A 54,404-nucleotide genomic window follows, 5' to 3' on the forward strand; every position below is an offset into this window, starting at 1 on the left:
GCCGCATTGACGGTGCCGGTCAGCATCGCGCCGGTGAGCTGCCCGAGCATCGGCAGCAGCAGAAAGGGGAAGGCCAGGCCGCCGACCAGGGCACCGACGTAGTCGGCGGCGAAGAGATCGGCGACGGCACCGCCCGCGTCCTGCCGTCTGACCCGCTGGATCAGGGTCATGAGCAGCGGGATCTCCGCACCGATGAGCACCCCGATCGCGAGGGAGAAGGCCACCAGCGCGGGCCTGGACTCGCCGAGCCAGGCGAAGCACGCGTACAGCGCTGTCGCGGACAGCCCGCCGACGAGCGCGAGCACCGCCTCCACCGCCCCGAAGCCGACGGCGGGCCGCGCCCGCAGCCGCTTCGCGAGGAGGGAGCCGACGCCCATCGCGAAGACCATCACGGACAGCACGACGGAGGCCTGGGTGACGGAGTCGCCGATGAGGTACGAGGCGAGCGCCAGCAGTTCGAGTTCGTACACGAGTCCGCAGGCCGCACAGACGAACACGGTCGCGAGCACCAGCAGCCGCCCGGTCCTCGGCCGCACGGGCAGCGCCGCCGAACCGGCCTCCACCACGGCCACGGGATCCCCGCCGGGCACGAGATCCGCCGCGGGCGCCGGGAGCCCGCCGGGGGCGGCGGGAGCGCTCGGGGCCTCCCCACCACGGGCAGGGGAACGGTCGATCATGAACCGAACCGTACGTCACTCCATGCCCACACCCCGTCACCCACATGGGTGCAACTGGCGCACTGTGTCAGCCAGTTGGCGGATCGTTTGTGCGGCGGCGCACCCCACCCCGCGCCGAACCGCACCACCCGCGCGACCACCACGACCGCCACGACCGCCACGACAACCCCGCGCCACAACGCCACCACAGCACCACACCACCACCACGACACCACCCACCCGCGCCGCACCTCAGATCAGCGAGGCCGCCATCCGCACCCCCACGCGCGTCCGCGTGGCCACCAGCTGGCCCTCCTGCGGGTACGCGTGCCACGTGCGCCACCGCACCTGACCCTCGTACCGCTGCGCCAGCATGGCCGTGAAGGCGTGCGGGCTCCCGGGAAAGGTGCCGGCGAGTCCGTTCGGGTGATCCGCGACCAGCGCGAGCAACTCCTGCGCCCGCCCCGCGAACGAGCCCTGCGACAGCGTCTCGACGCGCGCGGCGAACTCGTACTCCCAGGCACCGATGCGCTTGGCGACCCCGAGCGGCAGCGGCGTACTGCTGCCGGGCATGCAGGCGACCGTCTCGGAACAGATGACGTCGCCTTCTTCGAGCAGCACCTGGTGAGAGGCCCCGAGCAGGCGCAACTCCACCTTGGCACCCGTGAGTTCGAGCTTCATTACGGCGAGGGCGGGCAGCGGTTCACGGCCCAGGGCCCAGGCGAGGTCGGCGGCACGCGTGTCGGTGTACGTGGTCTTGAGGGTCGTGAGCATGAATCGGCTCCGCAAACGCGCGAGGGAGGTCGGCCGGACGCGCCCCGGCCGGCCGTGCGGCGGATGGGGGTGTCACCGGCTCGTCCACAGGAAAGCCCTGGGAGATCCGAGGAGGCCCGAGGAAGTCCGAGGACTGGTCTACTCAACCGAGGGAATCATGAAAGGCACGGCGCACACAGCGTTTTTACCCAACTTGACGTGGTTTACATCCCCTCGGGGGCTACCCAGTTCACCTGTTCAACGCGACAGAGCCCGGCGGAAGTTGCGCCGCCGGGCCCTCGGGCCTTGCCGGATCACGCGCGGCCCCTCAGGACCCGCCGCCCCCGCACCCTCCTCCCCCGCCCCCGCAGGACGAGGACGAGCCGCCACACGACGAGGAGGAACCGCAGGACGACCCCGTGCCGCACGACGACCCGGCGCTGTGGGAACCGGAGTCGGCCCACCAGCTCCCCGACCGGCGCCGGCGCGGCCGGGTCTGCGCCCCGCTGCGGGCCATCACCCAGACGAGCCCCGCCACCAGCAGTACCAACAGCACTCCAAAGGCCAGGAACATGATCCTCGCCCCCTTCTGCACTCGCTCGGTCCCCCGAGTGCGGGATCCCCGCGTCCCGCGTAACCGGGGTGTCCCCCCGCGCCCCGCGGCCCAAAGCACACTTGAGCTAGTCCAGAGGTTCCGCGCAGGATGGCGCCCATGACCGCACCTCACGGCACCCCGCCCGGACCCGGGTCCGCCGCCGGCCGCCCGTTCCTCAACCGGCGCCTGGCCTCGTTCGGCACCACGATCTTCGCGGAGATGTCCGCGCTCGCCGTCAGCACCGGCTCCGTCAACCTGGGCCAGGGCTTCCCCGACACCGACGGCCCGGAGGAGATCGCCGAGGCCGCGGTACGCGCCGTCCGCGAGGGCCGCGGCAACCAGTACCCGCCCGGCCCCGGCATCCCCGAGCTCCGCCGGGCCGTCGCCGACCACCAGCGCCGCTTCTACGGGCTCGCCCACGACCCGGACACCGAGGTGCTGGTCACCGCGGGCGCGACCGAGGCCATCGCGGCCTCCCTGCTGGCCCTGCTGGAGCCCGGCGACGAGGTCGTCGCCCTGGAGCCGTACTACGACTCGTACGCGGCCTGCATCGCCATGGCCGGCGCCACCCGCGTCCCCGTCACCCTCCGCCCGCACGAGGGCGCCTTCCGGCTGGACCTCGACGAGCTGCGGGCCGCCGTCACCCCGCGCACCCGCCTGCTGCTCCTCAACACCCCCCACAACCCCACGGGCACCGTCCTCACCGAGGCCGAGCTGCGCGCCATCGCGGAGCTGGCGGTGGAGCGGGACCTGCTGGTCGTCACGGACGAGGTCTACGAGCACCTGGTCTTCGAGGGCGCGCACGTCCCGATCGCCTCGTTCCCCGGCATGCGCGACCGGACGGTCACCATCTCCTCCGCCGGCAAGACCTTCTCGTTCACCGGGTGGAAGGTCGGCTGGATCACCGCCTCCCCCGCGCTGACCGCGGCCGTCCGCACCGCGAAGCAGTTCCTGACCTTCGTCTCGTCGGGCCCGTTCCAGTACGCCGTCGCCGAGGCCCTGGCCCTGCCGGACGCGTACTACGAGGGCTTCCGCGCCGACATGGCCCGCAAGCGGGACATCCTGACCGGCGGCCTGGAGGCGGCCGGCTTCGAGGTCTTCCGGCCCGCGGGCACGTACTTCATCACCACCGACATCACCCCGCTCGGCGAGCGGGACGCCCTGGCCTTCTGCCGCGAGCTGCCGGCCCGCTGCGGCGTCGTCGCCATCCCGAACTCCGTCTTCTACGACGACGAGACGGCGGGCCGCTCCCTCGTCCGCTTCGCCTTCTGCAAGAAGGACGAGGTCCTGCAGGAAGCCGCCACCCGCCTGCGCAAGCTGTAGCCGGCCCCGACGGCCCACAGCCTCCAGCCCCCAGCCCGAAGCCCCACCCCGGCCCCCTGGCCTCAGCCCCCGGCTCAGGCCTCGGACCCGGAACGCCAAAAGCCCGGCCAGGGGTCCCGGTCGTCGTGACCGGGGCCCCCGCCGGGCTGTCCGTACGCCCACGGGACCTGCCCGGCGCTCGGCGCCGGGGTCCCGGTCAGGGCGCGGCCGCTCAGGCCTCGTCGTCGCCCTCGGGCTCGTCGCCCGCGGAGTCGATCTCCTTCTCCAGGCCGAGCTGCTCCACGAGCCACTTGTCGAACTCGATGGAGGCGCGGACCCAGCTGACGGTGGAGGAGACGAAGTGCTCCAGGCTGACGCCGGTGCCGATCAGCATCTGCGCCTCGCCGATGAGGCGGACGGAGCCGTCGTCGTGGGTGTGGGTGTAGACCTTGGGCCACAGGGTGCGGCGGTTCCAGTCGTCGATCGACTCGAGGAGCTGCGGACGCTCCTCGATCGCGTGCGGACGGTCGTAGAACGTCCGGACCGAGAACACCTGCTGCTCGTCCTCGCCGCGGAACATGAAGTACGTGCGGAACTCCTCCCACGGCGCCGCGAGGTCACCCTCGTCGTCGACGACGTACTTGAGCTCCATCTGCTCCAGCAGCTGCTTGACCAGGTCCTGGTCGGGCACGACGGGACCCGCCGGTCCAGTGGCCTGCGGGTCGGGCTGGCCCCCGAAGTTCGGAATCGAGGCCGGATCGATGCTCACCGTGATTTCCCTTCGTGCGGATACCGCCATCCTCCCCCATCACGCCCACCCCATGGCAACCCCCGCCGCCGCGATCCGCTGCGGGCGGAACCCGGCCGCCCGGAAGGGGCGCGCGAAAGGGCGGCGGGACCCCCGGAGGTCCCGCCGCCCATGGCCGCTGAGCAGGGCCGATCAGGTCGCGCGGCCCACGATCAGGCCGTCGCCCGCCACGTCCACGCGGACCGTGTCACCGTCCTTGATCTCGCCGGCCAGGATCTCCTTGGCCAGGCGGTCGCCGACCGCCGTCTGGATCAGGCGGCGCAGGGGGCGGGCGCCGTAGGCCGGGTCGTTGCCCTCGTCGGCGAGCCAGGCCAGGGCCGCCGGCGTGACGTCGAGGGTCAGCCGCCGTTCCGCCAGCCGCTTCGCGAGGCGGGCGATCTGGAGCTCGGCGATGTGGGCCAGCTCGTCCTTCGAGAGGGCGGAGAAGACCACGATGTCGTCGAGCCGGTTGAGGAACTCCGGCTTGAAGGAGGACCGGACCACGTCCAGGACCTGCTGCCGCTTCACCTCGTCCGAGGCGCCGGGGTCCATCAGGTACTGGCTGCCCAGGTTGGACGTCAGGATCAGGATGGCGTTGCGGAAGTCCACCGTCCGCCCCTGCCCGTCGGTGAGCCGCCCGTCGTCGAGCACCTGGAGCAGCACGTCGAAGACCTCGGGGTGGGCCTTCTCGACCTCGTCCAGCAGGACCACGCTGTACGGGCGCCGGCGCACGGCCTCGGTGAGCTGGCCGCCCTCCTCGTAGCCGACGTAGCCGGGCGGCGCGCCGACCAGCCGGGCGACGCTGTGCTTCTCGCCGTACTCCGACATGTCGATGCGGACCATGGCCCGCTCGTCGTCGAAGAGGAAGTCGGCGAGGGCCTTCGCCAGCTCGGTCTTGCCGACGCCGGTGGGGCCGAGGAAGAGGAAGGAACCGGTGGGCCGGTCCGGGTCGGCGATGCCGGCGCGGGTGCGGCGTACGGCGTCCGAGACGGCGCGTACGGCCTCGGTCTGGCCGATCAGGCGGCGGCCCAGCTCGTCCTCCATGCGGAGCAGCTTCTGGGTCTCGCCCTCCAGCAGCCGGCCGGCCGGGATGCCGGTCCAGGAGCCGACCACGTCCGCGATGTCGTCCGGGCCGACCTCCTCCTTGACCATGGTGTCCTTGGCGGCCTCCTGCTCGGCCTCGGTGGCCTCGGCCAGCTCCCGCTCCAGGGTGGGGATCTCGCCGTACAGCAGCTTGGAGGCGGCGTCGAAGTCGCCGTCGCGCTGGGCGCGCTCCGCCTGGCCGCGCAGGTCGTCGAGGCGTTCCTTCAGCTCGCCGACGCGGTTGAGGGACTGCTTCTCCTTCTCCCAGCGGGCGGTCAGGCCGCGCAGTTCCTCCTCCTTGTCGGCGAGGTCCTTGCGCAGCCGGTCCAGGCGCTCGCGGGAAGCCGGGTCGGACTCGTTCTTCAGCGCCAGCTCCTCCATGCGGAGGCGGTCCACGGACCGCTGGAGCTCGTCGATCTCCAGGGGGGAGGAGTCGATCTCCATGCGGAGGCGGGACGCGGCCTCGTCGACCAGGTCGATGGCCTTGTCGGGGAGGAAGCGGGAGGTGATGTAGCGGTCGGAGAGGGTGGCGGCGGCGACCAGGGCGCTGTCGTTGATGACGACCTTGTGGTGGGCCTCGTACCGGCCCTTGAGGCCGCGCAGGATGGCGATGGTGTCCTCGACGCTGGGCTCGGCGACCAGCACCTGCTGGAAGCGCCGCTCCAGGGCGGGGTCCTTCTCGATCCGCTCGCGGTACTCGTCGAGGGTGGTGGCGCCGACCATGCGGAGCTCGCCGCGGGCCAGCATGGGCTTGAGCATGTTGCCGGCGTCCATGGCGGAGTCGCCGCCCGCGCCCGCGCCGACGACGGTGTGCAGCTCGTCGATGAAGGTGATGATCTGCCCGTCGCTGTCCTTGATCTCGGCCAGGACGGTCTTCAGGCGCTCCTCGAACTCGCCGCGGTACTTGGCGCCCGCGACCATGGCGCCGAGGTCGAGGGAGACCAGGCGCTTGTTCTTCAGCGACTCGGGCACGTCGCCCTTCACGATGCGCTGGGCGAGGCCCTCGACGACGGCGGTCTTGCCGACGCCGGGCTCGCCGATGAGCACCGGGTTGTTCTTGGTGCGCCGGGACAGGACCTGCACCACGCGCCGGATCTCGTGGTCCCGGCCGATGACCGGGTCGAGCTTGCCCTCGCGGGCGGCGGCGGTGAAGTCGGTGCCGAACTTCTCCAGGGCCTTGTACTGGCCCTCGGGGTCGGGGGTGGTCACCCGACGTCCTCCTCGTACGGATTCGAAGGCGGCCAGCAGCTTCTTCGCGGTCGCGCCCTCCCGGGTGAGCACTTCGCCGGCCGCCCCGCCCTTGGCGGCCAGGGCGATCAGCAGGTGCTCGGTGGACAGGTAGTCGTCGCCGAGCTCGCCGGCCTGCCGGTCGGCCTCGGCGAGTACGGCGAGCAGGTCGCGGCTGGCCTGCGGGGGCGCGACGGTCGAGCCGGTGACGCTGGGCAGGCCGGCCAGCACCTTCTCGGCGCCGGTGCGCACGGCGGCCTGGTCGGCCTCGACGGCGGCGAGCAGGTCGGTGATGTTCTCGTTGTCGGTCCCCGAGAGCAGGGCCAGGAGCAGGTGCGCGGGGGTGAGGTCGGGGTGGCCGTCCTTCACCGCCCTCGTGGTGGCGGCGTTGAGGGCTTCCCGGCTCTTGTTGGTCAGCTCGGCGTCCACGTACGGCTTCTCCTCTCCGGGACGATCGGCAGGTACACCCGGGTCCCGGCCGCATCGGGGGACCCGCATCGGTCTGACTTCATCAACGGATACAAAGTTGAGTCTATTCCGCTCAACCCATGAAGTTGAGTCTATCCGACTCAAGCCAGGGCTCAAGCCCTACGCTGCGGTCATGTCCCTGGATCCACTGAACCCGACGCCCGAGTACCTCGCCTTCTGGCGGGAGCGCCACATCTGCACCCTCACCACGACGCGCCCCGACGGCACGCCGCACGTGGTCCCGGTGGGCGTGACGTACGACCCGGAGGCCGGCCTGGCGCGGGTGATCAGCAACAAGAACAGCAAGAAGGTCCGCAACGTGCTGGCGGCGCAGCCGGACGGCGCCCGGGTCGCGGTCTGCCAGATGGAGGGACGCCGCTGGGCGACCCTGGAGGGGCGCGCGGTGATCCGTACGGACGAGGAGGCGGTGGCGGACGCGGTGGCCCGCTACGCGGAGCGCTACCGGCGCGTGCCGTCGCCCAACCCGGACCGGGTGGTCATGGAGATCACGCTGGACCGGGCGATGGGCCGGGCCTGAACGACGGCCCGGGCGCGGGGCAGGGCCCGAGGGGCGGTACGAGGCGCCTGCGCGGCCGTGCGCCGGGCCCGCACGCCCGCCCGGCGGGTTTCGGTACCGGAACGACCAGTACGCGCCACATGCCCCGTTCTTTGGCCGGTCCGCGGTATGGACGCGGACAGCACAACGGCGCCATCGTGTTCAGGTCCACGATGGCGCCGTTGTGTGGGGGAAGCGCCTAAAGCGATCTGCAACGACGGGGGAATCGCTTCAGGCACTGCGGGGGGTGGCGGTGGTGAAATCGGGCTCGAAGAGCTGGTGGTCACGCTGATCGAGGTTGACGAAGACCATGCCGTAGCGGACTTCGCACCGCACGGGCTGGGGCGCGCCCCGGGGCCTGCGCAGGCAGCGGTACGCCCGCACGTCCTCGTCCTCCTCGCGCACCACGACGATGGGCTGGCCGAACAACGTGACCATCAGGGAGTCGCCGGCGTGGGGGATCGCCGTGACGAGATCGATGAACTGCCAGCCGGAGCGGTACGCGGAGGCCATTTCCCGGCGGAAAGAACGGTCGTCAGGAGTCATCACGCCACCGTCTCGGGGAGCGAGTTCCACCCGGTGTCCGCCTTGGTACCCGTCGGCGCGGTGGTCCAGCCGGTGTCGTCGGCAGCGCCCGCCACCACGGCACCCGTCCCCCCGGACCCGACACCGCCGCCCAGAGCCCCGTAGGCCACAACCGTGGAGAAAACAACGGCAAGCGCCGAGCGAAGCATTCTCTTATACATGGTCGGCTTCGTCCTCACTTGATGGAATCCTCTCCCCCGCGTGTCAGACGATGGCTCATTCAGGCACGTCCGTGCCACAAGGACGATGCATCATGTTCTTGCATGTTCAGGACCCTGGGGGGTGGAGATTTGCCCAGCATCACCACAAAGCCGACACATCCCCACTCGGTCACGGCCCTGTGCGACGACGGCGCGCGGTTGTACGCCACCGCGCTCAGCACCGGACGCATCGCCCGCGCAGAAGTTGAAAGCGCTCCTTGCCTGCTGGAATTCGCGCTGCTCCATCCGGATCCGGATGACGCGAACTCCCTGCGTCCGGTTCCACCGTCCGTCGCACTCGCGCAGCGCCTCCACCCGATCGAACGCGAGATCCAGGACCGGCGTCGGCTGTCCGTAGAACTCACCGACACTTTCGAGCCGTTCCTCGCCATCAGCGCGCAGACCCCCTCCAACACCCACGCCATCACGGTGCTGGAAGGCTTCGACCGCATCAACGCGGCGCTCAACATCGCCACCGCCGAGTGCCACACGGAGGTCCTGACGGTACAGCCCGGCGGCCCCCGTCCGTCGCTCGCGCTGACCCAGGCGCTGGAGCGGGACGCGCCGCTGATCAACCGCGGGGTCAGCATCCGCACGCTCTACCAGCACACCGTCCGCCACAGCCAGGGAACCCTGGCCTACGTGGACCGCATCTCCTCGGGGAAGGTGGAGATCCGCACGCTGGAGGAGCTGATCGAGCGGCTCATCATCTTCGACCGGACGGTGGCCTTCATCCCCGCGAGCGACGACCGCCGGGTCGCCCTGGAGCTGCGCCACCCGGGCCTCGTCGAGTACCTCATCAAGGTGTTCGAACAGCTGTGGCGGCGCGCCGTGCCGCTGCGCGAGGAGGTCACCTACACCCCGACGCCCGACGGCATCACGGGCGTCCAGCGCTCCATCGCCCAGCTGCTCGTGGAGGGGCACGTGGACGAGGCGATCGCCCGCCGGCTGGGGATGAACGTGCGCACATGCCGGGCGCACATTGCCAAGCTGGCCAGCCATCTCGGCAGCGGGAGCCGAGCGCAACTCGGTTACCTGATAGCCCAGTCGGGCATCCTCGACGCACCGGAAAGCTGAACGGCCCCCGCCCGCAGGGGCAGGGGCCGATCTTGGCCTGAAATCGCCTACTCGGCCGGGCGCTTGGGGCGCCAGACCACCAGCGCGCTGGTGTGCTGCACGTCCTGGTACGGGACCAGGTCGCGCCGGTACGACGCGTGCACCTGCGCCTCGCGCTGCTGCATGGCCGCGGCGGCGCCGTCCAGCGCCGAGGAGAGTTCGGCGACGCGCTGCTGGAGCGCGGCCACCTGGTTCTCCAGTTCGATGATGCGCTTGATGCCCGCGAGGTTGATGCCCTCGTCCTGCGACAGCTGCTGCACCGTGCGGAGCAGCTCGATGTCGCGGGCCGAGTAGCGGCGGCCCCGGCCGGCCGTGCGGTCCGGGGAGACCAGGCCCAGGCGGTCGTACTGCCGCAGGGTCTGCGGGTGCAGGCCGGAGAGCTGGGCGGCCACCGAGATCACGTACACCGGCGACTCGTCGGTGAGTTCGTACGGGTTGCGTCGTCGGCCGTCGTTGTTCATGGCGTCACGCTCCCTTCGCGGCCTGGAAGAGTTCTTCCCTGGGGTCCTCGTCCGCCGTGGCGTCGCGGTACGACTCCAGGGCCTCGCGCGCCTTGTCCGACAGCTGCGTCGGTACGGCGACCTCGACGGTGACCAGCAGGTCCCCGCGGGTGCCGTCCTTGCGCACCGCTCCCTTGCCGCGCGCCCGCATCGTCCGCCCGTTCGGCGTGCCCGCCGGGAGCTTCAGCGTGACCGGCGGCCCGCCGAGGGTCGGCACCTTCACCTCGCCACCGAGGGCGGCCTCCACGTAGGAGACCGGCACGGTGACGGTGAGGTTGTCGCCCTTGCGGCCGAAGACCGGGTGGGAGTCCACGTGGACCACCACGTAGAGGTCGCCGGAGGGACCGCCGCGCTCGCCCGGCGCGCCCTTGCCGCGCAGCCGGATCCGCTGGCCGTCGGAGACGCCCGCCGGGATGCGGACCTGCATGGTGCGCGAGGAACGCGCCCGGCCGCTGCCCTTGCAGACCTCGCAGGGGGTCTCGGCGATCAGGCCGCGCCCCTTGCAGTCGACGCAGGGGTCGGTGAGGGAGAAGCCTCCACCGCCGCCGCGCGAGACCTGTCCGGTGCCGACGCAGGTCGGGCACACCCGGGGCGTGCCGTTCTTGTCGCCGGTGCCGGAACAGGCCTTGCAGGGCGCCTGGGACGACATCCGGAGCGGGACGGTCGCGCCGTCCACCGCCTCCGTGAAGCTGAGGGTGACCTCGGACTCGATGTCCTGCCCGCGCCGGGGCTGCGTCCGCGTGCCCGCGCCCGCACCCCGGCCGCCGAACAGCCCGCCGAAGACGTCCCCGAGTCCGCCGCCGAAACCGCCGGCCCCGCCCCCGGCCTGGGCGCCCCCGAAGAGGTCGCCCAGGTCGAAGTTGAAGGAGCCGCCGGCTCCGGGACCGGGGCGGAAGCCGCCGTTCCCGAAGAGCGCGCGGGCCTCGTCGTACTCCTTGCGCTTCTTGGGGTCGGCGAGGACGTCGTTCGCCTCGGAGATCTCCTTGAAGCGCTCCTCGGCCTCCGCGTTGCCCTTGTTGGCGTCCGGGTGGAACTCGCGGGCGAGCTTCCGGTACGCCTTCTTGATCTCGGCCTCGGTGGCGTCCTTGGGGACGCCGAGAACCTTGTAGTAGTCCTTCTCCACGAAGTCCTTCGTGCTCATCGACGTCCCTCCTCCCGCGTGCGGGTGCTGCCTACTTCTTACTCACTGTCCTGCTCGGAGTCTTCCGACTCCTCCGCCTTGGCCTGCGCCCCGGGCTGGGGCTCGGCCACCGCGACGCGCGCGGGGCGGATCGTACGCTCGCCGATCCGGTACCCGGGCTGCAGGATCGCCACGCAGGTCGTCTCGGTGACGTCCGGCGCGTACGAGTGCATCAGGGCCTCGTGGATCGTCGGGTCGAAGGGCTCGCCCTCCTTGCCGAACTGCTGGAGGCCCATCTTGGCGACGACCGTCTCCAGGGATTCGGCCACCGACTTGAAACCGCCCACCAGCTCGCCGTGTTCCCGGGCGCGGCCGATGTCGTCGAGCGTGGGGAGGAGCTCGTTCAGGAGGCTCGCGACGGCGATCTCCTTGACCGTGATCCGGTCCCGCTCCACGCGGCGGCGGTAGTTCTGGTACTCGGCCTGGAGCCGCTGGAGGTCCGCGGTGCGCTCGCCGAGCGCCGTACGGGTCTGGTCCAGCTGGGCCACCAGGGCCACGTCCGTTGCGTCCCCGGCCGGGGCCGCCGCCTCCTTGGCGGAGTCGGCGGCCTTCGGCTCGTCGGGCGTGCCGTCGGCGGGGACTTCGGGCTTCTCGTCGAAGCCCTGGGTCTCCTCCGACATCAGACCTGGCCGCCCTTCGGCTTGTCCTCGTCGATGATCTCGGCGTCGACGACGTCGTCGTCGGCGGCCTGGGCACCGGCGTCACCGGCAGCGGCACCGGCGGCACCCTGCGCGGCCTGGGCGTCGGCGTAGATCGCCTGGCCGAGCTTCTGGCTGACCGCGGCGACCTTCTCGGTCGCGGTGCGGATCTCCGCCGTGTCCTCGCCCTTGAGCTTCTCCTTCAGCTCGGCGAGAGCACCCTCGACCTCGGTCTTGACGTCGCCCGGGACCTTGTCCTCGTTGTCCTTGAGGAACTTCTCGGTCTGGTAGACGAGCTGCTCGCCCTGGTTGCGGGTCTCGGCGGCCTCGCGGCGGCGGTGGTCCTCCTCCGCGTACTGCTCGGCCTCCTGGCGCATGCGGTCGACCTCGTCCTTGGCGAGCGAGGAGCCGCCGGTGACGGTCATCTTCTGCTCCTTGCCCGTGCCCAGGTCCTTCGCGGTCACGTGCATGATGCCGTTCGCGTCGATGTCGAAGGAGACCTCGATCTGCGGGACGCCGCGCGGGGCCGGCGGCAGGCCGGTCAGCTCGAACATGCCGAGCTTCTTGTTGTACGCCGCGATCTCGCGCTCGCCCTGGTAGACCTGGATCTGCACGGACGGCTGGTTGTCCTCGGCCGTCGTGAAGATCTCGGACCGCTTGGTCGGGATCGTGGTGTTGCGCTCGATGAGCTTGGTCATGATGCCGCCCTTGGTCTCGATGCCGAGGGACAGCGGGGTCACGTCGAGGAGCAGGACGTCCTTGACCTCACCCTTGAGGACACCGGCCTGGAGGGTGGCGCCGATGGCGACGACCTCGTCCGGGTTCACGCCCTTGTTGGCCTCCTTGCCGCCGGTCAGCTCCTTGACGAGCTCGGCGACGGCCGGCATGCGGGTGGAGCCGCCGACGAGGACGACGTGGTCGATCTCGGACAGGTTGATGCCCGCGTCCTTGATGACGTTGTGGAACGGCGTCTTGCAGCGCTCCAGCAGGTCCGCGGTCAGCTGCTGGAACTGGGCGCGGGTCAGCTTCTCGTCGAGGTGCAGGGGGCCCTCGGCGGAGGCCGTGATGTACGGGAGGTTGATGGTCGTCTCGGTGGAGGACGACAGCTCGATCTTCGCCTTCTCGGCGGCCTCGCGCAGACGCTGCAGCGCCATCTTGTCCTTGGACAGGTCGACGCCGTGGCCGTTGGCGAACTGCTTCACCAGGTAGTCGACGACGCGCTGGTCCCAGTCGTCACCACCGAGGTGGTTGTCACCGTTGGTGGCCTTCACCTCGACGACGCCGTCGCCGATCTCCAGGAGGGACACGTCGAAGGTGCCGCCACCGAGGTCGAAGACGAGAATGGTCTGGTCGTCCTTGTCGAGGCCGTACGCCAGGGCGGCCGCGGTGGGCTCGTTGACGATGCGGAGGACGTTCAGGCCCGCGATCTCGCCGGCCTCCTTGGTGGCCTGGCGCTCGGAGTCGTTGAAGTACGCCGGCACGGTGATGACCGCGTCGGTGACCTTCTCACCCAGGTAGGCCTCGGCGTCACGCTTCAGCTTCTGCAGGATGAAGGCGCTCATCTGCTGCGGGTTGAAGTCCTTGCCGTCCAGGTTGATCTTCCAGTCGGTGCCCATGTGGCGCTTCACCGAGCGGATGGTGCGGTCCACGTTCGTGACCGCCTGGCGCTTGGCGACCTCGCCCACGAGGACCTCGCCGTTCTTGGCGAAGGCGACGACGGACGGCGTGGTCCTGGCACCCTCGGCGTTGGTGATGACGGTGGGCTCTCCGCCTTCGAGAACGCTGACGACGGAGTTAGTGGTGCCCAGGTCGATGCCGACCGCACGTGCCATTTTTGATTCCTCCATGACTTGAGTGGAACAGACTCAAGGATGCCGTACCGCCGCGCGCCCGTCAACAGACCTGAGCCGTGGCGACTCAACTCTTACGCGGCCCTTACGCTCACCCCACCGGCGGCACGAGGGTCCGGGGGGCCCGGACCGGACGGCCGGGGAGCCGGCGCGGCGGGAAGGATCGGCGGCCGTGCGGGGGACCCCGTTCGCGCGGCACCCGGCAGCCGCGGAGCGGACGCGGCAGGGTGCCGGTATGCCCGCGCTCCCGCTCCCCCCGCTTCCGGCGTCCCTCCCGCGCCCCCGGCCGGGCACGGCCAAGCGCGCCACCGACCTGTTCGGCGCGGCCCTCGCGCTGGTCCTGGCGGCCCTGCCCCTGCTCGCCGTCGCCGCCGCGGTCGCCCTCACCACGCGCCGCTCCCCCTTCGTGAAGGAGGAGGTCGCCGGACGGGGCGGCACGCCGTACCACCGCCACCTCTTCCGGGGGGCGCCCTGGGTCACCCGGTACGCCCTCGACGGGCTGCCGCAGCTGTTCGACGTGCTGCGCGGCGAGATGTCCCTGGTCGGGCCGCGCCCCCTGCCGCCCGGGGAGGGGAACCCGCGCGAGCGGACCCTCGTACGCCCCGGCATGACGGGCCTCTGGCAGGTCAGCGCCCGCTCCGACCTCCCCTGGGAGGAGATGGCCCTGCTCGACCTGCACTACGTCGAACACCACTGGCTCGGCATGGACCTCGCGATCCTCGCGCAGACCCCCCGCGCGGCCCTCCGCGCCCGCCGCCCCGCGGCCGCCGCGCCCCGCGCCGAAGTGAGGGCGGCCTGAGCGACACAGATCACCGCCTGCACGACTACAGTGCGGCGGTGGGGGGCGGTAATCTCAGCTTGACTGAATAAGTTACCGCTTAGTAAGTGCCCGCCCGAGGAGCCCCCAATGCAACTCGCCGCGATCATCGTGTCGCTGGTCCTGACCGTGGTCGGCGTCGCGCTGCTCGCCCGAGCCGTGGCGTCCATCTACCGGTTCGTCAAGATCGGCCAGCCCGTCCCGGCGGGCAGCCGCACAGACCGGCCGAAGGAGCGGACGATCACCCTGGTCCGGGAGTTCCTGGGCCACACGCGCATGAACCGCTGGGGCATCGTCGGCTTCGCGCACTGGTTCGTCGCGATCGGCTTCCTGACGCTGCCGCCCACGCTGGTCCAGGCGTACGGGCAGCTCTTCCAGGCGGACTGGCTGCTGCCGATCGTCGGCGACTTCCTGCCGTTCGAGCTCTACACCGAGTTCATCGGCCTGATGACGGTCGTCGGCATCGTCGTCCTCATGGTGATCCGGCTGCTGTCGCTGCCCTCCCGGGCCGGCCGCAAGTCCCGCTTCGCCGGCTCCAAGGCCTGGCAGGCGTACTTCGTCGAGTACGTGATCCTCACCATCGGCCTCGCGATCCTCACGCTGCGCGGCCTGGAGGGCGCCATCCACGGCGTCCAGCACTACGAGGCCGCGTACTTCGCCTCGTACCCGCTGGTCGAGGCCTTCAACGGGCTGGAGCCGAGCACGCTCCAGAACCTCATCTACGCCGTCGCCATGGTGAAGATCAGCGTCTCGCTGATCTGGATGATCGTGGTCTCGCTCAACACCAACATGGGTGTGGCGTGGCACCGCTTCCTCGGCTTCCCGAACATCTGGTTCAAGCGCAACGCCGACGGCGCGACCGCGCTCGGCGCGCTGCAGCCGATGACCTCGGGCGGCAAGGAGATCGACTTCGAGGACCCGGGCGAGGACGACGTCTTCGGCGTCTCCCAGGTCGAGCAGTTCTCCTGGAAGGGCATCCTCGACTTCTCCACCTGCACCGAGTGCGGCCGCTGCCAGTCGCAGTGCCCCGCGTGGAACACCGGCAAGCCGCTCTCGCCGAAGCTCCTGATCATGTCGCTGCGCGACCACGCGCACGCCAAGGCCCCGTACCTGCTGGCCGGCGGCGGCAAGACCATGGAGGGCGAGGAGAAGGCCACCGAGGAGCAGCTGAAGGACGTCCCGGCCGCCGCCTTGGCCGAGGCCGAGCGCCCGCTGATCGGCACCGTCGAGGAGAACGGCGTCATCGACCCGGACGTGCTGTGGTCCTGCACCACCTGCGGTGCGTGCGTGGAGCAGTGCCCGGTCGACATCGAGCACATCGACCACATCGTCGACATGCGCCGCTACCAGGTGATGATCGAGTCCGCCTTCCCGTCGGAGGCCGGCACGATGCTGAAGAACCTGGAGAAGAAGGGCAACCCCTGGGGCCTGGCCAAGAAGCAGCGCGTCGAGTGGACCAAGGAGGTCGACTTCGAGGTCCCGATCGTCGGCAAGGACGTCGAGGACCTGTCCGAGGTCGACTACCTCTACTGGGTCGGCTGCGCCGGCGCGCTGGAGGACCGGGCCAAGAAGACCACCAAGGCCTTCGCGGAGCTGCTGCACATCGCGGGCGTCAAGTTCGCGATCATGGGCGGCGAGGAGAAGTGCACCGGTGACTCGCCGCGCCGCCTGGGCAACGAGCCGCTGTTCCAGCAGCTGGGCCAGGAGAACGTCGCGATGCTGAACATGGCGTTCGGCGAGGACGACGAGGACGAGTCGACGAAGAAGCCGAAGTCGGCGAAGAAGATCGTCTCGACCTGCCCGCACTGCTTCAACACCATCGCGAACGAGTACCCGCAGCTCGGCGGTGACTACGAGGTCATCCACCACACGCAGCTGCTCCAGCACCTCATCGACGAGGGCAGGCTCATCCCGGTGACGCCGGTCGACGGTCTGATCACGTACCACGACCCGTGCTACCTCGGCCGCCACAACAAGGTCTACACGCCGCCGCGCGAGATCATGTCCGCCGTCCCGGGCCTGCGCCAGCAGGAGATGCACCGCCACAAGGAGCGCGGCTTCTGCTGCGGCGCCGGCGGTGCGCGCATGTGGATGGAGGAGCGGATCGGCAAGCGCATCAACACCGAGCGCGTGGACGAGGCGCTGTCCCTCAACCCGGACATCGTCTCCACCGCCTGCCCGTTCTGCCTCGTGATGCTGACCGACTCGGTCAACGGCAAGAAGAACGACGGCCAGGCCAAGGAGTCGCTCCAGGTCGTGGACGTGGCGCAGCTGCTGCTGGACTCGGTGAAGACCCCGGTCGAGCCGGAGGCGGACGGCGAGGGCGTCTCCGAGCCGGAGCCGGAGCCCGCGAAGTAGGCGCGAAGTAGGCGCGACGCAGCCGCGCCGCGGCTGAACCGCCCCACTGCTCGGCCGCACCGGCGCACAGCCGCTCGACCGCACAGCCGAAGGCGAACGGCCGGTCTGCCCCCCGTGGCAAGACCGGCCGTTCGCGTGTGCGGGGGCTGGGATCAGCCCTGGTGGCGGCCGCGGCGCAGGAGGGCGAAGCCCAGGCCCGCGGCACCCGCGGCGGCCATGCCGCCGCCCGCGGCGACCAGGACCGGGGTGTCGGAGCCCTTGGCCTCGACGCCCTCGGCGCCGGCCTTCACGCCGCCCTTGGGCAGGACCCGGTGGGCCGTGGCCTCCTTGGCCCGGCGCGCGTCCTCGGCGCCCTTGGCGTCCTTGGCGTCCTTGGCGTCCTTGGCCGGGGTGACGACGGCGGCCTTGCGGCCGGTCCTGCGGTCGACCTTGTACTGCTCGACCAGCTTGCCGTGGAAGTCGTAGACCCAGCTGTCGCCGCCGTTGCGGCCGTCGATCACCACGAACTTGGCGTGCTTGCCGTCCTTGACGATCTTGTACGTCCAGCCGTCGTTGACGGCGCTCGGGTGCTTCAGGTCGAGGGTGCCGAGGTGGTTGCCGTTCGGCATGGAGATCTCCACGCGGGGGCCGTTCGCACCCTTGATCAGCTTGGCGACGCGGCCGTCGGGCATCTTGACCGTGGCGACCGAGACGGTCTTCTTCCCGCGCTGCTCGTGCTGGTCGTGCTTCTTGTGCTGCGGCTTCTGCTGCTTCTTGCCGCCCTCGACCCACGAGGTCACGGTGCCGTTGGGCTGGAGGACCACGTGCAGGCCGTTGTTCTGTCCGTAGGCCGGCCGGCCGTCCTTGGAGACGAGGGTGTCGACCGTGACGCCGTTGGCGGAGATCACGGCCTCGAAGTGGTTCGGGCCGATCTTGTAGACCTTGGCGACCGAGCCGTCGGCCAGGCGGACCGTGGTGACGAACTGACGGACCTCGTTCCCGCCCTTGTCCTTGTCCTTCGCCTTGTCCTTGCCGGGGAGGACCTCGGGCTTCACCTCGGGCTGGATCTCCGGCTTCACGTCGGGCTTGCCGGGAAGGACCTCGGGCTGGATCTCCGGCTTCACGTCCGGCTTGGCCTCGTCCGTGCCCGGCAGGACCTCCGGCGTGGTCTCGTCGGCGGTCCGGCCCGCCTCCGTCTGGTTGGCCGCGGGCGCCGGGGAGGCGGCGAAGGCGGCGTGGGCCGGGAGGGCCAGGGCGGCGACGGCCCCGGTGGCGACGGCGGCGGTACGGACGGTGCGACGGATGGCGCGCATGACGGTTCCTCGTGACTTCGTTGGGTGCGTGACCTGCGGTTCTTCGTTTTCCAGGCCCCTTGCGGTGGCGACGGATACGACGTTACGCACCATTTGTCTGGACCATCGGTAGGGAATGTAACGGCCGACCACAGAGTCCACCACGACCCCGTAAATGCCCCTGAAGCCCGCAAAACGGACCTGGGGCAGACCCCCCGGGGTCCCCCTAGGGGATGTCACAGCTCAGCCGCAAAGGCCCCGGGTTCCGGCCGCCCGCCCACCCTCTCCGCCACGACCAGGTACTTTCGATCACGTGGCTGGATTCAGGATCGGACGCGGCCGGGACAACCGCACCCCCCAACAACCCCCGCGGCAGCAGCCGTACGGACAGCAGCAGGTGCCGCCGTACGGGCAGCAGCCCTACCCCCCGCAGCAGCAGTACCCCCCGCAGGGACCGCCTCAGCAGTGGCCCCAGCAGGGCGGCGGCACCGCGGGCGGCCAGGGTGAGCCGGAGTACTTCGACCCGTACCACCAGGCCCCCCAGGGCGGCGGCTACGCCCCCCAGGGCGGCCCGCAGTACGGCGGCGGGCATGGCGACGCGTACTCCGCGGACAACCCCGGGCACACCCGGGCGTTCTCGATCGGCGAGGAGCCGTACGGCGGCGGCGCGACCTACCAGGCCGGCCAGGCGGCGCCCCCCGCGGGCCCCCGGCTGCCCTGGAAGCAGCTCCTGAGCGGCATCGTCCTGCGCCCGGGCCCGACCTTCCTCCGGATGCGGGACTACCCCGTCTGGGGCCCGGCGCTGACCGTGACCTTCCTGTACGGGCTGCTCGCCGTCTTCGGGCTGGACGACACCCGCGAGGACGCGATCAACTCCACCCTCTCGAAGGCCGTCCCGATCGTGCTGTCGGCCGGCGTGGCCTTCGTGGTGTGCGGCCTGATCCTCGGCGCCGTCACCCACACGCTGGCCCGCCAGCTGGGCGGCGACGGCTCCTGGCAGCCCACCGTGGGCCTGTCCATGCTGGTCATGTCCATCACGGACGCCCCGCGGCTGGTCTTCGCGATGTTCCTGGGCGGCGAGCACGCCCTGGTGCAGGTGCTGGGCTGGGCCACCTGGGTGGCCGCCGGCGCGCTCTTCACCTCGCTGATCAGCAAGGCGCACGACCTGCCGTGGCCGAAGGCCCTCGGGGCCTCGGCGATCCAGCTGGTCGCCCTGCTGTCGATCATCAAGCTGGGCACGCTGTAGCCGCAGCCCTCCCCCACGAGCCACACGAAAGGGCCCCCGCCGGAAACCGGCGGGGGCCCTTCGTGCATCCGGGGGGCGGGACTCAGGCGTCCAGCACCTGGCCCTCGCGCTTGACGACGGGCGGCTCGACGCTCCACGGGAACTCGATCCAGTCGTCCGTGCGCTTCCACACGTACTCGCACTTCACCAGCGAGTGGGACTTCTCGTAGATCACGGCGGACCGGACCTCGGCGACGGTGCCGACGCAGAAGTCGTGCACCAGCTTGAGGGTCTTGCCGGTGTCGGCCACGTCGTCCGCGATCAGCACCTTCTTGTCGGAGAAGTCGATCGCGTCGGGCACGGGCGCCAGCATGACGGGCATTTCGAGGGTCGTCCCCACGCCCGTGTAGAACTCCACGTTCACGAGGTGGATGTTCTTGCAGTCCAGGGCGTACGCCAGACCGCCGGCCACGAAGACGCCGCCGCGGGCGATGGAGAGGATGATGTCCGGCTCGTAGCCGTCGTCGGCGATGGTCTGCGCGAGCTCGCGCACGGCATTGCCGAAGCCCTCGTACGTCAGGGACTCTCGTACTGCGCTCATACCCGCCTTCACTTCCTGACTTCGGTGCGGTGGAAGTTCACGAAGGACCGCGAGGCCGTCGGGCCGCGCTGGCCCTGGTAACGCGACCCGTACCGCTCGCTTCCGTACGGGAACTCCGCGGGCGAGCTGAGCCGGAACATGCACAGCTGACCGATCTTCATCCCCGGCCAGAGCTTGATCGGCAGCGTGGCCAGGTTCGACAGCTCCAGGGTCACGTGCCCCGAGAAGCCCGGGTCGATGAACCCGGCGGTCGAATGCGTCACCAGACCCAGCCTGCCCAGGCTGGACTTCCCCTCCAGTCTGGAGGCGATGTCGTCCGGCAGCGAGATGACCTCGTACGTCGAGGCGAGGACGAACTCGCCCGGGTGGAGGATGAAGGCCTCGTCCCCCTCGGGCTCCACCAGCCGGGTCAGATCGCTCTGCTCCTCGGCGGGGTCGATGTGGGGGTAACGGTGGTTCTCGAACACGCGGAAGAACCGGTCGAGACGCACGTCGATGCTGGAGGGCTGCACCATCGATTCGTCGAACGGGTCGATGCGCACCCGTCCGCTGTCGATCTCGGCCCGGATGTCCTTGTCTGAGAGAAGCACGTCCCGAGGATACGCAAGGCGCGCGGCCCCGCCCCAATCAGGACAGCCCGCGCGCCCCCGCTGCCAGCCGCTACCGCTTCACCGGCACCGCGTGCCGGAGCCGCGCGCAGCGCGGGCAGCGGATGAGCCGCCCGGGCCCGATCCGCCCGGCTCCGAGCTGCTGCATCGGGAACGAGGCGGTGCTGAATACGTGCCCTTCGGCACAACGGACGACGGTGTGCTCCATCGAGTCCCTTTCCCCAACGAGCCGACTGCGACGAATCGCCACATTAGGGGATGAACCACTGCGCGCTCCACGCGCCGCTCCGCCCGCTCACGGTACGCCCCAACTCCCGCCCCGCGCACGCGTATCCCTGACCGGAAACAACACAACGGCCCCGCGGCTTCTCCGCCGGGGGCCTGGCATGGGGTACAGTATGCGACGATGCATCACACACAACCGATGCACCATGCGGATGTAGTTTAATGGTAGAACATGAGCTTCCCAAGCTTATAGCGCGGGTTCGATTCCCGTCATCCGCTCCATGACGAAGCCCCAGGTCAGCGACCTGGGGCTTCGTCGTTGTCCAGACCGTCCGCCTCCTGGCCGGCCGTCGACGCGATCTGAACCTTGATCACTGGCCGTGCGCCGCTGCCGGCCGGTAATTTCGTGCGGCCGAGGACATCGCTGGAACCACCTGGTCGGTGGCCTCGGAGGGCGCGCATCAGGGGGCGGAACAAGCATGAAGGATCTTGTCGTGGGCAACGGCGAGCGCGAGGCGGCGGTCCGGCTGGAGAAGCACCGGGGAGAACTGACCGGGTACTGCTACCGGATGCTGGGCTCGTACGCCGAGGCCGAGGACGCCGTGCAGGAGACGATGGTCCGGGCCTGGCGGAACCTCGAGGGGTTCGAGGGGCGTTCGTCGCTGCGGTCGTGGGTCTACCGCATCGCCACCAACGTGTGCCTGGACGCACTGGCCGCCGGCAGGCGGCGGGCTCTGCCGATGGACCTCTCGGAGCCGTCGCCCGGCGCTTCGGCCCCGGGAGCCCCGGAGGAGGCCACCATGTGGATCGGGCCCTGTCCCGGAGGGGACCCCGAGGCGGCGGTGGCAGCGGGCGAGTCGGTGCGGCTGGCGTTCGTCGCCGCGCTCCAGCACCTCCCGCCCAGGCAGCGGGCCACGCTGATCCTCCGGGACGTGCTGGCCTTCTCGGCCCGCGAAGTCGCCGAGCTGCACGGCTCGACCGTCGCCTCGGTCAACAGTGCCCTGCAGCGGGCCCGGGCCACACTGGCCGCGCACCGCGGACCCGCCGACGGCCCCGTTACCCAGCCGTCCGACGCCGTCCGCCGCGTGCTGGCCGAGCGGTACGCCACGGCCTTCTCCCGCTACGACATGGAGGAGCTGAACATGCTGCTCCATGTCGACGCCACGCTGTGCCTTCCCCCGTACGCGAAGTGGATGCGCGGGGTCTCCGACATTCAGGCGTGGCTGACCGGGCCCGCCGTCGGCTGTCGCGGCTCCCGCCTGATCCCGACCACGGCGAACGGCACCCCCGCGTTCGGCCAGTACCGGCCCAGCCTCGACGGAACGGGCTACGAACCCTGGGCACTCCAGGTCATCGAGTTCTCCGGCAACCGCATCACCGGCATCAACGCCTTCCGAGACACCGCGCACCTGTTCCCGCTCTTCGGCCTGCCCGCACACATAGGCCCGACCGCCTCTCCCGACACCAGCGCCACCGATGGCCGCCACCTGCCGGGCCCAGCCCATGTCTGAAGGACCCCACATGCCTTGGTCAGAGCACATCGTCGTCCGTGACGGCGTCCGCGTTTCCTGCCGTGACTGGGGAGGTTCGGGGCCGTCCGTCGTCCTGTTGCACGGACTGGCCGGCCACGTGGGCGAATGGGACGCCATCGCCAGAGACCTGAGCCCCCGCTACCGGGTCGTCGCCATCGACCAGCGCGGCCACGGCGCCAGCGAGCGCCGTCCGCGGGACGTGTCCCGGGCCGCGTACGTCGCGGATGCCGTCGCCGTGGTCGAACGGCTCGGCCTCCAGCGACCTGTCCTGGTGGGCCAGTCGCTGGGCGGCCACACCGCCATGCTCGCCGCCGCAGCGCACCCCGGCCTCTTCCGTGCGCTCGTCCTGGTGGAGGCCGGGCCGGGCGGGCCGAACCGTGACGTACAGGCGGAGATCGGGGGGTGGCTCGATGCCTGGCCCAAGCCGTTCGCATCGCGGGAGGCCGCGGTCGAGTTCCTCGGCGGCGGTCCGGTTGGAGAGGGCTGGGCGGCCGGCCTGGTGGAGCACGACGGCGGCTGGTGGCCGCGCTTCGACCGGGACGTGATGGTCGAGTCACTGGCGGAGATTGCCCAGCGGTCCTTCTGGGACGAGTGGTCGAGGGTAACCTGCCCGACCCTGGCCGTCCTCGGCCAGTCCGGCATCATCTCGTCGGGGGAGATTGACGAGATGCTCCGGCGGCGGCCGGAGACGGTGGCTTTGAGCGTCCCCGGGACGGGACACGACGTTCATCTGGAGCGACCGGACGTCCTGCGGCACGTGCTCCGTGGGCTTCTTGGAAACGTCACATGATCTGCCATCCGCCGGACGGCGTGATCACGTTCCCGGTCACCGGCCGTTGGTCTCGGCGAGTGTGTGCGCGACAAGGGCGTTGGCGTGACCGTGTCCCAGGCCGTGCTCGGACTTGAGCCGACCCTTTACTGCGTCGGTCATGAGATGTCCCCGGTTTCCCGTCGAAATGATCTTGGTGGTGTCGATGATGCCTGCCCGGTGCGGCAGGCGGCTGGCAATTCGCCCGGGTGATGGCCAGGCGGGCTGTCACCGCGGTGAGCCCCAGCAGGCCGAGGCCCGCACCGGCGGTGAAGGCCAGGACGGAGATGGCGGAGGCCACGAAGCCGGCGAGAACGACCACGGGCACGAGGCGCGAGGCGCGAGCCCAGCGGCGGTGGCCCCGGGCGGCGAGCGGGCGGGTCAGGACGACGAACGCGGCGCACAGGGCCAGGTAACCGACCATCCCGGCGAGCATGTGCGCGGCGCCATGCCCGCTGATCACCGTCGCGTCCGGGGAGCCTTCGGGGAATCCCGCCCCCGCGTCCGCCGGGAAGATCGCGGCAGCCCAGAACGAGGCGCCGAAGACACCGACCAGGACCGGGCCCCAGGTTCCTCCCGCGCCGCCGCGCAGCACCCGGCGCAGACCGGCCGCACCCGCGATCAGCAGCGTTCCGGTGAGCAGGAAGTTCACCGTCTGGATCCAGCCCGCCTCCCCAAGGGCGAGCTGGCTGATCGCGTTACGGGTGAAGTCGAACCTCCCAGCCAAGTGCGCTGCGTCAGAGGCCACTCGGTCCCGTCCTCCGGCTTGTCGAGAAGGCCGTGCCACAACGTGCCGGTAGAGGCAGTGAACAGCGGCTGGGGGAGTTGGGTGAGGACGGCGGGCGGGCCGGCCAAGCGGGGGCGGCCAGGCCGAGCCGGGTGACGGGTCCGAGGTGCCGGGTCGCGGTGGTGATCAGCGGCGGGGTCCCCCGCGACCGAACGGCCCCGCGCCTTCCGACGTACGGTGGACGTACCCAGACCTGACCGGGCCGGCCTCGACGGGAAAGGACGGTGCCTCCTTGGACCGCAACGAGCCGGAGGCGGAAGCCCTTCCGCCGCCGGGGCACGCCGAAGTACGCATCGTCGCCGCCACCCCGGACGCCGCCCGGATGGTGGCCGACGTCCTCCGTCGCTGTTTCGCCGGCGACGAGCAGCGCAGCTATCCCGCCCCTGGCGGGGGCACCCGCCTCCACCTCACCGTCGACACCGCCCACCCCGCCGAACCGGCCCGGTCCTGGCTGGCCACCAGCAGGCCCCCGGGCGGCAGCGGAACCCACCCCGAGGAACCCTGACCCGGCAGTGGTGCACGCCGGCGCGCAGGGCGGGGCCCGGCGCGTCGGCTCCGGCGCGGAGTACGCTGGAGGTACCGGGAGCACCTCGTACACCCGCTCTCACGCGGATGTCGTTCCCGGCGCTCACCAGGCCGGGGCGCCCCGGGCGCCCCGGGGACGGGTCGCGGTCCCATGACCACCACCACCGCTCCCACCCGTCAGGCCCGCCTGGTCCTGACCCCGACAGCCTCTGCGGCCGGCCTGCTGGACGGCGCCTGGTGGCCCTACTCACGCGATCTCGCAACCGAGCTGCCTCCCCTGGTGGAGGCGCTGCGGGACCGCTTCGGACGCGTCACGCGGATCACCGCGCATCCGGGGCCCTGGTCCGTCGCCGTGCGCGCGGTCCCCGTCGGCGGTTACGCCGTGCACGTCGGCTGGTTCGCCGACCAGGCCCCCGACACGATGGTCCTGCTCTCGTACAGCCTCGGGCGCTGCGACCTGCTCGTGATCCCCCCGGAAACCGAACCCGCCTCCGCCGCGCGCCTGATGGCCGCCGCGTCCGCACCGGGCAACTTCCACACCACGGGAACCCTGATGTCCGAGGAGAGCGCGACCCGTCGCCTCCTGCGGGAGGCAGGGACCGGTGAGGACGCCTGGGAGACAGACGGCGGCGCCTCCCCGCAGCCCCGTCCCCACCCCCGCCCCCGTCCCGTCGTGGGGGCACGCATGATCTACCTGCCCCGGGGCGTGCGGGGATGACACCCGCGGTTCCCGCGAGCGCGCCGATCCCTCGTCCTGAGGCCGCGCTCCACCAATTCAGGCACGACCGGAACTCCGCATTGCGAATGGGCGGATATCTGGGTTCGCGAGCACAGATTTTGACCAGCCCCCCGAAGAGGGTTTTTACCGGCGACACACGCGTGAAAAAATCCGAACCCGAACGGAGCGGACCGCGTGCTACTGTCGGACCAGTTGCAGTTTTGGTACCCGTAAATTTCAGACGCTCCTGCGGCCTCATGCCGCACAGGGCGTTTTGCATTCCGGTCGTTTTCCGGCGGGGCATCATCGCGGCGACACGGCATCCGTAAAGCGCGGATTCCGCTGCACTGCCCCGAGGAGATATGACATGGCCGCTGGCACCGTGAAGTGGTTCAACGCGGAAAAGGGTTTCGGCTTCATCGAGCAGGAGGGTGGCGGCCCTGACGTGTTCGCCCACTACTCGAACATCGCCACCCAGGGATTCCGCGAGCTCCAGGAGGGGCAGAAGGTCTCCTTCGACATCGCGCAGGGCCAGAAGGGCCCGACGGCGGAGAACATCGTTCCCGCCTGACCCTGACGCGCCACACGCAGCTGGGGCCCGCATCCTTCGGGGTGCGGGCCCCAGCTTTTTCATTTTCCAGGGCTTGTGCGCGCACTGAATCACCCTGCCCGATTCCAGCGTCATCCCGCTGCATCCCGAAATTCCGACACCCCTCAGGAGGCACGGTCGGAATTCCTCGGTACGTGTCGTATCACGAAAGGTTCCAAATGGACCCCACACGCACGAACGGCCGTCCCTCCAGCACCCGCCGCACGGGCGGCCCCGCTCCGGCAGGGGGAGAGTTCGCCCTGCCCGAGACGGTCACGCCGGGGCTGCCTCCCGTCGAGGACTTCGCCGACCTCCCCCTGGACGAGCGCCTCCTGGCCACGCTCGGCACGCAGGGCGTGACCGTCCCGTTCCCCATCCAGGGTGCGACGCTGCCGAACTCCCTGGCGGGCCGCGACGTGCTGGGCCGCGGCAGGACGGGTTCCGGCAAGACGCTCGCCTTCGGACTGGCCCTGCTGGCCCGTACGGCCGGCCGCCGCGCCGCCCCCAGGGCGCCGCTCGCGCTGGTCCTCGTACCGACCCGGGAGCTCGCCCAGCAGGTCACCGATGCCCTCGCACCGTACGCACGTGCCGTGGGACTGCGCCTGGCCACCGTCGTCGGCGGAATGCCGATCGGCCGGCAGGCCTCCAGGCTGCGAAGCGGAGCCGAGGTCGTCGTGGCCACCCCCGGGCGCCTCAAGGACCTCGTCGACCGCGGCCACTGCAGTCTGAACGAGGTGGCCGTCACCGTCCTGGACGAGGCCGACCAGATGGCCGACATGGGCTTCATGCCCCAGGTGACCACCCTCCTGGACCAGGTCCGGCCCGAGGGCCAGCGGATGCTGTTCTCCGCCACCCTGGACCGGAACGTCGACCTCCTGGTCCGCCGGTACCTGAGCGACGCGGTCGTCCACTCCGTGGACCCCTCCCAGGGCGCCGTCACCACGATGGAGCACCACGTCCTGCACGTGCGCGGCACCGACAAGCAGAGGCTGACCACCGAGATCGCGGCACGGGACGGTCGGGTGATCATGTTCCTGGGCACCAAGCACGCCGTGGACCGCCTCACCGAGGACCTCCTCGGCCACGGTGTGCGGGCAGCGGCGTTGCACGGGGGGAAGTCCCAGCCGCAGCGCGCCCGCACCCTGGCCCGGTTCAGGAACGGTCACGTCACCGTTCTGGTCGCCACGAACGTCGCGGCCCGCGGAATCCACGTCGACCAGCTCGACCTCGTCGTCAACGTGGACCCGCCCACCGACCACAAGGACTACCTGCACCGCGGCGGCCGTACCGCGCGGGCCGGTGCGTCGGGCAGCGTCGTCACCCTGGTCACCGCCAACCAGCGCCGCGCCGTGACACGCCTCATGACGGCCGCCGGCATCGTGCCCGAGACCACCCAGGTCCGCTCCGGTGAGGGCGAGCTCGCCCGGATCACGGGCGCGCGCACCCCGTCCGGCGTTCCCGTGAAGATCACCGCGCCGCCCGCCGAGCAGCGCGGACGCGGCCCCGCTCCCCGCGGCCGGCGGGGTCCCGTCCCGGCGTCCCGGCGGGCCGCCGCACGGCGGCGAACCGCCGGCAGGGCCGCCTGAGCGTCGTGGCCCTCCGGTCGGGTGCCGTCCGCCCGGCGCCCGGGTGCCCGACCCTGCCGTGAGGCGGGGTCAGTGGTCGGAGTAGCTGACGTCGCCCATGGTCCAGGCGCTGATGTCCGCGATCGAGACGCGGTACATCCCGCCCGTCTCCGGGATCCCCACCGTGCCCTGGAGGATCCGCGCGAGGTGGAAGTGGAGGTGCGTGGGCGGCCCGTCCTTCGCCGCCGCGGTCGCGAAGACGGCGGAGAACTCGGCCAGCCGGTCGGAGTCCGCCAGGACCTCCGAGACCCGCTGCCGCCACAGCGCCTCGGGTGCCAGCCGACCTGTGATGACGGCGCCCCCGGTCACGACGGTCAGGGACATCTGGTTGCTCCGCCCGGACTCCACCAGCCTGGCGACGTCAACGAGCAGCTCGTCAGTCTTCGACATGGAACCCGATCCTACGGGGCACCTCACCCCGCCCACAGGCCGTCCGCCGGGTGGCAAGGACGACCGGGGGCGCGCGGGTGCAGGGGCGGCCGCGCGTTCGCAACGACCGCGCACTCCCGCCGGGAGCCCACTACCTCCTCACCCGGGACGGGAAAATCTATGACGGCTGGAGTAGATATCGAGCTGCGCTTGGGGTATGTTTTCTCTCGTAACCAGGAGAGACGACAGAGCCTGGCAGAGACGAACTGCCGGCAGTGCAGGACCCGCAGCAGCGGCGCTCCCCCAGGCCGCTGAGCAGTACGCAGTACCTGTAGGCAGAGAAGTTGATCATCGAGGAAGGACGGAGGGACACGGCACCATCGGGATCGCCCGGGCGGAAGTCTGGAGTCCGGGTACCGCAGGACATCGATAGCGAGGTGGTCTTCGGTCAAGCAGCTGCGATCCCCGCACCGACGGCAGTCACCGGGCCGGGTGTGCGGACACAGAAGGCCGGCGCTTCATCAGGGCCGGCAGGTGGTGTAGTAGTTCCTTCAGGGCCCTGGTGCCAGTACTGGCACCAGGGCCCCTCTATGCGTTTCACGGAAGAGGTGCCAATGACAGCGGACGACGCGCGCGGCCGGCTCGACGACGACGACTACCCCGCCTACACGATGGGGCGGGCCGCCGACATGATCGGCACGACCCCCGGATTCCTCCGGTCCCTCGGCGACGCCCGTCTGATCACGCCGTTGCGTTCCGAGGGCGGCCACCGGCGTTACTCCCGCTACCAGTTGCGCATCGCCGCCCGCGCCCGGGAACTCGTCGACCAGGGCACGCCCATCGAGGCCGCCTGCCGCATCATCATCCTGGAGGACCAGCTCGAAGAGGCCCAGCGGATCAACGCCGAGTACCGGCGTGCGGCCGGCGGAGGACTCGCGGCCGGCGGAGAGCGTCCCGCCGAGGGCTGAGCCCGAGGACGGAACGGGGACGGCGCGGGGATGGCGCGGGGACGCCGCGCTGTACGACGCCCGGCAGCCCTGGTCGGGCCCCGGAGCGGAGTACGGTTGAGGTACCGGGACCGACTCGTGCACCTGCCCTCCCGCGGATGCCGCTACCGGCGATCACTACGTCGGGCCGCCGGCAGGCGCCCCGGAGACAGGTCCACGCCATGGCCGGCTTCACCGATCCCTTCCTCCCGGCACGTCTGGCGCTGACGCCGACGACTTCCCTGTCCGGCCTGCTGGACGGCGCCTGGTGGCCCTACTCGGACGACCTCGCCGTCGAGCTGCCCCGCCTCGTGGCCGCGCTCCGGGCACGTTGGGGACCGATCACGCGGATCACCGCCAACCCCGGTCCGTGGCCTGCCGCCTCGTACCGGGTCCGGGTCGACGGGCTCGGCCTGCGCATCGGCTGGTTCACCGAACAGGACCGCGACACCATGATCCTCTTCTCGTCCGGCCGCCTCGGCCGCTGCGACCTGCTGGTGATCCCGCCCGGGACCGAACCCGCCTCCGCCGCCCGCCTGATGGCCGCCGCGTCGGCCCCCGGCAACCTCCACACGAGCGAAACGCTCATGTCCGACGAGAGCGGGAAGGCGCACCGGGCCGGTCACCGCGCGGGGGCGCACCGAGGCCGGGAGGCCGCCCCCTCGGCGGACGGCGGTGCCCTTATGCAGCCCCGCACCCCCCGTCAGGCGGACCACCGTGGGGAGAACTCCGCCACGTAGGACTGCTGGTCGGGGAGGAAGGAGGGGGCGAAGAGGGAGCGGGGGGCCAGGAGGGCCGTGGCCAGGGTGCGGAGTCCGTCGCGGTCGACCCAGGGGTGGACCAGGGCGTGGGTGGCCTCGGGGTAGTGGGCCACGCGGAGGGTGGCGGGCGGGAGTTCGCGGCGGTAGACGGCTTCCGTCTCCCGTACGTCGACGTTGAGGTCGTGGCCGGCCAGGACCAGGAGGACCGGGACGCGGCGGGCGGCCAGGGCGCGGAGGTCCCCGGTGGCGTCGGAGGTCCAGTTGCGCGAGGCGAAGCGCCAGCGGGCCGCGGTCATGGCCCCCTCGCCGGGCACCGCCGCCCGGTACTGCTCGTACGTGCCCCCGGCGCGCAGCACGCGCAGCCCCGCCTCGCGCCGCGCCAGCGCCGCCGCGGTCTCCTCCGGCGGGGCGTCCCGGTCGCGCAGCTCGGCCAGGGTGTTGTAGCGGCCCTGGCGCAGCCAGTTGACGGCAGGCGAGACCGCGATGACGAAGCGGATGCCGGGGGTGCGGGCGGCCACCTTCGGCAGCACCCAGCCCGCCTGGCTGGCGCCCCACAGACCGATGCGGCCGGCGTCGATGCCGGGCCGGGTACGGGCCCACGCGACGGCGTCGGCCGTCTCGGCCGCCCGGTCGTCCATGCTCTGGTCCAGCCAGTCGCCCGCCGAGCCGCCGACGCCCGGCTTGCTCCAGGACAGCGAGGCGTACCCGGCGCGCGCGAAGGCCTCCCACAGCGGCCGGTAGAAGCCGTCGTGCGTGGCGTCGACCGGGCCGTCGCCGTGGACGAACACCACCAGTCCGAAGGGGCCCTTCCCGTGCTCCGGGGTGGCCAGCACCGCGTCCAGGTTCCGGCCGCCGGCCCGCAGGCTGACCCGCTCCTCGCGCAGGTCGTAGCTGTTGCCCAGGACCACCGCCCCCGCCAGGCCCACCGCCGCCAGCAGGACGGCCACCACCGTCCGGAGTGTCCACCTCCGGACTCGCGAGCCCGGGCTCCCCCATCGTCGGGTCATCGCCCCCACCCCCTATTGCTATCCAGTTTAAAACTATCGTTCTCAGATCGGTCGTATTAAGATTGATAGCATGACGGAGTCCGATGCGCGAGAGCGCGAGCGAGAGCGGGTGGAGATACGGCACGGCATCCCCCAGGGGGCCGAGGACCGGATCGCCGAGCTGTACTGGGAGGCCTTCGGGCGCAAGCTGGGGGCCGCACTCGGGCCCGAGGAGCAGGGGCGGGCGTTTCTCGCCGCGCACCTGGACCCCGGCCGCACCCTGGTCGCCCTCGCCGCCGGCCGCGTCGTCGGCGTCGCCGGGCTCAAGACCGGCACCCGGGGCATGAGCCGCGCCGGAGCGGGGGACGTGCTGAGGGCGTACGGGTGGCTCGGCGGCCTCCCCCGGCTGGCCGCGCTCGCCCTGCTGGAGCAGGCGGCGGCACCGGGCGAACTCGTGCTGGAATGCCTGGCCGTCGACGCCCGGCTCCGCGGCCTCGGCACCGGCGGCGCCCTGCTGCGCGCCTGCTGCGCGTACGCCGCCGAGGCGGGCTGCACCCGCGTCGGCCTCCAGGTCGTGGACGACAACCCGCGCGCCCGCGCGCTCTACGAACGCGAGGGGTTCCGCGCCGTCGGCACCCGGCGCACGCCGTTCCTGCGCGAGCTGATGGGATTCTCGGCCGTGACCACCATGCACCGCCCGATCACCCCCGGAGCCGCCCCGTGACCCCCGACGCGCCCCGCCCCGAGATCCCGACCCGGCTGCTCGTCCACGCACTGGTGCGCGCCGACGGCAGCGTCGACGCCGGGGAGCTCTACGAGGTCGCGGGCGCGCTCGGGATGACCGACCAGCAGGTCAGGCTGTGTGTCAAACGGCTGGTGGCGGAGGGCGCGTTCACCCACGAGGGCCGCGGCCGCAAGGCCGTGCTGCGGGCCGTCGCCGACCCCGGCACGGGCGCGCTCGCGCCGGACGCGGAGTTCGTCGCGTACGCCTACCGCCAGGACCGGGGCCTCGAACCCTGGGACGGCCGCTGGCACCTGACCGCCTTCGCCGTGCCCGAGGCCCGCCGGGCGGCGCGCGACGCGCTGCGCGACACCCTGTTGCACCTGGGCGCGGCGCCGCTCCAGGGCGGGCTGTACGTCGCCGCCAACGCCATCGAGGAGTACGTCGCCCCCGCCGCCGAACGGCTCGGCATCCGGTCCGCCGTCACCCTGCTGACCAGCACCGACCTCCGGGTGGGCGAGCTGGCGGACCCGGTGGCGGTGGCCGCCGCGCTCTGGCCCCTGGCGGAGATCGCCCGGCGGTACGAGTCCCTGGCGGCGCTCGCCGGGCACTGGCTGGCCCGCACCGGGGCGCTGGAGCCAGTCGAGCGGCTGACCGCGGCCGTGGGGCTGGCGGCGGAGTTCACCCGCGCCATGGAGCCCGACCCGCTGCTGCCGCCGGAGCTGCTGCCCTCCCACTGGCCCGGGGCCCGGGCCCGCGCCCTCACCGCCCGCGCCTGGGAACTGCTGGCGGCCGGCGGCGGTGAGGAGCCTCGCCTCTTCGGCCTCTACGCGGACGCGCTGCGCGGCGCCACCACGGCGTAGGTCAGCACGGCCAGGGCCGCGAAGACGCCGATCACCAGCGCCATCGGCAGCGCGGAGGCCGCCCCGCCCAGCCCCACCAGCGGGGCGGCCACCCCGCCCAGGGCGTACTGGCACAGGCCCAGCAGCGCCGAGGCGGTGCCGGCGGTGCGCGGCCGCCCGTCCAGGGCCAGGGCCGCGGTGTTGGGGCCCAGCAGCCCGATGCTGGAGACGACCAGCAGCAGGGCGGGCAGCACGGCCGCCGGCCCGAGCCCGGCGAGCGCGGCGGCCAGCAGCAGCGCGGCCCCCGCGGCACACATCGCGACCCCGTACCCGACCAGCCTGCGCACCGGAGTGCGGCGCAGCAGGAGGGCGTTGAGCCGGCCCGTCGCCACGATGCCGAGGGCGTTGGCGCCGAAGACCAGGCTGAACTGCTGCGCGCTGAGCCCGTAGACCTGCTGGAGCACGAAGGGCGAGCCGGCGATGTACGCCATCAGGGCGCCGAAGCCGAAGGCTCCGGTGAACGTCACGCCGAGGAAGCGGCGTTCGCGCAGCAGCGCCCCGAACCCGCGCACGGTCCGGCCCAGTCCCCCGACGGCCCGCGCTCCGGGCGGCAGGGTCTCGCCGAGCACGAGCGCCGCACCGGCGAGGATGCCCGTCCCGATCAGCGAGAGGGCGACGAACACCCCGCGCCAGTCGGTGAGCCGCAGGATCTGGCCGCCGACCAGCGGGGCCAGGATCGGCGCCGCGCCGTTCACCACCATGAGCAGGGAGAAGACCCGGGCGGCGGCGGTGCCGGAGTACAGGTCGGAGACCACGGCCCGGGAGATCACGATGCCGAAGCCGCCCGCGAGGCCCTGTACGAACCGGAGGCCGGTGAGGGCCTCCACGGAAGGGGCGAAGGCGCACAGGAGCGAGGCGAGGGCGTAGCCGGCCAGACCCCACAGCAGCGGGCGGCGGCGGCCGAACGCGTCCGCGAGCGGGCCGCCGGCGAGCTGGCCCAGGGCCAGGCCCAGCAGACAGGCGGTCAGGGTGAGCTGGGCGTCGGAGGCGGCCGCGCCGAACTCCCCGGCGAGCTGGGGCAGGCCGGGGAGGTACATGTCCAGGCTGAGCGGCCCGAAGGCGGACAGCGCCCCGAGCACGAGCACCATGCGTACGGCCGGTCGCCCGGCCGCAGGCCGGGCCGCCGCGGCGGCTTCGGCGCGGGGGCCGGGGCCGGTTCCCACGACGGCTCCGGGGTCGGTTCCGGGGTCGGCCCCGGAGCCCGGTAGACCGGTCGAGCGGGGGCGTATGACACTCATGCCCGTAAATATACCTGCGCAGGCAGGTAGTTTTTCAAGGGTGTGCCCGGTGCCGGTCTCCGGACGGGGTGCCCGGATGGCGGAGGATGGGCGCATGGGAGAGACCACCGCCCCCGGCACGGAGATCGACCGGCTCGCCGAGACCGACGGCGTGCGCCTGCTGGGCCACCTGAGCCGCGTCGTCCACCTGCTGCACAACCGCACCCGGCCCGTGATGGCCGCCGCGTCCGGTCTGGAGGGGCCGGAGTTCGAGCTGCTGCTGCGGCTGTGGCAGCAGCCGGGTCACACCGCCCAGGCGGCGCCGCTGGGCGAGGCGATCGGGCTCACCTCCAGCGGTACGACCCGCCTGGTGGCCCGCGCGCTGGCCAAGGGCCTGGTCAGCCGGGAGCCCGACCCCTGCGACGGCCGGGCGTTCCTGCTCCGGCACACGCCGCTCGGCCGGGAGAAGCTGCACGCCGCCCTGGACGCGCACGCCGCCCAGCTCCGAGAACTCCTCGGCCGCCGCCTCCCGCCGGAGCTGACCGCCCGGCTCATCGAGGACCTGGCCGCCTTCGACGCGGCGCTCTGACGGCCCCGGCCGGCCTCCCCACGTCCCGACCCGGCCTCCCCGCGTCCCGACCCGGGGCCTCCCCGCGTCCCGGCCCGGCCCCCGCCCGCCCTCCGCACGTCGCGGTCCCTCCACCCGGCCTCCGCCCGATCACTCCGGCGGCTCCGGCACCTCCTCCAGCCCCCGCGTCGCCGGCCCCTGGAGCAGCGAGCCGTCGGCCGCGAAGCGGGAGCCGTGGCACGGGCACTCCCAGGTCCGCTCGGCGGTGTTGAAGCCCAGCTCACACCCCATGTGCGGGCACCGTACGTGCGACCGCCCGGCCACGTAGTGCCGGGCCACGGAAGCCTGGGAGCGCAGCACCGACGGCACGTCCCGGAAGGGCAGCCGCCGCCGCGGGTCCAGCAGCTCCGTCCACGCCGGCCGCGGCGCCCCGGTGACGTGCGCGGCCAGCAGCGGCCCCGCCGCCACCCCGTTGGTCAGCCCCCAGCCCCCGAAGCCGGTGGCGACGAACACGTGCTGGGTGTCGGGGTGCTCGTGACCCACGAGCGGCAGCCCGTCCACCGAGTGCACGTCCTGCGCCGCCCAGCGGTACCAGGGCTCGGCGATGCCGAAGCGGGCCGCCCACTCCGCCAGCCTGGCCAGCCGCGCGTCCGTGTCCGGGGCGCCGGGCTCGAAGGCCTCGCCGGTCACCACCAGGAGCCTGCGCCCCCCTTCGTACGGGGCCGTCCGCACCGACCGGACGCCGTCCTCCGGCGTGAGGTACATGCCCCGCGGCGCGCCGTCCGCGTCCACCGGCGCGGCCAGCACCAGTTCCCGGCGCACGCTCAGCCGGGCCAGCAGGGCGGTGTGCGCGGTGACCGGGAAGCCGGTGGCCACCACCACGTCCCCGGCCGAGACGGTGCTCCCGTTCTCCAGCCGCAGCACGCAGTGCGCCCGCTCGTGCACCTCCACCACCCTGCTGTGCTCGTAGATCCGCATGCCCCGGGCGCTGAGGGCGGCGGCCAGGCCGAGCAGGAAGCGCCGGGGGTGGAACTGGTACTGGTCCGGCACCCGTACCGCCCCCGCCACCTCGAAGGGCAGCTCGGTCTCCGTCACGAACGCGGCGTCGAGGCCGGCCTCGCGGGCCGCCTCCGCCTCCTGCTCCAGCTCGCCGACGCCGTCGGGGTCCGTGGCGTACGTGTAGGCCGGGGCGCGCTCCAGTTCGGCGTCGATCTCCAGCTCGGCGCAGAGCGCGGCGACCCGCTCCATGGCGTCCTGCTGGGCCGCCGCGTACAGCCCGGCGGCCTCGGCCCCGTGTTCCCTGCGCACCCGGCCGTACGTGAGGCCGTGCAGCGCGGTCAGCTTCCCCGTGGTGTGGCCGGAGACGCCGCGCACGATGCGGTCCCCCTCCAGTACGACGACCTCGGCCCCCGCCCGGGCCAGTTCCCAGGCGGTGCAGAGGCCGGCGATGCCCCCGCCGATGACGGCGACGTCCGCCGTGCGGTCGTGGTCCAGGGCGGGATGGCCGGTGCGCGGGGTGCTCGACACCCAGTACGAGTGCCCCATGTCGCTGCTCATGAGCAGCACGTACCCGCACCCCCGCCGTAGAATCCGATATGCACCTGTAGTGGGTGGATTGCCACGGAAAAGCACCGAGACGGGGCACCCGAGGACCGGGCAACCCGGGGACGCGGGCCCGAGACCAGCCGGGGAGCCGGGATGTCGGTCCCAGAGAGCGGGCTGGCGGCCGCGGTCGCCGAGCTGACGGCGGAACTCGCCGCCATGCGCTCCGACCGCGCCCGGCGCAGGCTCGTCGACCTGGCGACCGGGGTGCTCGTCAGCCAGCTGCGGATCTCCCCGGCGGAGGCCGGGGACCACCTGACGCGGCTGGCCGCGTCCACCGGCCTGGGCCTGGACGACATGGCCGCCGACATCGTCAACGGCGCGGCCGGGTCGCCCGCGGCCGCGCCCGGGGTCCCGCCCGCGTCCACCGAACCGCCGCCGGCGGAGGCCCGCCGGATGCGCCGCGGTGTGGCGGCGGTGCTCTCCAACGACACGGCCGCCGACGCGGCGACCGCACTGCTGGAGAACAGCCTGAGCGCCCTGGGCGTCCGGGCGGTGTTCCTGTGGCGCCGCACCGCGACCGACTGCCTGGAGCTGGCCGGCCAGGCCGGGGCGGGCCCGCAGGAGGCGCAGCACTGGCACTGGGTCCCGCCGGAGGGCGAGGGCCCCCTGCACCGCGCGCTGCGGTCGGTCGCCCCGACCTGGCTGCCGGGCGGGACTCCGGCGGACCGGGCCGAGCGCCTCCCCGGAACCTCCCGGGAGGCCGCCCGGGCCCTGGTGCCCCTCGCCCGCGAGGGGCAGGTGACCGGGCTCGCGCTGGCCGTCTGGCCGGGGCCCGCAGAGCTGACCGAGGAGGTACGGCGCACCGTGGCCGCCCTGTGCGCGCCGGCGGCGTACGTCCTGGACGCCACGGCGCCGGGGACGGCCGCGCCGCCCGTGGTCACCGCCCTGCTGGACGTGCTGGAGCGGCCGGGAGCGGTACTGGGGCCGGAGGGCGTGGTCGAGCACCTCAACCCGGCCGCCCTCAAGTCCCTCGGCCGGGACGGCCACCTCGGGCGCCCGGTCGCCCAGGTCTTCCCGCACACCCACGCCGGCCTGCTGGCCCTGGCCGAACGCGCCGCCGCCACCACGGCCCCCCAGGCGGCCCCCCGGCTCCCGGCGGACGGCACGCAGGCCGCCATGGGCTCCGTACGGGTGGTGCCGATCGGCGAGGGACGCTCCGTGGTGCTGTGGCGGACCACGGAGGACCGGGGACCGTCGCTGGCGCGGGCCCTCGGGCGCCTGGAGCGGCTGGCCTCCTTCGAGGACGACCTGGTCGGCGGCGGCTCCCGGTGGAGCGAGCAGGCGTACCCGGTGTTCGGCCTGCGGCCCGGCGACCCGCCCGTCCCGCTGAGGGCGCTCGCGCCGCTGCTGCACCCGGAGGACGTGCCCGAGCTGGAGGAGCTGCTGGACACCCTGACCAAACGCCACGAGGGCGGGCACGCACTGGTCCGGGTGGTGCGCGGTGACGGCGGTGTGCGCCACGTCCGCATCGCGGCGGAACCGGTGCTCGGCGGCGGGGTGCCGATCGGTGTGGTGGGCGTCTTCCAGGACGTCTCCGCCCAGCACCACACCGAGGTCGCCCTCAGCGCCACGTTCGACCAGCTGAACGTCGTCCAGGCGGACGCCGTGCTGCGCAACCGGCTGGTGCTCCGGCTCCAGCACGCGATCGTCCCCGAGACGCCCACCCTGGAGACGGTGCCCGGGCTCCAGGTGGCCGCCCGGTACCGGCCGGCCACGGAGGAGTACCGGGTGGGCGGGGACTGGTACGACGTCCAGACGCTGCCGGGCGGGAAGATCCTGGTCACGGTCGGCGACATCGCCGGGCACGGCATCACGTCCGCCACCTCGATGATCGCCCTGCGGGGCGCGCTGCGCGGGCTGGCCTTCGCCGAACGCGCGCCGGGGCGGCTGATGGGCTGGCTCAACGAGGTCACCCTGCACACCTCCAGTCAGCCCACGGCCACCGCGCTGGCCGCCCTCTTCGACCCGGCGGACCACTCGCTGTGCTGGACGAGCGCGGGGCACCCGCCGCCGCTGCTGCTGCGGAAGGGGCGGGCGCGCTTCCTCACCGGGCCGCACAACGTGCTGCTGGGCGCCCTGCCGGGGGCCGAGTACGAGGAGGCCACGGCCCAGCTGCGGCCGGGGGACACCCTGCTGCTGTACACGGACGGCTTCGTCGAGCGCCGGCACACGAGCCTCGACGACAGCCTGGAGGCCTTCCGGCGGACGGCGGAGCGGCTGGGCCCGGGGCCCCCGGACGAGCAGGCCGATCACCTGATGTCGGGGGTCATCGGCGACACGGACGACGACACGAGCCTGGTCGTGGTCCGGGTCGCGTGACCGGCCGGCCCCCGCTCACGTCACCGGGCCGGCACCGGGTCGCGCGACCGGGCCGGCCGGCGGGGCCGGCCCGCGGCGGGCCGGGACGGATCAGGCGGTGATCCAGTCGCTGGTCGCGATGACCGGGGTGACGCCGTCGCGGTGGATGGTGCCCTCGATCAGGCCGTACATCCGGTCGGCGGCGTAGTAGACCTCGTTGTCGTTCTTGAGGCCGAAGGGCTCCAGGTCCACCAGGAAGTGGTGCTTGTTGGGCAGGTTGAGGCGCACCTCGTTGACCCGCGGGCAGTGGTCGAGCACGCGCTCGGCCATCTGGTTCAGGGTCTGCTGGAGCGAGTACGAGTAGGTCTCCGCGAAGGCCTCCAGCATGTGCTTGCGGACCTTCCTGTACGACCGGTCCCAGTCGTGACCGGCCTCGTCGGCGGCCAGGTGGGAGTGCGCCCAGCGGGCGGTGACCTTGGTGGCCAGGATGCGGTCGTACGCCTCCTGGAGGGTCGTGTACCTGTCCTTGATGTAGCCGTGGAACTCCGAGTCGGTCGAGTTCATCACGGTCAGCTCCTTCAGGCCGGAGATCACCTGGAGGCCCGAGGTCTCGCTGTACGTGATCTGCGCGGTGCGCACCTCCTGGCCCTTGCGGACGAAGGAGTGCTGCTCCTTGCGGGTCGGCACGGGGATCCGGTCCCAGGCGAACTCCTCGATCCGGATCTGCGCCTCGCGGATCGGGGACTGGGAGGAGACGAAGTGCTTGGCGAGCAGGATGCCGAAGGCCTCCGGGGACTCCACGCCGTGCTCCTTGGCGAAGGCGTACACGGTGTTCTTCGTGGTGTCCGTCGGCAGGCAGTTGGTGTTGTCACCGGTCAGGTGCACGTCGCGGAACTCGCCGCGGAGCGCCACCGAGACGTTGAGGTCGCGGATCTCGTGCCAGGAACCGTCGCTGCCCTTGCGGGTGACCTTGACGATGCGGTTCTCGGCCTTGCCGTACTGGTTCTGGGCCAGGACGTGCTTGCTCATGCGCTGGTGTCCTTCGGGTACGCGGAGTCCATGGGATCCCGTACGCCCGGCGTCCGGCGGCCGCCCCGGAGCCCTTATTCCCGGACGGTCGCCCCCCGCCGTTCGGTCCCGGGGGACCGCCCCGGGACTGACGTGCATCCCGGTCCGTAGGTGGTTCATCGGATTGCAACACGCTTGCGGGGGGTTCGTCCCCGCGCGGATCATCCGAGAGCGGGGGCGGTTCCTCGTCGGAACCGCCGACACCCCGGGACGCTCCGCGCGGGCGGGCCCGCCGCTCAGTCCACGTGCGCGTCCGTGACGGCCAGGGCCTCGTCGAGGATCTCCAGGCCGGTCCGCGCCTCCGCCTCGGAAATGGTGCAGGGCGGGGCGATGTGGGTGCGGTTCATCGTGGTCAGCGGCCACAGTCCGCGCTTGCGGCAGGCCGCGGCGAAGGCGTTCACCGGGGCGTTGGCCTCGCCCGTCGCCGCGTACGGCACCAGCGGCTCCCGCGTCTCGGGGTTCCGTACGAACTCCAGCGCCCAGAAGGCGCCGGTGCCCCGTACCTCGCCGACCGACGGGTGCCGGGCGGCCAGCTCGCGCAGCCCGGGGCCCAGCACCTCGGCGCCGATGCGGGCGGCGTGCTCGACGACGCCCTCCTCGGCCATGGTGGTGATCGTCGCCACGGCGGCCGCGCAGGCCAGCGGGTGGCCGGAGTACGTGAGCCCGCCGGGGTACGGGCGGGTCGCGAAGGTCTCCGCGATCCGGGCGGAGATCGCGACGCCGCCCAGCGGGACGTAGCCGGAGTTCACGCCCTTGGCGAAGGTCAGCAGGTCCGGGACGACCTCCCAGTGGTCGGCGGCGAACCACGCACCGGTGCGGCCGAAGCCGGCCATGACCTCGTCGAGGACGAAGACGATCCCGTACCGGTCGCAGAGCCGCCGTACGCCGGCCAGGTAGCCGGGCGGCGGCACGAGGACGCCGGAGGAGCCGGGGACGGTCTCCAGCACGATCGCGGCGATGGTGGCCGGGCCCTCGAAGACGATGGTGTCCTCCAGGTGTGCGAGGGCCCGCTCGCACTCCTGCTGCTCGGTCTCCGCGTGGAACGGCGAGCGGTAGAGGAACGGCCCCCAGAAGTGGACCGTGCCGGCCGTGCCGGTGTCGGAGCCCCAGCGCCGCGGGTCGCCGGTCACGTTGATGGCCCCGGCGGTCGCGCCGTGGTACGAGCGGTACGCGCTCAGGATCTTGGGGCGGCCGGTGTGCAGCCGGGCCATCCGGACCGCGTTCTCGACTGCCTCGGCGCCGCCGTTGGTGAAGAAGATCCTGTCGAGGTCGCCGGGGGTCCGCTCGGCGATGAGCCGGGCGGCCTCGGAGCGCGGCTCCACGGCGAGACCGGGGGCCAGCGTGCAGAGCCGGCCGGCCTGCTCCTGGATCGCGGCGACGACCTTGGGGTGCTGGTAGCCGATGTTCGTGTAGACGAGGGCGCTGGTGAAGTCGAGGTAGCGGTTGCCCTCGTAGTCCCAGAGGTGACTGCCCTCGGCCCCGGCGATGGGCAGCGGGTCGATGAGGGCCTGGGCGGACCAGGAGTGGAAGACGTGGGCCCGGTCGGCGGCGCGGACCCGGTCGCGCTCGGCGCGCAGCGCCTCGGCCCCTGCCGCGGGCGCGGGCGCGGACGTGGGCCCGGACGCGGGCGTGTGATCAGACAACGTGCCGCCCGCCGTCCACGGTGAGGACGTCGCCGGTGGTGTACGCGGCGTCGGCCAGGTAGCGGACCGCCTCGGCCACGTCCTCGGGCGTGCCGACGCGGCGCAGCGGGGTGTTCTCGGTGATCCAGTCGCGGGAGCTCTCCCAGACCTGGCCGGCCCCGTCGTACCAGGGGGTGTCGATCAGGCCGGGGGCGACGGCGTTGACCCGGACCTCGGGGCCCAGCTGGGAGGCCAGCAGCCGGGTCATGTGGTTGAGGGCGGCCTTGCTGACGGCGTAGGGGACGGAGCTGCCGAGCGCGCGGGTGGCCGAGACCGAGGAGACGTTCACGATCGCACCGGCGCCGGAGGCGCGCAGGTGCGGGGCGGCGGCGGTGCTCATCTGCCAGGCACCGATGACGTTGACCCCGAAGATGTCCCGCCAGGCGGCGGCGTCGGCGCCGTCCAGGTCGTCGAGGGGGATGAAGCGGGTGGTGCCGGCGTTGTTCACGAGCAGGTCCAGGCGCCCGTACGCCTCGACCGCGGCGGCCACGATGCGGCGCGCGTCCTCCGCGTCGGCCACGTCGCCGCGTACGTACACCGCGTCCGGGAGTTCCGCGGCGAGGGCCTTGCCGGCCTCCTCGCTGCGGGCGGAGTTGACCACGATCCGGAGGCCGGCGGAGGCCAGGCGCCGGGCGACGGCGGCTCCGATCCCGGAGGAGGATCCGGTGATCAGAGCGACGCGGCTCTCGGTCATGCAGTGCTCCCATGGTCGTGCCGGATGGAGCGGGAAAGCATAGTCCATCTACCGCTAGACGGAAGTTTGATTCCGAGGAACGGAAATGAGGAGCCCAGGGTTCCGCACCCGCGGTCCCGAATGGGATCCCCGGCCCCGGGGTAGCCGCGCGGTGTATCGGGTTCCATACCGGGGCAAGGAGGACGCCATGGCCACCGATATGGCCCAGCTCATCGGGTACCGGGTCGAGGCATCCGACGGACACATAGGGAAGATCGACAGGCACTCCGAGTACGTCGGCCGGCAGTTCGTCGTGATCGACACCGGACCGTGGATCTTCGGCAGGAGCGTGGTCGTCCCCGCCACCCTGGTGGCGCGGGTGGACGACGAGGCGCAGACGGTCCATCTGGCCGCGACCAAGGACGAGATCAAGGACTCGCCCGACTTCGAGAGCGGGCAGCACGACGACGACGTGGCCTTCATCCGTCTCGTCGAGCAGTACTACGCGAACCGCCACATGTGACCCTGGACCCGGGACCTGGACGACGGAGCGGGAGGGCTTGGCATGGTGTCGGCAGCGGCCGGAGGGCCGGAACCGGAGAAGCGCAGCGGCGGACGCTTCGCCGTGGAGTCGCGCCCCGTGGACGGGGCCGTGGTGCTCTCCCTGGCGGGAGAGCTCGACCACGACACGGCCGCGCCCCTGCGCGAGGCCCTGACCGCCGCCCTGCGGACCGGGGCGCCGCGCCTGCTGGTGGACTGCGCGGAGCTGAGCTTCTGCGATTCCACCGGCCTGAACGTGCTGCTGCGCGGCAGACTGGAGGCCGAGGAGGCCGGAGCCCGGCTGGAGCTGGCCGGACTGCCGCGACCGGTGGCACGGATGTTCCGCATCACCGGCGCGGAGCAGGTCTTCCCGGTGCACGCCGACCTGGCGACGGCACTGGCGGACGGACGGGGAGGCAGCGATGAGTGATGTGGACTCTCCCCTGGGCCCACCCCCGGCGGCCCGGCCCGGCGAGCAGACCCGGCGGCTGGTGCTCCGGGGCACGCGGGGCGTCGTCACCCGCTGCCGCGACTTCACCCGCGAGGCGCTCGCCGACTGGCACTGGATCCCGTCGGTCGACGGACCGGCGTACGCCGACCTGCCCCCCGAGCAGGAGGAGCGCTGGGCCGTGGTCGAGGACGTGCTGCTACTGGTCTCCGAGGTGGTCACCAACGCCTGCATGCACGCCGGCGGCCCCAGTGAGCTGGTCCTGCACCACACCCCCGAACGGCTGCGCGTCGAGGTGACGGACGGCAGCCCGGAGCCGCCGCGGCTCCGCCCGGCCGGGGACCCGGCGCTGCCGGGCGGGCACGGACTCGTCGTGCTCCAGCGGCTCTCCCGCGAGTGGGGCTGGCGTCGCGTCGGCAGCGGCAAGACCGTGTGGCTGGAGGTGCCGTCACCGCTGCGGTACGAGGGCGACGGCCACCGGTCGCCCGGCGACCCCGCGGAGGAACCGCACGGGCCGGGCGGTCACCCGGACCGGCCCGGCCGCGGAGACGGCGCGCCCGAGGGCCTCACGGAGCGTCGTCCCGGGGCGGCGGGTCATCCGTCAGCAGGCCGGAACGCAGCGCGCCCAGCGTCCGGCTGAGGAGCCGCGAGACGTGCATCTGGGAGATGCCCAGCCGGGCCCCGATCTCGGCCTGGGTCAGCTCCTCGCCGAAGCGCAGGGCCAGGATCTGCCGGTCCCGCTCCGGGAGCTCGGCGAGCAGCGGCTTCAGCGCCTCCAGGCACTCGATCCGCTCGTACGCCGCCTCCTCCTCGCCCAGTGACCGCTGGACCGTGCCCGGGTCGGCGTCCTCCTGCACCGGGGCGTCCAGTGAGCGGGTGGAGTACGCCTGGGCCGCCCGGCGGCCCTCGGTGAGCTCGTCCTCGCTCACGCCGAGGCGCGCGGCCAGCTCCGCGTCGGTGGGGCCCCTGCCCAGGTCCTGCTCCAGCTCGTCGGAGGCCTTGGCCAGGTCCAGGCGCAGTTCCTGGAGGCGCCGCGGGACCCGTACGGCCCAGCTGGTGTCCCGGAAGAAGCGCTTGATCTCCCCGGTGATGGTCGGCAGGGCGAAGGAGGTGAACTCGGCCCCGCGGTCGACGTCGTAGCGGTTGATCGCCTTGATCAGGCCGACGGTGCCGACCTGGATGATGTCCTCCAGCGGTTCGCTGCGGCCGCGGAACCGGCGGGCCGCGTACTTCACCAGGCTGAGGTTGAGCTCGACGAGGGTGTTGCGGACGTACGAGTACTCGGGCGTGCCCTCCATGAGCGTCGCCAGGCGGCGGAACAGCACCACCGACAGGGTCCGCGCGTCAGCGGTGCTGACCTTCAGCGGATCCTCCGGGATCTCCGCGGACAGTCCGGCGAGGGCTTCCCTCGGGACGTCCTCCCCGGCCGCGGTGCCGGGGCGGGGAGGGAGCGGCTCCTTGACGGAGCGTGGTGCGGCGCTGTGCATGGCGGTCCTCCGACGGGGTCGGCGGTCGGCAGTTCCGACCGGTTTATACCCGGCGTACGGGCCACCGACCCCTTCTCGTGACAAAGTGGAACAGTCGACGTCAAATGAGGTCATTCATGGCTGAATCGGATCGCGCGCTGGAAGAGCTGCTGGCCGGGCTGACAGCCGTCCGCGACGGCGACTTCTCCGTCCGGCTGTCCGAGGACGTGCCGGGGCTGCCCGGCGAGATCGCGGCCGTCTACAACGGCATGGTCGGCCAGCTCTCCCTCGTCACCAGCGAGGTCACCCGGGTGGCACAGGAGGTCGGCGGCCAGGGCCTGCTCGGCGGGCACGCCCACGTACCGCGGGCCGGCGGCGTCTGGCGCGAGCTGACCACCGGCGTCAACAGCATGGCCGACAACCTGACCTCCCAGGTCCGCAACATCTCGCAGATCGCCCAGGCCGTGGCCCGCGGCGACCTCACCCAGAAGATCCGCGTGCAGGCCAGCGGCGAGATCCTGGAGCTGAAGGAGACCATCAACACGATGGTCGAGCGGCTGTCGGCGTTCGCCGAGGAGGTCACCCGCGTCGCCCGCGAGGTCGGCACGGAGGGCAACCTCGGCGGCCAGGCCACCGTCCACGGGGTCTCGGGGACCTGGAAGGACCTCACCGACAACGTGAACTCGATGGCGACCAACCTGACCAACCAGGTGCGCAACATCGCGCAGGTCACCACCGCGGTCGCGCAGGGCGACCTGACGAAGAAGATCGACGTCGACGCCCGCGGCGAGATCCTGGAGCTCAAGACCACCATCAACACCATGGTCGACCAGCTGTCCTCCTTCGCCGCCGAGGTCACCCGGGTCGCCCGCGAGGTCGGCAGCGAGGGGCGGCTGGGCGGCCAGGCCGAGGTCGCGGACGTCTCCGGCACCTGGCGGCGGCTGACCGAGAACGTGAACGAGCTGGCCGGCAACCTCACCCGCCAGGTCCGCGCCATCGCCGAGGTCACCAGCGCCGTCGCCGAGGGCGACCTGACCCGGTCCATCGCCGTGGAGGCCCCGGGCGAGGTCGGCGAGCTGAAGGACAACATCAACGCCATGGTCGAGTCGCTCCGCGCGACCACCCGCGCCAACGAGGAGCAGGACTGGCTCAAGACCAGCCTCGCCCGGGTGTCCAACCAGATCCAGGGCCTGCGGGACCTCCCCGCCGTCGCCGAGCTGATCATGCGGGAGGTGCCGCCGCTGGTCTCCGCCCAGTACGGCAGCTTCTTCCTCGCCCAGCAGGGCCCCGCGGGCACCGAGCTGGTCGCCATCGCCTCGTACGGCCTGCCCGACGACCCCGCGGCCGGTCCCCGCCGCTTCCTGCCGGGCCAGTCGCTGGTCGGACAGGCCGCGCTCGACCGCAGACCGCTCGTCGTGGACGACGTACCGCCCGGCTACGCCACCGTCGCCTCCGGCACCGGCGCCATCGACCCGACCACCCTGATCGTGCTGCCCATCGTGGGCGAGGACCAGGTGCTGGGCGCGCTGGAGCTGGCCGCGCTGCGGCCCTGGAGCCCGGTGCACCGCGACTTCCTGGAGCAGTTCGCCGAGCTGGCCGCGGTCAACGTGAGCTCCCTGATCGCCAACGCCCGCACCGACGAGCTCCTCGACCGCTCCCAGCGCCTCACCGTCGAACTCCGCGCCCGTTCCCAGGAACTCCAGGTCCGCCAGGGCGAACTCCAGCGCAGCAACGCCGAACTGAAGGAGAAGGCGGCCCTGCTGGCCGACCGCAACCGCGACATCGAGCGCAAGAACCTGGAGATCGAGCAGGCCCGCCAGGAGCTGGAGGAACGCGCCCAGCAGCTCTCCCGCACCTCGATGTACAAGTCCGAGTTCCTGGCCAACATGAGCCACGAACTGCGCACCCCGCTCAACAGCCTGCTGATCCTGGCCCAGTTGCTCGCCCAGAACCCCGACGGCAACCTCACGGAGAAGCAGGTCGACTATGCCACCGTGATCCACTCCGCCGGTTCCGACCTGCTCCAGCTGATCAACGACATCCTGGACCTGTCGAAGGTCGAGGCCGGCAAGATGGACGTGCACCCCGAGCCCGTCTCGCTGCGCCGCCTGCTCGACTACGTCGACGCCACCTTCCGCCCGGTGGCCGACGAACGCGGCCTCGACTTCCGCGTCCTGGCCGCGAACGACGTCCCCGACGAGCTGGTCACCGACGAGTCCCGGGTCCGCCAGGTGCTGCGCAACCTGGTCTCCAACGCCCTCAAGTTCACCGAGACCGGCGGTGTCGAACTCGGCGTCGAGGTCACGGACCCCGACGTGGTCCCGGCGGAGCTGCGCGGCGCCGGCCCCCTCCTCGCGTTCACGGTCACCGACACCGGCATCGGCATCCCCCAGGACCGGCTCGACTCGGTCTTCGGCGCCTTCCAGCAGGGCGACGGCACCATCGCCCGGCACTACGGCGGCACCGGGCTCGGCCTCACCATCAGCCGCGAGGTGGCGGTGCTGCTCGGCGGTGCGATCACCGTACGGAGCACCGAGGGCGAGGGCAGCAGGTTCACCCTGTACCTGCCGATGCGCATCGGCAGGGACGCCGCGGAGTGGGCACCCGACGAGTCCGGCACGGCGGCCGAGGACGCGGGCGACGAGACCGGCGCGGCGACCCTGGCGGGACGCACCGTGCTGGTCATCGACGACGACCCGCGCAACGTCTTCGCGCTCACCGAGATCCTGCGCGGTGCCGGGATGGAGGTGCTCAGCTCGGGCAACGGCGAGGCCGGCATCGAGCTGCTGACCGCCCACCGGGAGGTGGAGCTCGTGGTGATGGACCTGATGATGGCCGGGCTCGACGGGTACGCCGCCACCCGCGCGATCCGCGCGATGCCCGAGTTCGCCACGGTGCCGGTCGTGGTCGTGACGGCCAAGGCCATGCCGGACGACCGGGACGAGGCCCTGGCCGCCGGGGCCACCGACTACGTGACCAAGCCGGTGGACCCGGAGCGGCTGCTGGCCGCCGTGCGGACCTGGCTGGCGGTGGACTGAGGTCCCTCCCCCGCCGGACCGAGCCCGAGGTCCCTATCCCGCCGAGCCCAGCCTGAGGTTCCAGCGGCCCGCGCGGCCGCTGAGTTCCGTGGTGGTGCCGGGGCGCGCGTCCAGCCGCCAGAAGACCGCCGGCGGCAGACCGAGGGCGTGCACGACGGCCGCGCGTACGAAGGCCTGCTCGGCCTGCACGCGGTGCGGCCCCGGTGCCAGTCCGGCCAGCCACTCCCCGGCGCGGGCGACCAGTTCCACGACGGATTCGCCGCCGGGCGGCGCGTACGCCGGGTCGGTGAGCCAGCGGTGCACGGCGGCCGGGTCCTCGGCGGCCACCTCGTCCAGCGTGCGGCCGGCCCAGGCCCCCGTACGGAGTCCGAACGCGCCTCCGGCGCCGAACCGCCCCCGGCCCGCGTCGCCGTCCAGGGGCGGGGTGACCAGGCGAACTCGTACCGATGGGGGGTTCATAAGCGGAGCATAAACGCGGTACGGTCTCGGACGACATGACGACGGTATGACGGAAGCACCGGTGAGAATCCGGCACGGTCGCGCCACTGTGAACCCCCTCCCCCGGGCGGGGCAAGTCAGACCCGTAGCCGTCGTTGAGTGCACCACTGACCGGGACGCGTGTTCCCTCTGGAGGTACTGCCATGGCTCAGACCGCCGTGCCCGCGACGACCGAAGTCGCCCCCATCGCCCCCATCTCGCTGAAGACGCTGGCCCCTTGGGCCGTCTTCTTCGGCGTCGTGATGCTGGTCCTGCTCTACTTCGTCGGTGCCGAGCAGGGCGCCACCTCCGTCATGCAGGGCGAGACCATCCACGAGTGGCTGCACGACGGCCGCCACCTGCTCGGCTTCCCCTGCCACTGATCCACGGCGAGGAACCGATCGTGAACTCTGTCTCCGTACGGGCCCTGCTGGTCCGCGGAATGCTGGCGGGGCTGGTGGCGGGCGTGCTCGCGATGCTGGTCTCGTACTTCCTCGGCGAGTCGAAGGTCGACGCCGCCATCGCCATCGAGGAGGCCGGCGCCCACGCGGCGGCGGCCGGCCACGCCCACGAGCACGCCGAGGAGGTCGTCAGCCGCGCCCTGCAGTCCACGGCCGGCCTGGCCACCGGGGTCGTGCTCTACGGCGTGGCGCTGGGCGGCATCGCGGCGCTGGTCTTCTGCTTCGTCCTGGGCCGCATCGGGCGGTTCGGGGCGCGGGCGACCGCCGCGCTGGTGACGGCCGGGGCCTTCGTGGCCGTGACGCTCGTGCCGTTCTTCAAGTACCCCGCCAACCCCCCGGCCGTCGGCGACCCCGACACCGCCGGGAAGCGCACCGTGCTCTACCTGCTGATGATCGCGCTGAGCGTGCTGCTGTCGGCCGGTGCGGTGATCCTGGGGCGCCGGCTGGCACCCGGGCTCGGCAACTGGAACGCCTCCGTCGCCGCGGGCGTGTTCTTCGTGGCCGCGATCTCCCTGGCGTACGCGTTCCTGCCCGCCGTCAACGAGGTGCCCGCGGACTTCCCGGCCACCCTGATCTGGCAGTTCAGGCTCGCCTCCCTGGCGATCCAGGCCACGCTGTGGGCCGCCTTCGGCGTGGTCTTCGGCATCCTCGCCGAGCGGGTGCTGGAGCCCGCGCCGGCCGTCCCGGCCGGGACCTCCGCCGGCGATTCCGCCGCAACTGCCGCCTGAGGATCTCTTTCTGCCTCCTCAGGACTACTTCACACGCTGCCCCTTCGGGTACAACGGCCCTGTCACAAGGGCGAGTTATCCGGGGGGCGGCGCCGTGAACGAACCTGTCACGCGACAGCGGGTCTGGTACTGGTACGGCTGGACGGGCTCCGCGCCGTTCTGGCTCAACGCGTTATTGCTGGGGCTCGTGCCCTTCCTGCACGTGCTGCTGGTTCCGCAGATAGCGATCATCACCACCCTGGCCGCGCTGGGCGGACTCGTACGCCAGCTGGTCTTCCACGACTACGGCCACGCCGGGCTGCACCTGGCCGCGCTGGTGCTGGGCGCGCACGCCGTGGTCCTGGGTTTCATGGTCAGCACGTAGAGGCACCGGGCGGGTCGGTCAGCCCGCCGTGTGCGGTGCGGTGCGTACGACGGCCTGGTCGCCCCGCGGACCGAACAGGTGCAGGATCTCCACCGCCTCCCGGCCCGCCGGGCCGAACCAGTGCGGCTCCCCCGTGTCGAACTCCGCCACCTCGCCGGGCCGCAGCGTGAACTCGGCGCCGCCCAGGACCAGCCGCAGCTCCCCCGCCAGGACGTACAGCCACTCGTAGCCGTCGTGCGTCACCAGCTTCGGCTCCCGGGGGGCCAGCACCTGCTTGAACACCTGCACCCGGCCCGGGTACTGGGTGAGCGGCACCAGGACGCTGCCCGAGCCGCGGCGCAGCGGGCGCAGGTGCACCCGGGGGTCGCCGCTGGCCGGCGCGGCCACCAGCTGGTCGAGCGCCACGCGGTGGGCCCGGGCGAGCGGGATCAGCAGGTCGAGGGTGGGGCGCCGCTTCCCGGACTCCAGCCGGGAGAGCGTGCTCACCGAGAGCCCGGTCGTCGCGGCGAGCGCCTCCAGGGTCAGCCCGCGGTCCCGGCGCAGGGTGCGCAGCCGGGGGCCGATGCCGTCGAGTACCCGCTCAAGCTCCTCGTCCACGGCCCCATTGTGGGGGCCGTCCGGCCGGCCGGCCGGGGTGGCTTTGCGGTTTCCGCAAAGCGGCTCGGCGGGTGCGGCCGTCCGGGCGGAGCCTGGCGGGCGGACGACGAACCCGGAGCCGAGAGGCGGAGCGCAGCCATGACGACCCATCCTTCCGGGCCCGCGAGCGGGCCCACGCCCGGGCCGGTGACCGCGGCGGCCGAGGCCGCGGCGCCCGGGGCCCCCGCCCCCTCCCCCTCCCCCGCGCCCGCGCCCGCGCCCGGCGCCCCGGCCGCAGCCGCCGGGCCGGTCCTGGGCAGGCGCGGCCGGTGGACCGTGCTGGCGGTCTGCTGCCTGAGCATGTTCCTGGTGGGCCTGGACACCACCATCGTCAACGTGGGCCTGCCGGCGATCGGCGCGGGCCTGGCGATGGACACCCGGGGCCTCGAATGGACCGTGGACGCCTACACCCTCGTACTGGCGAGCCTGCTGATCTCCTCCGGCGCGCTGGCGGACCGGTTCGGCCGCCGCCGGGTGTTCCGGCTCGGGCTCACCGTCTTCGGCGCCGCCTCGCTGCTGTGCGCGGCGGCCCCCTCGGCCGGGCTGCTGGTCGCGGGCCGTGCGGTGCAGGGTGTCGGCGCGTCGATGCTCAGTCCGGTGGCGCTCGCGATCGTGGTGAACGCGATGCCCGACCCGAGGGAGCGGGCGCAGGCCATCGGCGTGTGGGCCTCGGTGTTCGGGCTCAGCATGGCCGCGGGGCCCGTCACGGGCGGTGCGCTCGTCGAAGCGCTCGGCTGGCGTGCGGTGTTCTGGGTGAACGCCCCGGTGGTCGCGGTGGCGCTGCTGCTGAGCGTGTTCTTCGTGCCGGAGTCGCGGGCGGCGCGGGCCCGGCGGCCCGACCTCTTGGGGCAGGTGCTGCTGGTCCTGCTGGTCGGGGCGGTGGTCGGCGCCCTGATCGAGGGGCCTCACCTCGGCTGGACCTCCCCTGTGGTCCTGGGGCTGTACGTGCTGGCCGCCGGGGCCGGGGCCGCCTTCGTACGGGTGGCGTCCCGGCGGCCGGAGCCGTTGGTGGACCTGGCGCTCTTCCGGCGGCCGGTGTTCGCGGGCGCGGTGCTGGGGGCGGTGGCGGTGTTCACCGCCTTGGGCGTGGCGCTGCTGCTGACCACCCTGTACCTCCAGGGGGCGCGGGGGTGGACGCCGACGGCCGCGGGGGCGGCGACGCTGCCCATGGCGCTGGGGGCGACCGTGTGCGCGCCCCTGTCGGGCCGGCTGACCGGGCGCCGGGGGCCCCGGCTGCCGCTCGCGCTGGCCGGCGGCTTCCTCGCGGCCGGCGGGCTGTGCCTGGCGGTGCTGCCGGACGGCGCCGGGGTGCCGCCGCTGCTGGTGGCGTACGGGCTGGTCGGCACCGGCTTCGGCTTCGCCAACGCCCCGATCACCAACACCGCGGTGAGCGGTCTGCCGCCGGACCGGGCGGGGGTGGCCGGCGCGATCACGTCCACCGCGCGCCAGCTGGGTTCCGCGGTCGGCGTCGCGGTCGCGGGCGGTCTGGTGGCGTCCGCCGCCCCTGCCGGACTGGCCGCGGCCTCGCGCCCCGGCTGGGCCCTGGTCACCGCCTGCGGGGCCCTGCTGCTCGGCCTGGCGTACACGACGGCCCGCCGGCCGCGGTGAACCCGCCGGCCCGCGCGACACGCCCGGCCGCGGCGCGGGAGCCCGATCACCCGAACGGCCGCAGGTGACGGGCCCGTCGCGCCGGGCGGCCGCGGGTGGCCCCCACTGCGGTGGCGCACCCGGCCCCTGCCGGCCCGCTCCGGGCGACACGGCCAACGTCCGCTGTTCCGGCGGGTGGTGGCGGACGGGCCCGGATCCCCTCGTCTCGGGCCGCGTCGGCCGGCCGCGGCGCCCCCTGGCCGCCGCCGGCAGCTGCCCAACCGGACGCGTCCCGTCCCCCCATCGGGGGTTTCCGGGCCACGTCGGGCACGGGAGCCGAGCGGCGCGGGAAGCTCCTGTGCATGAGCGGGACGCGGTACGCGCTGACGAAGGCCGTGGTGGCGGTCTGCCTCGTGCTGCTCGCGCTGCTCGGCGGCGGCACCCCCGCCACCGCCGCCCCCGCCGGCTCGTGCCCGGGGGCTCCCGCGGTTCCCTCGGGTCCCGCGGCACCGGCGGCACCGGCGGCACCGGCCGCCCCGGCACCGCCCGCCGCCCCGGCCCCGGCCGAGGCCCCCGGTACACCCGGCGGTCCCGGCGGTCCCGGCGAGGGTTCCGGCGAGCCGGTGCCCTGGGACACGGAACTCCGCGTCGCGGTGCGCCAGTCCGCACGCGGTACGGAGCCGAGGGCGCCCGCCGGCCGGACGCCCGGCGGCACCGCCGCCCCGGAGCCGCCGGCCGGCGGCCCGCTCGGCGCGCGGTCGTCCGTGTCCGGGCCCGGCGGATCCCTGCTCACGGTGAGGTGCGTGGTCCTGCGCTGCTGACGGCACCGGCGTCGGAAGCGAGTACCCCCGTCACCCCCCACACCGTGAGGACGTCCGCCATGCCCTTCGACCCCTTCGCGGCGCTCAACGCCATGCTGCGCGCGGAAGCCGCCCGCTCCACGCCCCGGCCGCCGGCCCCCGCCGGAACCTCCCCCGAGCCCGAGCCGCGCCCCGCGGCCGGGACCCGCCGGGACCCGGGGGAGCGCGGGACCGCGCCGCAGGACTGACCCGTACGCGGGAACCGGCAGCAAAGAGCGCCGGTTCCCGCGCCCTCGGCAACGGAGAGTGGTCATGTGTGAGGTTCGACCACGGGGCGCGGGAACCGGCGCCTGCAACCATGCTGCGCCGGGCGGGCCGGCCGGGGCATCGGGCTTTCGTCCCGACCCGGGCGGCCGAAAGTACGGGCTTACGGCTCGTGCTGGTAGAACCAGTAGAAGGCGCCGACGCCGACGCCGAGGGCCACCGCCAGAGCGATCACGACCGTGCGCCAGATGCTGTCGCCGGTGAGGCTGTAGAGGTAGCCGGTCGAGATGCCGGCGAACGCGAACCACAGGCCGGCCCGGACCTCCCGCATCACGTTCCCGCCGTACCTGAGCAGCAGGAACATCAGGCCGGCGAACAGGACCCCGCACAGGATCCCGTAGAAGACGTTGGCCGCGTCCACGGGACCCGTGTCGCGCTTCATGAACGCTGCGTAGATCCCGTACACGAGACCGCACAGCAGCGGACCCAGCCAGGTCCCGGTGTGGATCTCACTCATCGTGCCCATGTGCCGCCTGGCGGCGCTGGGTGCGGCATGTGCCATCGCGGGCTCCTTTCGCCGGCCCCCGGCCTCCCCCACCCTCAAGGGCACACCCGCGCCCCGGGACCGGCAAGTGGATCTCCGTCACCCGTGCGCAGCAGCCCCGGTCGCGCCACGCCCGGGGCCGGCGTTCCCTGGTGCCGTGCGGACTCGGGCGACGGCGGTGCGGGCGGTGTGGAGCGCGGTGGTGATCGCGCTGCTCGCCGTGCTCGTACCGCTGGGCGCCGTGGCGGTCTGGGCGGACCGGGTGCTCGGCGACGAGGAGGAGTACGTCGTCGTCATGGCCCCGCTCGCGGACGACGGCGCGGTACGCGGCGCCGTGGCCCGGGGAGCCGCTTCGGCGCTGGCCCGGCAGATCGACGCGGGGCCCGTCGAGGCCGGCGCGGAACGGCTGCTGGGCGAGGCGACCTCCTCCTTCGTCGGCACCGAGGCGTTCCGCACGGCGTGGAACGCGGCCAACCGGGCCGCGCACACCGCCTTCACGGACGCCCTCGACGGGGGCACGGGCGACACCGTCACCGTCGACCTCGCGCCGGTCGTCGCGGAGGTGAAGGCGGACCTCACGGCCGACGGGGTGCCGTTCGTCGACCGCATCCCGGTCGCCCGCACCGCGGTCACGGTCATGGAGTACGAGAACCTCGGCACGCTCAGGAAGGGCTTCCACGTGCTCCAGGACGCCGGAGTCCGGCTCCCCGCCGTCACCCTGCTGCTGCTCGGCGCCGCGGTCGTCCTCGCCCGGCGGCGCCGGGCCCTGCTCGTGGCGGCCGGGACCGGTCTCGCGGCCGGCGGCCTCCTGCTGGCGGGGGCCGTGTCCGTGTGCCGCCGGCTGACCCTGGACGACCTGCCGGCCGACGTCGACCGGGCGGCCGCGGGAGTGGTGTACGACGCGCTGACGGCCTTTCTGCGGACCGGCGCCTGGGTGGTGCTGGGGGCCGGGCTGGTCCTCGCGCTCGGGGCCTGGCTGTCCGGGCGGCTGCCCTCCCGGGAGCGGGGACGGATTTTCCCAAGGGTGTCCGGAAGGGTCCCGCATACCCCATAAGCTCGGTTGTGTTGAGAGAAGGAACGATTCGCGAGCTGCGCTACGGAAGCGGAATGAGCACGGAACAGGCACGGCCCGAACGCTCCACACCCCACGCCCTGGCCCCGCCCTCCTGGCTGCTGGAGGGGCTGCGGCCCAGCTCCGCCCCCATCCCCTGGGCGGCCGTCGTCCGGGCGGCCGTCGCCCTGGCCGTCCCGCTGGCCGTCGGATTCGCGCTGGACGAGCCCGAGTACGGCGCGCTGGTCTCGATGGGCGCCCTGTCCGGGGTGATGGCCGACACCGCGGACGCCTACCGGATGCGGGTCTACAACATCGCCGTACCGCAGCTGTTCGGCGCGGTGGGCGTCGCGCTCGGCACCCTGGTCTACGGGCACGGCTGGCTGGCGGTGGCCGTCCTGACGCTGGTCGCGCTGGTCTCCGGGATGATCTCGTCGATCGGCCAGGTGGCCTCCGTCTCCGGCCTGCTGCTCCTGCTCAACGCCGTGGTGGGGGCCGGCCTCGCGATGCCCCGGCCCTGGTGGATCGCGCCGGTGCTGCTGTCCGCGGGCGGCCTGTTCGTGCTGCTGCTGTCCCTGCTGGGGTGGCCGGTGCGGGGCCGGGCGCCGGAGCGGGCGGCGGTGGCGGCGACGTACCGGGCGCTGGCGGACGCGCTGGAGGCCGCGGGGACGCCCGGGCCCGGGTACGAGGAACGGCGCCAGGCCGTCACCCAGGCCCTGAACCACGCCTACGACCTGGTGCTGGCCCGACGGGCCCGGGTGCACGGGCGCAGTCCCTCGCTGGTGCGGATGCTGGCCCAGCTCAACGTGATCATCCCGATGGTCGAGGCCGCCCCGGTCGCGCACCAGCGCGGCAGGCCGCTGCCGCCCGAGATCCCGGCCGCGGTGCGCGAACTCGCCGACGCCGTCGAGGAGGAACGCACCGGCACCGGAGAACTCGACCTGGGACTCCCCGCCCCCTCGGGGCCCTCCGAGCGGGC

At 72.7% G+C, this 54,404-nt stretch carries 54 protein-coding genes, 1 tRNA gene and 2 pseudogenes (2 of these 57 cut by a window edge); 31 read left to right on the forward strand and 26 right to left on the reverse strand.

The window, feature by feature from the left end; translation table 11 throughout:
• Positions 1 to 677, reverse strand: partial view of a polyamine aminopropyltransferase gene (locus tag ACIQUR_RS16555; RefSeq protein WP_403664545.1) — the 5' portion only. It extends 1,093 nt beyond the left edge of the window; the window shows 677 of its 1,770 coding nt (coding positions 1–677); it begins with the start codon at positions 675 to 677; the stop codon falls past the left edge of the window.
• Between the two features lie 231 nt (positions 678 to 908).
• Positions 909 to 1,430, reverse strand: a complete 522-nt coding sequence (locus ACIQUR_RS16560; protein WP_403664547.1) for a DUF2617 family protein — start codon at positions 1,428 to 1,430, stop codon at positions 909 to 911.
• 691 nt (positions 1,431 to 2,121) lie between these two features.
• Here ACIQUR_RS16560 and ACIQUR_RS16565 point away from each other — a divergent pair.
• Complete coding sequence (locus ACIQUR_RS16565) at positions 2,122 to 3,327, forward strand: pyridoxal phosphate-dependent aminotransferase (RefSeq protein WP_403664549.1); 1,206 nt, start codon at positions 2,122 to 2,124, stop codon at positions 3,325 to 3,327.
• Between the two features lie 211 nt (positions 3,328 to 3,538).
• Here the strand turns inward: ACIQUR_RS16565 and ACIQUR_RS16570 are convergent, their stop codons facing one another.
• Together ACIQUR_RS16570 and clpB are read right to left on the reverse strand one after the other, a co-directional pair.
• Entirely contained in the window at positions 3,539 to 4,075 is a 537-nt protein-coding gene (locus ACIQUR_RS16570; protein ID WP_399943541.1) for a YbjN domain-containing protein, read from the reverse strand.
• 171 nt (positions 4,076 to 4,246) lie between these two features.
• The gene (gene clpB, locus ACIQUR_RS16575) at positions 4,247 to 6,832 is read right to left on the reverse strand and encodes an ATP-dependent chaperone ClpB (protein ID WP_403664551.1); all 2,586 of its coding nucleotides are present in this window, start codon (positions 6,830 to 6,832) and stop codon (positions 4,247 to 4,249) included.
• Between the two features lie 172 nt (positions 6,833 to 7,004).
• Here clpB and ACIQUR_RS16580 point away from each other — a divergent pair, with 172 nt between their 5' ends.
• Positions 7,005 to 7,409, forward strand: coding sequence for a pyridoxamine 5'-phosphate oxidase family protein (locus ACIQUR_RS16580; RefSeq protein ID WP_403664553.1), 405 nt, complete (start codon positions 7,005 to 7,007; stop codon positions 7,407 to 7,409).
• A 249-nt stretch (positions 7,410 to 7,658) separates the two neighbouring features.
• Here the strand turns inward: ACIQUR_RS16580 and ACIQUR_RS16585 are convergent, their stop codons facing one another.
• Positions 7,659 to 7,973: a (2Fe-2S)-binding protein gene (locus ACIQUR_RS16585; protein ID WP_403664555.1), complete on the reverse strand. Its 315-nt coding sequence runs from the start codon at positions 7,971 to 7,973 to the stop codon at positions 7,659 to 7,661.
• Complete coding sequence (locus ACIQUR_RS16590; protein WP_403664557.1) at positions 7,973 to 8,191, reverse strand: hypothetical protein; 219 nt, start codon at positions 8,189 to 8,191, stop codon at positions 7,973 to 7,975. The genes ACIQUR_RS16585 and ACIQUR_RS16590 overlap by 1 nt, the downstream gene beginning before the upstream one ends.
• A gap of 84 nt (positions 8,192 to 8,275) precedes the next feature.
• Here ACIQUR_RS16590 and ACIQUR_RS16595 point away from each other — a divergent pair, with 84 nt between their 5' ends.
• Positions 8,276 to 9,289 carry a helix-turn-helix transcriptional regulator gene (locus ACIQUR_RS16595; RefSeq protein WP_403664559.1) on the forward strand — a complete coding sequence of 338 codons (1,014 nt, stop codon included), beginning with the start codon at positions 8,276 to 8,278 and terminating at the stop codon, positions 9,287 to 9,289.
• A gap of 47 nt (positions 9,290 to 9,336) precedes the next feature.
• Here ACIQUR_RS16595 and ACIQUR_RS16600 read toward each other — a convergent pair whose 3' ends face one another.
• The 4 genes from ACIQUR_RS16600 to dnaK are packed head-to-tail and all read right to left on the reverse strand — an operon-like array spanning position 9,337 to position 13,478.
• Positions 9,337 to 9,789, reverse strand: a complete 453-nt coding sequence (locus tag ACIQUR_RS16600; protein ID WP_403664561.1) for a heat shock protein transcriptional repressor HspR — start codon at positions 9,787 to 9,789, stop codon at positions 9,337 to 9,339.
• 4 nt (positions 9,790 to 9,793) lie between these two features.
• On the reverse strand, positions 9,794 to 10,969 hold the full coding sequence (dnaJ, locus tag ACIQUR_RS16605; protein WP_403664563.1) for a molecular chaperone DnaJ: 1,176 nt from the start codon (positions 10,967 to 10,969) through the stop codon (positions 9,794 to 9,796).
• 38 nt (positions 10,970 to 11,007) lie between these two features.
• Positions 11,008 to 11,628: a nucleotide exchange factor GrpE gene (grpE, locus tag ACIQUR_RS16610; protein WP_403664565.1), complete on the reverse strand. Its 621-nt coding sequence runs from the start codon at positions 11,626 to 11,628 to the stop codon at positions 11,008 to 11,010.
• Positions 11,628 to 13,478, reverse strand: coding sequence for a molecular chaperone DnaK (gene dnaK / locus ACIQUR_RS16615; RefSeq protein WP_399943560.1), 1,851 nt, complete (start codon positions 13,476 to 13,478; stop codon positions 11,628 to 11,630). The genes grpE and dnaK overlap by 1 nt, the downstream gene beginning before the upstream one ends.
• A gap of 253 nt (positions 13,479 to 13,731) precedes the next feature.
• Between dnaK and ACIQUR_RS16620 the strand changes: the two genes are divergently transcribed.
• Both ACIQUR_RS16620 and ACIQUR_RS16625 read left to right on the forward strand, forming a co-directional pair.
• Entirely contained in the window at positions 13,732 to 14,295 is a 564-nt protein-coding gene (locus tag ACIQUR_RS16620; RefSeq protein WP_403664568.1) for a sugar transferase, read from the forward strand.
• A gap of 108 nt (positions 14,296 to 14,403) precedes the next feature.
• Entirely contained in the window at positions 14,404 to 16,671 is a 2,268-nt protein-coding gene (locus tag ACIQUR_RS16625; protein WP_403664570.1) for a (Fe-S)-binding protein, read from the forward strand.
• 152 nt (positions 16,672 to 16,823) lie between these two features.
• Here the strand turns inward: ACIQUR_RS16625 and ACIQUR_RS16630 are convergent, their stop codons facing one another.
• On the reverse strand, positions 16,824 to 17,963 hold the full coding sequence (locus tag ACIQUR_RS16630) for a hypothetical protein (protein WP_403664572.1): 1,140 nt from the start codon (positions 17,961 to 17,963) through the stop codon (positions 16,824 to 16,826).
• Positions 17,964 to 18,255: 292 nt separating this feature from the next.
• Between ACIQUR_RS16630 and ACIQUR_RS16635 the strand changes: the two genes are divergently transcribed.
• Positions 18,256 to 19,188, forward strand: a complete 933-nt coding sequence (locus ACIQUR_RS16635) for a Yip1 family protein (RefSeq protein WP_403664574.1) — start codon at positions 18,256 to 18,258, stop codon at positions 19,186 to 19,188.
• 82 nt (positions 19,189 to 19,270) lie between these two features.
• Here ACIQUR_RS16635 and ACIQUR_RS16640 read toward each other — a convergent pair whose 3' ends face one another.
• Positions 19,271 to 19,768 (reverse strand): phosphoribosyltransferase, encoded by a 498-nt coding sequence (locus tag ACIQUR_RS16640; RefSeq protein ID WP_403664576.1) that lies wholly within the window; start codon positions 19,766 to 19,768, stop codon positions 19,271 to 19,273.
• 8 nt (positions 19,769 to 19,776) lie between these two features.
• The gene (dcd, locus tag ACIQUR_RS16645; RefSeq protein WP_399943575.1) at positions 19,777 to 20,358 is read right to left on the reverse strand and encodes a dCTP deaminase; all 582 of its coding nucleotides are present in this window, start codon (positions 20,356 to 20,358) and stop codon (positions 19,777 to 19,779) included.
• Positions 20,359 to 20,809: 451 nt separating this feature from the next.
• Between dcd and ACIQUR_RS16650 the strand changes: the two genes are divergently transcribed.
• The 3 genes from ACIQUR_RS16650 to ACIQUR_RS16660 all read left to right on the forward strand — a co-directional run bounded on the left by ACIQUR_RS16650 (position 20,810) and on the right by ACIQUR_RS16660 (position 22,923).
• Positions 20,810 to 20,883 (forward strand) — tRNA-Gly (locus ACIQUR_RS16650).
• A 197-nt stretch (positions 20,884 to 21,080) separates the two neighbouring features.
• Entirely contained in the window at positions 21,081 to 22,112 is a 1,032-nt protein-coding gene (locus tag ACIQUR_RS16655) for a sigma-70 family RNA polymerase sigma factor (protein WP_403664579.1), read from the forward strand.
• Positions 22,113 to 22,122: 10 nt separating this feature from the next.
• Positions 22,123 to 22,923 (forward strand): alpha/beta fold hydrolase, encoded by an 801-nt coding sequence (locus ACIQUR_RS16660; protein ID WP_403664581.1) that lies wholly within the window; start codon positions 22,123 to 22,125, stop codon positions 22,921 to 22,923.
• A gap of 36 nt (positions 22,924 to 22,959) precedes the next feature.
• Here ACIQUR_RS16660 and ACIQUR_RS16665 read toward each other — a convergent pair.
• Together ACIQUR_RS16665 and ACIQUR_RS16670 are read right to left on the reverse strand one after the other, a co-directional pair.
• Positions 22,960 to 23,046, reverse strand: a pseudogene (locus ACIQUR_RS16665) (DUF4287 domain-containing protein); the annotation flags it as partial.
• A gap of 109 nt (positions 23,047 to 23,155) precedes the next feature.
• Positions 23,156 to 23,689, reverse strand: a pseudogene (locus tag ACIQUR_RS16670) (DUF998 domain-containing protein); the annotation flags it as partial.
• A 271-nt stretch (positions 23,690 to 23,960) separates the two neighbouring features.
• Between ACIQUR_RS16670 and ACIQUR_RS16675 the strand changes: the two are divergent.
• The 4 genes from ACIQUR_RS16675 (at position 23,961) to ACIQUR_RS16690 (ending at position 27,146) form a co-directional block, all read left to right on the forward strand.
• Positions 23,961 to 24,233 carry a hypothetical protein gene (locus tag ACIQUR_RS16675; protein WP_403664583.1) on the forward strand — a complete coding sequence of 91 codons (273 nt, stop codon included), beginning with the start codon at positions 23,961 to 23,963 and terminating at the stop codon, positions 24,231 to 24,233.
• A gap of 171 nt (positions 24,234 to 24,404) precedes the next feature.
• A complete protein-coding gene (locus ACIQUR_RS16680; protein WP_403664585.1) occupies positions 24,405 to 24,971 on the forward strand; it encodes a DUF5994 family protein in 567 nt (188 codons plus the stop codon).
• A 367-nt stretch (positions 24,972 to 25,338) separates the two neighbouring features.
• Positions 25,339 to 25,542 (forward strand): cold-shock protein, encoded by a 204-nt coding sequence (locus tag ACIQUR_RS16685; RefSeq protein WP_319009446.1) that lies wholly within the window; start codon positions 25,339 to 25,341, stop codon positions 25,540 to 25,542.
• Between the two features lie 197 nt (positions 25,543 to 25,739).
• Entirely contained in the window at positions 25,740 to 27,146 is a 1,407-nt protein-coding gene (locus ACIQUR_RS16690) for a DEAD/DEAH box helicase (protein ID WP_403664587.1), read from the forward strand.
• Between the two features lie 69 nt (positions 27,147 to 27,215).
• Here the strand turns inward: ACIQUR_RS16690 and ACIQUR_RS16695 are convergent, their stop codons facing one another.
• On the reverse strand, positions 27,216 to 27,575 hold the full coding sequence (locus ACIQUR_RS16695) for a hypothetical protein (RefSeq protein WP_403664589.1): 360 nt from the start codon (positions 27,573 to 27,575) through the stop codon (positions 27,216 to 27,218).
• A gap of 593 nt (positions 27,576 to 28,168) precedes the next feature.
• Between ACIQUR_RS16695 and ACIQUR_RS16700 the strand changes: the two genes are divergently transcribed.
• Complete coding sequence (locus ACIQUR_RS16700; RefSeq protein ID WP_403664591.1) at positions 28,169 to 28,522, forward strand: MerR family transcriptional regulator; 354 nt, start codon at positions 28,169 to 28,171, stop codon at positions 28,520 to 28,522.
• A 200-nt stretch (positions 28,523 to 28,722) separates the two neighbouring features.
• A complete protein-coding gene (locus ACIQUR_RS16705) occupies positions 28,723 to 29,280 on the forward strand; it encodes a DUF5994 family protein (RefSeq protein ID WP_403664593.1) in 558 nt (185 codons plus the stop codon).
• Here the strand turns inward: ACIQUR_RS16705 and ACIQUR_RS16710 are convergent.
• Positions 29,244 to 30,251, reverse strand: a complete 1,008-nt coding sequence (locus ACIQUR_RS16710) for an alpha/beta hydrolase family protein (protein WP_403664595.1) — start codon at positions 30,249 to 30,251, stop codon at positions 29,244 to 29,246. The genes ACIQUR_RS16705 and ACIQUR_RS16710 overlap by 37 nt on opposite strands.
• Before the next feature lie 127 nt (positions 30,252 to 30,378).
• Here ACIQUR_RS16710 and ACIQUR_RS16715 point away from each other — a divergent pair, with 127 nt between their 5' ends.
• Together ACIQUR_RS16715 and ACIQUR_RS16720 are read left to right on the forward strand one after the other, a co-directional pair.
• Complete coding sequence (locus ACIQUR_RS16715) at positions 30,379 to 31,011, forward strand: GNAT family N-acetyltransferase (RefSeq protein WP_403664597.1); 633 nt, start codon at positions 30,379 to 30,381, stop codon at positions 31,009 to 31,011.
• The gene (locus tag ACIQUR_RS16720) at positions 31,008 to 31,871 is read left to right on the forward strand and encodes a PaaX family transcriptional regulator C-terminal domain-containing protein (RefSeq protein WP_403664599.1); all 864 of its coding nucleotides are present in this window, start codon (positions 31,008 to 31,010) and stop codon (positions 31,869 to 31,871) included. Before ACIQUR_RS16715 ends, ACIQUR_RS16720 begins: the two co-directional genes overlap by 4 nt.
• Here the strand turns inward: ACIQUR_RS16720 and ACIQUR_RS16725 are convergent.
• Positions 31,835 to 33,148, reverse strand: a complete 1,314-nt coding sequence (locus tag ACIQUR_RS16725) for a multidrug effflux MFS transporter (RefSeq protein WP_403664601.1) — start codon at positions 33,146 to 33,148, stop codon at positions 31,835 to 31,837. The two genes, ACIQUR_RS16720 and ACIQUR_RS16725, sit on opposite strands and share 37 nt — an antisense overlap.
• Before the next feature lie 94 nt (positions 33,149 to 33,242).
• Here ACIQUR_RS16725 and ACIQUR_RS16730 point away from each other — a divergent pair, with 94 nt between their 5' ends.
• Complete coding sequence (locus ACIQUR_RS16730; protein ID WP_403664603.1) at positions 33,243 to 33,716, forward strand: MarR family winged helix-turn-helix transcriptional regulator; 474 nt, start codon at positions 33,243 to 33,245, stop codon at positions 33,714 to 33,716.
• A gap of 129 nt (positions 33,717 to 33,845) precedes the next feature.
• Here the strand turns inward: ACIQUR_RS16730 and ACIQUR_RS16735 are convergent, their stop codons facing one another.
• A complete protein-coding gene (locus ACIQUR_RS16735; protein WP_403664605.1) occupies positions 33,846 to 35,252 on the reverse strand; it encodes an FAD-dependent oxidoreductase in 1,407 nt (468 codons plus the stop codon).
• 141 nt (positions 35,253 to 35,393) lie between these two features.
• On the opposite strand from ACIQUR_RS16735, the gene ACIQUR_RS16740 reads away from it, so the two are divergent.
• Positions 35,394 to 37,619, forward strand: a complete 2,226-nt coding sequence (locus ACIQUR_RS16740) for a SpoIIE family protein phosphatase (RefSeq protein ID WP_403664607.1) — start codon at positions 35,394 to 35,396, stop codon at positions 37,617 to 37,619.
• 90 nt (positions 37,620 to 37,709) lie between these two features.
• Here the strand turns inward: ACIQUR_RS16740 and pucL are convergent, their stop codons facing one another.
• The 3 genes from pucL to ACIQUR_RS16755 all read right to left on the reverse strand — a co-directional run bounded on the left by pucL (position 37,710) and on the right by ACIQUR_RS16755 (position 41,042).
• Positions 37,710 to 38,627 (reverse strand): factor-independent urate hydroxylase, encoded by a 918-nt coding sequence (pucL, locus tag ACIQUR_RS16745; RefSeq protein WP_403664609.1) that lies wholly within the window; start codon positions 38,625 to 38,627, stop codon positions 37,710 to 37,712.
• Positions 38,628 to 38,902: 275 nt separating this feature from the next.
• Positions 38,903 to 40,309, reverse strand: a complete 1,407-nt coding sequence (locus ACIQUR_RS16750) for an aspartate aminotransferase family protein (RefSeq protein WP_403664611.1) — start codon at positions 40,307 to 40,309, stop codon at positions 38,903 to 38,905.
• Positions 40,302 to 41,042, reverse strand: coding sequence for an SDR family NAD(P)-dependent oxidoreductase (locus tag ACIQUR_RS16755; protein WP_403664613.1), 741 nt, complete (start codon positions 41,040 to 41,042; stop codon positions 40,302 to 40,304). The genes ACIQUR_RS16750 and ACIQUR_RS16755 overlap by 8 nt, the downstream gene beginning before the upstream one ends.
• 187 nt (positions 41,043 to 41,229) lie before the next feature.
• Between ACIQUR_RS16755 and ACIQUR_RS16760 the strand changes: the two genes are divergently transcribed.
• The 3 genes from ACIQUR_RS16760 to ACIQUR_RS16770 are packed head-to-tail and all read left to right on the forward strand — an operon-like array spanning position 41,230 to position 42,649.
• Positions 41,230 to 41,544: a PRC-barrel domain containing protein gene (locus tag ACIQUR_RS16760; protein ID WP_399943714.1), complete on the forward strand. Its 315-nt coding sequence runs from the start codon at positions 41,230 to 41,232 to the stop codon at positions 41,542 to 41,544.
• 42 nt (positions 41,545 to 41,586) lie between these two features.
• Complete coding sequence (locus tag ACIQUR_RS16765; protein ID WP_403664615.1) at positions 41,587 to 41,991, forward strand: STAS domain-containing protein; 405 nt, start codon at positions 41,587 to 41,589, stop codon at positions 41,989 to 41,991.
• The gene (locus ACIQUR_RS16770; RefSeq protein WP_403664617.1) at positions 41,984 to 42,649 is read left to right on the forward strand and encodes an ATP-binding protein; all 666 of its coding nucleotides are present in this window, start codon (positions 41,984 to 41,986) and stop codon (positions 42,647 to 42,649) included. The genes ACIQUR_RS16765 and ACIQUR_RS16770 overlap by 8 nt, the downstream gene beginning before the upstream one ends.
• Here the strand turns inward: ACIQUR_RS16770 and ACIQUR_RS16775 are convergent.
• Complete coding sequence (locus ACIQUR_RS16775) at positions 42,576 to 43,496, reverse strand: RNA polymerase sigma factor SigF (RefSeq protein WP_403664619.1); 921 nt, start codon at positions 43,494 to 43,496, stop codon at positions 42,576 to 42,578. The two genes, ACIQUR_RS16770 and ACIQUR_RS16775, sit on opposite strands and share 74 nt — an antisense overlap.
• A gap of 104 nt (positions 43,497 to 43,600) precedes the next feature.
• On the opposite strand from ACIQUR_RS16775, the gene ACIQUR_RS16780 reads away from it, so the two are divergent.
• Positions 43,601 to 46,513, forward strand: a complete 2,913-nt coding sequence (locus ACIQUR_RS16780; RefSeq protein WP_403664621.1) for a HAMP domain-containing protein — start codon at positions 43,601 to 43,603, stop codon at positions 46,511 to 46,513.
• Between the two features lie 33 nt (positions 46,514 to 46,546).
• Here the strand turns inward: ACIQUR_RS16780 and ACIQUR_RS16785 are convergent, their stop codons facing one another.
• Positions 46,547 to 46,972 (reverse strand): histidine phosphatase family protein, encoded by a 426-nt coding sequence (locus ACIQUR_RS16785; protein WP_403664623.1) that lies wholly within the window; start codon positions 46,970 to 46,972, stop codon positions 46,547 to 46,549.
• A gap of 182 nt (positions 46,973 to 47,154) precedes the next feature.
• Between ACIQUR_RS16785 and ACIQUR_RS16790 the strand changes: the two genes are divergently transcribed.
• From ACIQUR_RS16790 to ACIQUR_RS16800, 3 genes are all read left to right on the forward strand, one after another.
• Positions 47,155 to 47,373, forward strand: a complete 219-nt coding sequence (locus tag ACIQUR_RS16790; protein ID WP_399943729.1) for a CbtB-domain containing protein — start codon at positions 47,155 to 47,157, stop codon at positions 47,371 to 47,373.
• Between the two features lie 20 nt (positions 47,374 to 47,393).
• Complete coding sequence (locus ACIQUR_RS16795) at positions 47,394 to 48,179, forward strand: CbtA family protein (RefSeq protein ID WP_403664625.1); 786 nt, start codon at positions 47,394 to 47,396, stop codon at positions 48,177 to 48,179.
• A 187-nt stretch (positions 48,180 to 48,366) separates the two neighbouring features.
• The gene (locus ACIQUR_RS16800) at positions 48,367 to 48,543 is read left to right on the forward strand and encodes a hypothetical protein (RefSeq protein ID WP_399943734.1); all 177 of its coding nucleotides are present in this window, start codon (positions 48,367 to 48,369) and stop codon (positions 48,541 to 48,543) included.
• An 18-nt stretch (positions 48,544 to 48,561) separates the two neighbouring features.
• Here ACIQUR_RS16800 and ACIQUR_RS16805 read toward each other — a convergent pair whose 3' ends face one another.
• On the reverse strand, positions 48,562 to 49,140 hold the full coding sequence (locus tag ACIQUR_RS16805; RefSeq protein WP_403664627.1) for a helix-turn-helix domain-containing protein: 579 nt from the start codon (positions 49,138 to 49,140) through the stop codon (positions 48,562 to 48,564).
• A 138-nt stretch (positions 49,141 to 49,278) separates the two neighbouring features.
• Between ACIQUR_RS16805 and ACIQUR_RS16810 the strand changes: the two genes are divergently transcribed.
• From ACIQUR_RS16810 to ACIQUR_RS16820, 3 genes are all read left to right on the forward strand, one after another.
• Positions 49,279 to 50,787 (forward strand): MFS transporter, encoded by a 1,509-nt coding sequence (locus tag ACIQUR_RS16810; RefSeq protein WP_403664629.1) that lies wholly within the window; start codon positions 49,279 to 49,281, stop codon positions 50,785 to 50,787.
• 341 nt (positions 50,788 to 51,128) lie between these two features.
• Positions 51,129 to 51,587, forward strand: a complete 459-nt coding sequence (locus tag ACIQUR_RS16815) for a hypothetical protein (RefSeq protein ID WP_403664631.1) — start codon at positions 51,129 to 51,131, stop codon at positions 51,585 to 51,587.
• 59 nt (positions 51,588 to 51,646) lie between these two features.
• On the forward strand, positions 51,647 to 51,814 hold the full coding sequence (locus ACIQUR_RS16820) for a hypothetical protein (RefSeq protein WP_403664633.1): 168 nt from the start codon (positions 51,647 to 51,649) through the stop codon (positions 51,812 to 51,814).
• A gap of 179 nt (positions 51,815 to 51,993) precedes the next feature.
• On the opposite strand, the gene ACIQUR_RS16825 is transcribed toward ACIQUR_RS16820, so the two are convergent.
• Positions 51,994 to 52,392, reverse strand: a complete 399-nt coding sequence (locus ACIQUR_RS16825) for a hypothetical protein (RefSeq protein ID WP_403664635.1) — start codon at positions 52,390 to 52,392, stop codon at positions 51,994 to 51,996.
• A gap of 139 nt (positions 52,393 to 52,531) precedes the next feature.
• Here ACIQUR_RS16825 and ACIQUR_RS16830 point away from each other — a divergent pair, with 139 nt between their 5' ends.
• On the forward strand, positions 52,532 to 53,428 hold the full coding sequence (locus ACIQUR_RS16830; RefSeq protein ID WP_403664637.1) for a hypothetical protein: 897 nt from the start codon (positions 52,532 to 52,534) through the stop codon (positions 53,426 to 53,428).
• A gap of 53 nt (positions 53,429 to 53,481) precedes the next feature.
• Positions 53,482 to 54,404, forward strand: the beginning of a protein-coding gene (locus tag ACIQUR_RS16835) for an FUSC family protein (RefSeq protein ID WP_403664639.1). It continues 1,078 nt past the right edge of the window; the window shows 923 of its 2,001 coding nt (coding positions 1–923); its start codon is at positions 53,482 to 53,484; the stop codon falls past the right edge of the window.

Origin of the sequence: Streptomyces sp. NPDC101132 (assembly GCF_044759225.1) — a bacterium.
Taxonomy (GTDB): Bacteria; Actinomycetota; Actinomycetes; order Streptomycetales; family Streptomycetaceae; genus Streptomyces.

Bases quoted from the DNA above. Each gene is read 5' to 3' on its own strand.
- ACIQUR_RS16695 (WP_403664589.1), bottom strand. From the start codon at position 27,575: ATGTCGAAGACTGACGAGCTGCTCGTTGACGTCGCCAGGCTGGTGGAG.
- ACIQUR_RS16790 (WP_399943729.1), top strand. From the start codon at position 47,155: ATGGCTCAGACCGCCGTGCCCGCGACGACCGAAGTCGCCCCCATCGCC.
- ACIQUR_RS16580 (WP_403664553.1), top strand. From the start codon at position 7,005: ATGTCCCTGGATCCACTGAACCCGACGCCCGAGTACCTCGCCTTCTGG.
- ACIQUR_RS16680 (WP_403664585.1), top strand. From the start codon at position 24,405: ATGACCACCACCACCGCTCCCACCCGTCAGGCCCGCCTGGTCCTGACC.
- ACIQUR_RS16620 (WP_403664568.1), top strand. From the start codon at position 13,732: ATGCCCGCGCTCCCGCTCCCCCCGCTTCCGGCGTCCCTCCCGCGCCCC.
- ACIQUR_RS16600 (WP_403664561.1), bottom strand. From the start codon at position 9,789: ATGAACAACGACGGCCGACGACGCAACCCGTACGAACTCACCGACGAG.
- ACIQUR_RS16705 (WP_403664593.1), top strand. From the start codon at position 28,723: ATGGCCGGCTTCACCGATCCCTTCCTCCCGGCACGTCTGGCGCTGACG.
- ACIQUR_RS16725 (WP_403664601.1), bottom strand. From the start codon at position 33,148: ATGAGTGTCATACGCCCCCGCTCGACCGGTCTACCGGGCTCCGGGGCC.
- ACIQUR_RS16630 (WP_403664572.1), bottom strand. From the start codon at position 17,963: ATGCGCGCCATCCGTCGCACCGTCCGTACCGCCGCCGTCGCCACCGGG.
- ACIQUR_RS16640 (WP_403664576.1), bottom strand. From the start codon at position 19,768: ATGAGCGCAGTACGAGAGTCCCTGACGTACGAGGGCTTCGGCAATGCC.
- ACIQUR_RS16715 (WP_403664597.1), top strand. From the start codon at position 30,379: ATGACGGAGTCCGATGCGCGAGAGCGCGAGCGAGAGCGGGTGGAGATA.
- ACIQUR_RS16690 (WP_403664587.1), top strand. From the start codon at position 25,740: ATGGACCCCACACGCACGAACGGCCGTCCCTCCAGCACCCGCCGCACG.
- grpE (WP_403664565.1), bottom strand. From the start codon at position 11,628: ATGTCGGAGGAGACCCAGGGCTTCGACGAGAAGCCCGAAGTCCCCGCC.
- ACIQUR_RS16760 (WP_399943714.1), top strand. From the start codon at position 41,230: ATGGCCACCGATATGGCCCAGCTCATCGGGTACCGGGTCGAGGCATCC.
- ACIQUR_RS16775 (WP_403664619.1), bottom strand. From the start codon at position 43,496: ATGCACAGCGCCGCACCACGCTCCGTCAAGGAGCCGCTCCCTCCCCGC.
- ACIQUR_RS16815 (WP_403664631.1), top strand. From the start codon at position 51,129: ATGAGCGGGACGCGGTACGCGCTGACGAAGGCCGTGGTGGCGGTCTGC.
- ACIQUR_RS16755 (WP_403664613.1), bottom strand. From the start codon at position 41,042: ATGACCGAGAGCCGCGTCGCTCTGATCACCGGATCCTCCTCCGGGATC.
- ACIQUR_RS16820 (WP_403664633.1), top strand. From the start codon at position 51,647: ATGCCCTTCGACCCCTTCGCGGCGCTCAACGCCATGCTGCGCGCGGAA.
- ACIQUR_RS16780 (WP_403664621.1), top strand. From the start codon at position 43,601: ATGAGGTCATTCATGGCTGAATCGGATCGCGCGCTGGAAGAGCTGCTG.
- dnaK (WP_399943560.1), bottom strand. From the start codon at position 13,478: ATGGCACGTGCGGTCGGCATCGACCTGGGCACCACTAACTCCGTCGTC.
- ACIQUR_RS16785 (WP_403664623.1), bottom strand. From the start codon at position 46,972: ATGAACCCCCCATCGGTACGAGTTCGCCTGGTCACCCCGCCCCTGGAC.
- ACIQUR_RS16685 (WP_319009446.1), top strand. From the start codon at position 25,339: ATGGCCGCTGGCACCGTGAAGTGGTTCAACGCGGAAAAGGGTTTCGGC.
- ACIQUR_RS16660 (WP_403664581.1), top strand. From the start codon at position 22,123: ATGCCTTGGTCAGAGCACATCGTCGTCCGTGACGGCGTCCGCGTTTCC.
- ACIQUR_RS16740 (WP_403664607.1), top strand. From the start codon at position 35,394: ATGTCGGTCCCAGAGAGCGGGCTGGCGGCCGCGGTCGCCGAGCTGACG.
- dnaJ (WP_403664563.1), bottom strand. From the start codon at position 10,969: ATGAGCACGAAGGACTTCGTGGAGAAGGACTACTACAAGGTTCTCGGC.
- ACIQUR_RS16585 (WP_403664555.1), bottom strand. From the start codon at position 7,973: ATGACTCCTGACGACCGTTCTTTCCGCCGGGAAATGGCCTCCGCGTAC.
- ACIQUR_RS16625 (WP_403664570.1), top strand. From the start codon at position 14,404: ATGCAACTCGCCGCGATCATCGTGTCGCTGGTCCTGACCGTGGTCGGC.
- ACIQUR_RS16560 (WP_403664547.1), bottom strand. From the start codon at position 1,430: ATGCTCACGACCCTCAAGACCACGTACACCGACACGCGTGCCGCCGAC.
- ACIQUR_RS16595 (WP_403664559.1), top strand. From the start codon at position 8,276: ATGTTCAGGACCCTGGGGGGTGGAGATTTGCCCAGCATCACCACAAAG.
- pucL (WP_403664609.1), bottom strand. From the start codon at position 38,627: ATGAGCAAGCACGTCCTGGCCCAGAACCAGTACGGCAAGGCCGAGAAC.
- ACIQUR_RS16825 (WP_403664635.1), bottom strand. From the start codon at position 52,392: ATGGCACATGCCGCACCCAGCGCCGCCAGGCGGCACATGGGCACGATG.
- ACIQUR_RS16565 (WP_403664549.1), top strand. From the start codon at position 2,122: ATGACCGCACCTCACGGCACCCCGCCCGGACCCGGGTCCGCCGCCGGC.
- ACIQUR_RS16770 (WP_403664617.1), top strand. From the start codon at position 41,984: ATGAGTGATGTGGACTCTCCCCTGGGCCCACCCCCGGCGGCCCGGCCC.
- ACIQUR_RS16730 (WP_403664603.1), top strand. From the start codon at position 33,243: ATGGGAGAGACCACCGCCCCCGGCACGGAGATCGACCGGCTCGCCGAG.
- ACIQUR_RS16655 (WP_403664579.1), top strand. From the start codon at position 21,081: ATGAAGGATCTTGTCGTGGGCAACGGCGAGCGCGAGGCGGCGGTCCGG.
- ACIQUR_RS16700 (WP_403664591.1), top strand. From the start codon at position 28,169: ATGACAGCGGACGACGCGCGCGGCCGGCTCGACGACGACGACTACCCC.
- ACIQUR_RS16810 (WP_403664629.1), top strand. From the start codon at position 49,279: ATGACGACCCATCCTTCCGGGCCCGCGAGCGGGCCCACGCCCGGGCCG.
- ACIQUR_RS16735 (WP_403664605.1), bottom strand. From the start codon at position 35,252: ATGAGCAGCGACATGGGGCACTCGTACTGGGTGTCGAGCACCCCGCGC.
- ACIQUR_RS16765 (WP_403664615.1), top strand. From the start codon at position 41,587: ATGGTGTCGGCAGCGGCCGGAGGGCCGGAACCGGAGAAGCGCAGCGGC.